We start from the raw sequence: 57,378 nt of genomic DNA, 5'->3' as shown, positions 1-57,378 counted from the left end.
CAGCCAATGCATTGAACAGATCGTACCCTGCGCGGGATCTGCCAGTGCGGCTTGCAAAGGAATCGACCGCGGCCCTGCGCGGCGTGTCAACGGCAACACAGCACAGCGCATACCATCGGGGCAGGTGCCTGGGCGCACCCGAGGCGCGAGGCCGGCCCGGACGGCAAACGACTCCACGCATTGGAGCGGACGATGTGGCTCCACAGGCGTGCGGCTTCGATACAGCGGAGGTCGGTGGAACCGGCACAACGTTGCACTTGTTCGAGGTTGGACCGGCTGCGCCGTGGCGGCAGGCGCTCAGCGACGCTCAGGCACGCAAGCCTGGCCTGCGCCCCTGCAGAGGCGCTGCTATTGCGGCGGAGCCAGAAAGGGCATCACTGCTGCTTGGCGCGTTGATCCTCTCCCGCCAAGCGACGGCGACATCGACCATGGTTTCGACGATGCGACGGAGCTGGCTGACCGCAGCATCCGCAAGTTCCAGTCGCCGCGTAAGGAGGACCTCGCCCGTACGCTCATCCAGCGACAAGGTCGCGCCTTCCGTCTCATGCCCGAAGGCGTTCGCGGATAACAGGGCACGATAAAGGGCAAGACACTGATCGGTTTCCAGCGGCTCGTTGCCGATCACTACATACGCATGCAGGATGTCCTGAGGGTCATCATGCTCTAGCGTCAGGGTAATGTCGTTTTCGAATATCAGGTCTATGGTGCCGGAGTCGCCCAGGACGAGCGGGACGCCGCTTTCCTCGCCAAATAGCGCAATCAGACTACGCGCGTCCATGTTGCGCTCCAGTGCAAGATGTTTGCTGCATGACCGAACCTCGGCGTGATCGTGGGGTTCGGTCTGTGTCATCGCCCCATGGGGAGTTCCGATTCCCGGCCGCCGCGCACGGCACGCGGCCCAGGCCGGTTACACGGAGCGATCAGTCGGCTTCCAGAAACGGCATGGAGAGCTCCGGGTCGGCTCTTGAGATCGCCGTATCGGCCTCGTCTTCGCGCTCGTGCATCGCCCGCGCTGCGAGGAGATCGAGGATTAACGGCGTCGGCTCGTCATCGATGACCGACGGGCTCTGGCGGACCATCTGCTCCGCGTACAGCGGCACGCCGCGCGCGCTTTCGACAATGCGCCGGCGAAGTTTGGGAGACAAGCGGGTGTCCTTGCTGCGACAGCTCACCAATTGCATCATGGCGTCGCGCCTGAGCGGCGGCATGGTGATGGTTTCGTCCGCCGGCAATGCCCGGTCCAGATCGCGCCCGCACAGAAGCATCATCACCGGCTGTTGCCGCACCTGCAAAAGCAAGGCCCGCAGCAAATTCCGCGTGGCGTCGTCCGCCCACTGAGCGTCATCGACCATAAGCAGGAGGGGCTGGCCCGGCGTTTCAACATGCAGCAGCAGGGTCGACAACGGCCCGAACAGAGAGGTTGCCGCAACATTGCCCGTACCGCCGCTCGCCGCCGCGCCACGCAGGGTGACGAAGTGATCCGCCAAACTGGCGCTGGCTGCCTTGTCCAGGCCTATCCTGTACCCCAGCGACTCCATGGCACGGCAGCAACGCGACGTATCCTCGTCGCCGCTGTCAACGTCAGGGCCATCTTGGGCGGCATCCCGTGCCGCGTCATGCGCGGCATTATGCGCCGCGAGGCGCTGCAGCAGGTATTCATGGAAGGGGTGGAGTTCCATGTGGCGGTTTTCCTGGTCGCAGCGCAACGACACGACCGCTCCACCCCCACGGCGGACATACTCGGCGAATACCTGTGCAAGCAGAGATTTGCCTATTCCTTGTTCGCCGCGCAAATACATTACATGCGGCCGCGTCCCGCCTCGCAGGCTGTTCCAACGGCGCACGAGAATATCGAACTCTGTTGTCCGGCCGAACATGCGGTGCACCGTAATGTTCTGGGCCTGACCTTCGAGCAGGCCCACACGCAGGCCATAGCGCTGGTCGCAACGGACGGTGAAGCGATCGCTCAGGCGCGCCTGCGCCGATTCGGTTACCAGCGTTTCGCCGGATTCGGCCAGATAGGCGAGCCGGAGCGCCCGCTGCCCCACCAGCATCATGGGAAGCGCACCATTGTCCGGCGGCACGCAGGCGAGGTCGGCGTGTATACCCATTCCAACCGACACCTGTGACGTCACGCCGAAACGCTGGATCAGGCATGCCAACCGCGCAGCGGACTCCGCCGCGCGTTCGTTGAGACTCGGATAGCCGAACAGGATCGCCAGGTTGCCATCCGCGCCCAGGCATACACGCCTTCCAGCCGCCTGCGCCAAGCGTATGATCCGACGCCGCGCTTTCTGTACCTGGTCCAGCGTCTCTTCGACCGTCATGTTGTCGGCCGCCGGTCCAATCGCGATGGCCAGAACGGCGAGAGGCCGCGCATCGGCGTTTCCGGAGAGTGGCGCGTGCATCGTCCGATCCGAACCGGGCGTCATATCGAGCAGCGACCGCGTTTCGGCGGAAGGACCCGTACCGTAGTATTCGCCCATGACGGCGACGCAGTGCTCGTAGGCTTTCATGGCGGCTTCACGCCGGCCGCTGTCGCGCAACAACCTGATCAGATCACGATGCGCATGTTCGTCGCCTGGATGGATCTGCACCCACTGCCGCGCACTATCCAGGGCCTCCTGCACTGCACCGGCATCGCACAGGCGTGCGATATAGGCCTGCCGGCACTGCGAGACTTCTTGCGACAGCCGGGACTGCCAGCTCATGCGCCATGCCGACAACCCGGCATTGACGGGGGTCACCAAGTGCTCCAGGAGTTCGCCACGGTCGTAGCGCAGCCGATCCTCCAGATTGAGCCTGGCATAGGATCCGATCCCACACAGCGCCAGGACGTCGACCGTTACGAGGTCCTTGTTCAGCGCAAGCGTGCTGGAGGTGGCCAGCACTGCCTTCTCCATCGGACCCAATACCTGCCGCAGCACGCACAGCGCGTGGCGCAGATTGGCGCGGGCGCCCGATGCGCCGTTCGGCCAGAGCAGCTCCGCCAGTACGGCGCGAGACTGCTTTTTCTCGAGCGATAGCGCGAGCAGGGCCAGCAACAGCTTGGGCTTTGCGTACGCAATGAGGGGAGTCTTGTCCACTCCTTCGACAGTGAGTTGGAACTCGCCGAGCAGGTGGATTTGAACGGGCCTATCCAGACTTTGGGACATAGAAACTCAGATCGGCCGAGTGCTCTCGAACGATCGATATTGGTAAAACGGTTCGAGCGTCGGGAGGACGCCAAGGCGCAGGAGTCGGGGTGACCTGAGGGGCTAGCGGCGGCCGATGCCGTCAGCTATCGTCGCCGCGCCGCCTTACGCGTTTCGAAACGCGCATCGTGCGGTTGCTGCAACGCTTTGCGATCGTCTTGCAGGGACACGGTGTGGGACGGCCAGTCCTGGGGCCGGCGTCCGACCATCTGTCATGCAGTCACACTGACACCATAATGGGATGGAGTCTAGGCCGCGCACGGCGCTCGAAAAATAGGAAATTTCTTAGTGGAGGAGTTCGAGTGGATTGCCGGATGGACGTGCGGGAGGCGGCATGACGTAGGCGCCCGGCAAGATCAGGGCGCCGCCGGGGCCGGCTCGCCTGGGAACATGGAGTTCCAGTGGACGGGGTTGCCCACCCGAATCCTGATACGGCCCGCACCTCGCTTCGGTCGACGAGATCGGGCGCATCGCGCAGCGGGCGATGAAACCGCATGCAAATGAAAAGCGAGGCCAGGGGCCTCGCGCAACGGAAAAGCGAGATGGGTCTCGCCCGACGCAGTGTTATTGCAAACTCAACCGCCTTGTGCCGCAACCTCCCGCGCTTCGTCGAGCTTCTGCTGCTCGGGAGCCGGCGAAAGATGACCAGCACGCTGCGTCTCCGATGAAGAATCGGGGGTGGAGGCATTGCTCGATCGATCCGACGCGGTAGTGATATCGGTGAATGCTGCGGTTTTCATGGATTTGGCCTTTGGTAATGTTGAGGACCGCATGTTCAATGCGGTCAGAACGGACACGCATTCTGGGGGAATGCGAAACCGTGGGATGTAGCGCAAAATCGAGGGAAAAACGAATGGGCGGCACGACCGCCGAAGCGCATTACTTAGTGGGTCACGCGCAGCACGCAGAATGGCAGCGTACGCTCGTATGAAGACTCGCACCGTCAGTGGGGCTGTATCTGGCGATTGAATGCCTGAGACTACTGAAGCGCCAGCATCGCGTCAACGGGAGCAAGCAAGTATCGCTCCCCGAAACCGGGCCAATGGTGTCGAATGGAAACGTACATTGACAGAGGTAGATCGCGCGCCCATATTGGACAAGGATTCTTCAAGTGTTGTTGATACCGCTCGGTCCCGCGTTTCCACGCGCTTCGCGCGCTGTCTCTCTTGAATGTCTGTCATCGAACGCAGGCTCTTATATCAAGGGGAAAGCATGGAAACAGGTATCGTCAAATGGTTCAAGGCCGACCGAGGCTTCGGCTTCATCATGCCCGAGAACGGCGGCAAGGATCTCTTCGCGCACGTGTCGGAGATCCTGGGGGACGGCGAACAAGTCCTCGAGGAAAACCAGCGCGTGAGCTACACGCCGGGACAAGGGCCCCGAGGCCCGCAGGCGACCAAGATCCGAATTCTCTAGATCAACGGCCCTTGCGGCCGGTACCGGCCGGCCGCGACCGGGTCTCGTACACGACGCCAAATCGCGTTGCCGGTACAAAAGGCGGAGGTGCGCAATGCACATCAATAACGAAGTCTATAAAGGCTATCGCCTCACGGCGAAACTGCAACGGCACGCCGGAGCCGGTGGTGACGATTCAGGATTTACGGCGCATGTGCTCGTGATGCCGGTCGACGCATCTTATAAGGACGCGACTGTCCACGACGTTCCCAGGTTTGCCAGCGGCGGATCGGTATTCACGCCGAACCAGGCCGTCGAAGCGGCCATATTGCACGGTCACGAGATCGTGGATGGCTTTCGCGAAGCACAATTGGCGGAAAAAATACTTTCCGCCTAGTCGGCCGCGTTGTGGAGCACGAAGACATGCCTGAAGTTGGCCAACTGCAAACGGCGATACGGCGGTGGCACGAAGCGCACTGCGCCGTGATGGACTTTTTCGAACGCAACGACATACTCGACCCTGAACAATATAAGTCGTGGATGAAGCTGCGCGACGCTGAAGACGACGCAAGAATGAACGCCGAGGAACTGATCGACGTCGTGCGTGCGGACGACAGTTAAAGATTGAGCCACCGCGCCGTGCCGCGCGGGGACGTCTGGTGGACAATTCAGTTCACCGCGTATATTCCGTTGGAGCCGCTCGCCCACAACCGGGCACACGGCACGCGCTACAACGTCGGGCCGCTCCGCGCATCCTGGTCACCACTCCGCCGGTCGCCAGCACTGCATGGGCAAGCAACCGGTGGTTGACCATGCTGCTTGATCGCCACCACCCGACTCGGCTGGCGCGGTCCCGCTGCGGCATCCCCCTTGTATGCTCAGAACGTCGTTCTACGGGTCGACGAAGACACGGCGGCGTTCGCTCGGTTGAGCTCCATTCTCGGCCCCTGGTATCTCGATCGGAAAATTGCGCGCATGTCTGCACGCTCGGCGTCGGCTCCATGATCGCTGCCGTCCGAGATCCGCAGCGCTAGAACCCGAAGTCACTCAGGCCCGGATGGTCCACGGGTCTTGGGCCTTTCCGATCCCAGTGGAACTTGCGATCACCCTCCCGGATCGGAGCGTCATTGATGCAGGCGTGGCGGTACTCCATTAGCCCGGCTTCGTTGTAGTGCCAGTTCTCGTTCCCGTACGAGCGGAACCAATTACCACTGCCGTCATGCCATTCGTAGGCGAAGCGCACCGCGATGCGGTTGCCAGTGAACGCCCAGAGCTCCTTGATGAGGCGGTAGTCCAGTTCCCGCTCCCACTTGCGCTTCAGGAATGCGACGATCGCCTGACGCCCGACCAGAAATTCGCTGCGGTTGCGCCAATGGCTGTCGGCCGTGTAGCCAAGCGACACCTTCTCGGGGTTGCAGCTGTTCCAGCCATCTTCAGCGATGCGCACCTTTTGAATCGCCGTTTCGAGCGTGAAAGGTGGGAGCGGAGGGCGGGATTCAGTCACGGCTATCCTTTCGAGTTGAAGCTGGGCGCCAGGATCATCGTTGGCGCGCCGGCGGGGTTGGTTAACGTTGCACATATACCTGCACCGCACCCCTGAACAGGAGGCGGGGCTCCCCCCGGCACCAACTGCTCCCCAGCGGTACTGAATCCGGCTAAGCGCCGGCGATCTTGCGGTCCAAGAAGTCGTGAATAAGGGGGAATACTTCGTCCGCCTTGTCTTCAAGCACGAAGTGGCCCGTGTCGAGCAGATGGAACTCGATATCCCGGAGATCCTTCTTATAGGGATGCGCGCCCGGTTCAGGAAAGATGAAATCGTTCTTCCCCCAAATGATGAGCGCCGGCGGCTGCTTGTCACGGAACCAGGCCTGCACCTTCGGATATAGAGGAAGGTTATTCCGATAGTCGTACATCACGTCCATCTGGATATCGGCGTTCCCCGGACGGTCCAGCAACGGCTGGTCGTGCGTCCAATTGTCGGGGGAAATACGAGTCTTGTCGGACACGCCATCCGTATATTGGAACAACGTGGTTTCGAGCGTGACCAGATTCAGGAGCTTGTCGCGGCTCTCCTTCTTTCCGTCGGCCCAGTAAACCTTGATGGGATCCCAGAATTCCTTCAATCCCTCATCGTAGGCGTTGCCGTTCTGGATAATCAGGCCAGTAATAGCGTCAGGATTCTTCAGTGCAAGCTGCCATCCGACCGGGGCGCCGTAATCCATGACATACATGGCATAGCGCCGGACCTCCAACTGATGGAGCAGGCCGTCGATCAAGGTGCCGAACTTCTGGAAGGTATATGGGAAGGAATTCGAATCGGGGGCGTCGCTCTGGCCGTAGCCTGGATAGTCCGGTGCAATAACACGGTAACGGTCGGCCAGGTACGGAATCAGATTGCGGAACATGTGCGAGGACGTGGGGAAACCGTGCAGCAACAGGACGACTGGAGCGTCCTTTGGACCAGCCTCGCGGTAGAAGATCTTTATCCCATCTACGGTCCTGGTCTGATGACGGGTTACCGGATACGCGCGATTTGGGCTCATGGCCATCTCCTCGGGATCGTTTTTCGGAAGGGCTCCCCGCAGCGCGAACCCTTGCCATGGAGATCGGGCTCGCTGCGCACCGGTTCGGCTTGGATTGCGTGCTGCTCCGAGCGCACAAGTCCGATCTGGATCGTTCAGCGTTCGAAGGAGACTGCAGGCTGGGTGGTATCCTACATTGGCAGATATATCGCGAAAATCCTGAATTTCGGGAAGCTAGTTTGCCGCTTTTGGGAGGGTCATGGACAAACTGGGCGCAATGGCAATCCTGCTCAAGGTCGCAGAGGCCGGTAGCCTTTCGGCGGCCGCGAGGCGACTGAACATGCCTTTGGCTACGGTGAGCAGACGAGTAGCGGAATTGGAGGCGCATCTCGAGACGCGCATGTTGAACCGGTCCAGCCGGCATCTCAGCCTCACCGAAGCGGGACGCGTATATGTAGACGCGTGCAAGCGCATACTTGAACAGATAGATGAAGTCGAACGTGCGGCGACAGGCATGCACAAGGATCCGAAGGGCCGCCTGACCGTGACCGCGCCCATCGTCTTTGGACGTGTTCATATGGTTCCGATTCTTGCGGAGTTCCTGAGCGCGTATCCCGATATCGACGCCAAGCTGCTTCTTGCCGATCGCCTGCTGGATCTACTTGAATCGGACGTCGACGTGGCGTTACGCATCGGCGAGCTTGCCGACAGCAGCTTGATCGCCACAAGGGTTGGGTCAGTCCGCCGGGTGACCTGCGCCAGCCCGACGTATCTTGAAGCCCGAGGCCGCCCCCGGAAGCCGGAAGACCTGCGTGATCACAGCTGCGTCACCTTCGACAACCTGGCATCGACCAAGGCTTGGCGATTTTCGTCCGACGCAGGCGAGATTCTCGTACCGATTCATTCGAGACTGACCGTGACGACTGCCGAGGCAGCGGTCGCGGGGGCAGTTGTCGGCCTGGGGCTGACCCGGCTGCTTTCATACCAGATTGTCGAGGCAAAGCGCGCGGGAACGCTGGAACTGGTTCTTGAAGACTATGAATTGCCGGCCTGGCCAGTCAACCTCGTCTTTGCCGGGCAGCAGCCATTGCCGCAAAAGCTGCGCGCCTTCCTGGATTTCGCCGCGCCTCGGATCAGAGAGAGGCTGAATGTCGAAACAGCCGCGTTCCGGTCATAGCGCCGCCGCGAGCGGCAGCGGACGGTTTGGCACAACCCGACGTATCGGGGCGCCGGGTCATCATCGTCCTTCCAGTTTTGAGAACCTGGCTCTCGATCCTGCAGGATTGTGGGCAGTGTAGGGACCGATTACTGTTCTCCTGATGGAGTCAATGCCGGCCGCAGCGCCAGGAGCGTCACGTGCCGCAGGCACATGGCGTTTCCCCACCCGTGGCGGATAGGACTTCCTTGGCCGCCTATGACGGCCAGGAATCTTTAAATGGGAAGGTGCCTCATGACCCATGGTTTTCTCGATATTGCGGTCACGCCGAGTGTCCGGGCGGTGCAGGCCGCGATGGGAGTCGACCGCATATGGGAGGACTTCAAAGGCCGCCGTGGGTTCGATCGCATCGGAGACAATGAAGCGGGTTTCATCGCCGAACGCAACAGCTTCTACATGGCCACGGTGTCCGAGACCGGTTGGCCTTATGTTCAGCACCGCGGCGGTCCGCGTGGCTTCCTGAAACTGCTCGATGACCGCACACTGGCCTTCGCCGATTATCGGGGCAACCTCCAGTACATCAGCGCCGGCAATCTGGCGGCGAGCCGCCGGGCATGCCTATTCCTGATGGACTATCCCGCTCGCACGCGGCTCAAGATCTACACCCAAGTGGACATCCTTGCATTGGATACGGAGCCGGCCCTGGCGAGCCTTGTGGCAGTGCCGGGCTACAAGGCAAGGATCGAACGGATATTTCGCTTGCAGGTAGAGGCTTTCGACTGGAATTGTCCGCAGCACATCACGCCGCGCTACACGGAGCAGGAGATCGATGATGCCGTCCGGCCGCTTCGCGAACGCCTGGCCCGGCTTGAAGCGGAAAACGCAGAACTGCGCGCGCGCATTGCCGCAGAGGGCAACGCTTAGTCCATGCGGCCTTCAGTTCGCCATGGCCCAAGGACTGACACCAGCCAACAAAGCAAAAACGCCACCTGCAGGGGTGGCGTCGATGACTTTCGCTAATGGCTTGGGTTGATGGCGCGTTGATGGCTGGATCAACTTGCATTGTTGGTGGGTCGTGCGCGACTCGAACGCGCGACCAACGGATTAAAAGTCCGCTGCTCTACCGACTGAGCTAACGACCCGACCGAAGCCCGAGATTATGGCCGAGGCAGGTCTGTTTGTCAAAAAGCATGCCAGTGTCCGACGGTCCATCCTCGCGCGCATCTGCCTTCGTTAGCACAATCCCGAGCCAGCAAGCCCTGCCGATACGCGCGGGCTGGCGCAGCGTCGTTCACCACGCGGCAATCACGGCGCCCTTGTACTTGTTCAGGATGTAGTCCTTCACCGCCGCGGAATGATACGCGGCCACCAGCTTGGCGAACTCGGGACGATCCTTGTCCTGCTGGCGTACCACCAGCACGTTCGCATAGGGCGAGTCGGGCGCTTCCTGGGCGATGGCGTCGCGCTTCGGGTCCAGGCCGGCCTGCATGGCGAAGTTGGTATTGACCGCGGAGGCATCGGTATCGTCCAGGGAGCGCGGCAATTGCGCCGCATCCAGCTCGATAAAGCGGAGTTTCCTGGCGTTCTCGACCACATCCAGCGGAGTTGCCTTCAAGCCTGCGCCGGGATTGAGTTTGATCAGCCCCTGCGCCTGCAGCAGCAGCAAGGCGCGGCCGCCGTTGGTCGGATCGTTGGGAATGCCGATACGCGCGCCCTGCTTCAGCTCGCTGAGGCTCTTGACCTTCTTGCTGTAGATGCCTATGGGGAAAATGACCGTCTTGGCGATGCTCACGAGCTTGTAGCCGCGATCCGCGTTGGCGTTGTCCAGGTAAGGCTGGTGCTGATAGCTGTTGGCGTCGAGGTCTCCCGCGGCCAATGCCGCATTGGGCTGCACGTAGTCGGAGAATTCGATGATCTTCACGGCGAGTCCGTCCTTGGCGGCCTGGGCCTTGACGACCTCCATGATTTCGGCGTGCGGTCCGGCGGTCACGCCTACCGTGATTGCCTTGTTTTGCGCATAAGCGCCGAGCGGCGCGCCGGCTCCTGCCGCCAGCGCCAGCACTGCCACGGCCTTGATGAAATTGAGCTTCATGATTTAGAGGATTCCCGAAAAAAAAGCGATGAAATTCTTTGGATCCGCTGTCGGCACGGCGATGAACCGAGCGGCGCTAGCGATGGGACATGCGCCGCACCAGCCAGTCCCCCAGGCTCTGCATGGCTTGCACCAGCGCGACCAGCACGACCACGACGGCGAGCATCACATCAGGCAGGAAGCGTTGGTAGCCATACCGTATCCCCATGTCGCCCAATCCGCCCCCGCCGATGGCACCGGCCATCGCGGAATAGCCGACCAGGCTTACCAGGGTGACGATGGTGGCGGCCACCAGGCCGGGCAGCGCCTCCGGCAGCAATACCTTGACGATGATCTGCAGCGGTGACGCCCCCATGGCGCGCGCCGCCGTGACCAGCCCGGGATCCACTTCACGCAAGGCGTTTTCCGCAATCCGAGCCATGAAAGGGATGGCGGCCACCGACAGCGGCACGATCGCGGCGGTCGTTCCGATGGACGTCTGGGCGATCCATCGCGTGAACGGAATAATCGCCACCATGAGAATCACAAACGGTACGGATCGCGTGGCGTTGACCACGGCGGCCAGCACCCGATGCAGCGCCAGGTGCTGAAGCAATGCCCCGCGATCGGTCACGATCAGGGCGACGCCGATGGGGATGCCAAGCAGCACCGCAATGCCGCCCGAAACGCCGACCATCAGCAGGGTTTCAAGCAGCGACGTAATGAGAAGGTCGATCAGTTGCGGGCTCATGAGCAAGTTCCTGCACGGCGATATCGCGCGCCGCCAAGTCGGTCAATGCGTGTTGCAGCGCCTGTTCGGCGCCCTGGACAAGAATGAAGGCCGTGCCGACCGCCATGCCCTGGACATCTTCGATACGGGCCTGGACCAGGCTGACGTCCAGGGAGAATCGGCGCGACAAAGCCGAGATGATGTCGGACGCGCCTGCGCTGCCGCTCAGCGACAGGCGCAACAGCCGCACGGCCTCGCCGGGCCGTGCGGCGACGGCGTCCCGCATGCGCGCGCGGATGGCCTGCGTGGTGGCATCGGTCAGGTCCGTGGACGTGGCCGCGGAAACCATGGCCTTCGTCACGTCGTGACGCGGCGAGGCGAAGATTTCCGCCGTGCGGCCCATTTCCACGATCTGCCCGTGCGACAACACGGCGACGCGATCGCATATCTCGCGCACCACTTCCATCTGGTGGGTGATCATGACGACCGTGACACCGGTCTGGCGGTTGATGTCGCGCAGCAAGGCCAGGATGTTGTGCGTGGTTTCCGGATCCAGCGCGGAGGTCGCCTCGTCGCTCAGCAGCACATCGGGCTCGTTGGCCAATGCACGCGCAATCCCGACGCGCTGCTTCTGCCCGCCGCTGATCTGCGCGGGAAAGCGGTCGCGCAGATGTTCCAGGCCGACGAGTTTCAGCAGGCGCTCCACACGAACGGGAATCTCCGCGCTGGGCACGCCCGCGATTTCGAGAGGCAAGGCCACATTGCCATGCACGGTGCGACGCGACAATAGATTGAACCCTTGGAAGACCATGCCGATTCGGCGCCGTTGCTGTCGCAATTGCACTTCCGGCAGGCCGGTCAAGGATTGGTTGCCGATGACGATGGAGCCCTCATCCGGGCGTTCAAGCAAATTGATGCACTGGACAAGCGTGCTCTTGCCGGCCCCGCTGGGGCCGATGACGCCAAAGATCTCGCCGGGCGCGATATGCAGGCTGATGCCCCGCAGCGCCTCGAAACGGCCGTGCGCCGTGGCATAAGTCTTGTGAAGATTCTGGATATGGATCATTGCGCGACATTGTGACCGAGCGCGCTACGCATCAGAACGACCGTTTCGTGCCCGTTTTATTACTTTTAATTATAAAACGCGCCCGCACATCGCCGCCCCGACCGGGGCGGCGTGCCGCCTGGACATATCAGCGGGCGCGCGAAATACGGACTTCCGCCCCGCGACGCTTGACCTCCAGCCCTTCGGACGGAAGGATGCGCAAGCCTTCGAGTCCCTTGATGTAGCTGGACCCTTGCATCTGCATGACGCGGATTTTGTTGCGCATGACGACAGGATTGTGCATCGGCATGCCGAACATCCAGACTTCGTCCAGGATGCGGGCCGAATTGAACTCGCCGGTATGGTGGGCCGCGGGGCCGAGACACAACATATGGCCTTCACGGCCGAACACCGGGTACTGTCCCAACTCGCAGTTCACCGTCCACGTGGTGCCACCTTCGTAGCGGTGGCCCGTATTCAGATCCCACCAAGCCTCGCCTTTGGGCAGATATACCCGCACCTCGTTGCCCGGTTTGACGACCGGGCACACCAGCAAGGCCGGGCCCAACAGGTATTGCAGGTCCCAGGCATGGGCGTCGGCGTCGGCCGGGAAGGCCATGGCCATGGAGCGCTGGACCGGCAAGCCGGTCCGCACGGCATCCTCCACCGCGCCAAGGACGTACGGAATAAGCCGATACCGCCATTGCAGCCAGGTCCGGGCATGGGCAAGGATGTCTTCGCCGAAGGACCACGGCAGCAGTTTTTCGACGCCCTCGAAAGCAAAATTGGCAGAGAACACGCCGAAGGTGAGCCAGCGCAGATAAAGCTCCGGCGTCATGGCTTCCATGGATGCCGAAGCATTGCCAAGGGCGTGCACCTGTACCGGCAAGGCGCTGGCGCCGATCGACAATGCCGTCCTGAGCGAGTGCTCCAGGCCTTGCCAGTCGTTGGTCGTGCGCGGCCCGTTCTGCCAGGGCAGCCGTTGGGCGGCGGGGAAGAGATCGGTGCTGGGCACAACGCCCTCGGGCGGCACCTTGTGGCCGGCCACCGCATCGTACAAGGCGCGGCGAGCCAGCAGCGGATAGATGGTCCGCAACGCGGCGCCGGATTCACCGCCGCGCGCCGTAATGCCGTCCGGGATGGCCAGTTGCACATCGCAGGCCGGTGCATCCAGGCCGTCTTCGATCAGTTGCCGCTGCCGCTCCGCCCACAGCGCATAGACATCGCGGTGCGTCAGATCGAGCAAGCCGTAGGGATGTCCAGCGGAAATCGCGCTGCCATCGAAAACCTGGGCATGGCCGTCGTCCCGCATGAGCAGCCAGCCCCGGTCCTCCAGTTCTTCGAACAACAGGCTGTTGCGCAATACACCCGGGAATCCCGGTGCGCACACATGCACGTTGTACTTGTGGAAAAGCGCGAACAACTGCCGCGCGTCCGGAAAACGGGCCGCATCCCATTCCAGTTGCGGCTTGTCGGCCTGGAAGGCCCAGGCGGCCGGCGGCGCCAAAGATACGGCGTCCAGCGGCAGATCGTGCGCGCGCAGCTTTTCCACCAGCGCGGTGGTTTGCGTGGCCATTTCGCCTTCCGCCTGACGCAGCCAGACGCCCATGGCCCACAGCACGGGCTGACCGGCGCGCCCCGTGAGCGCAGTGTATTGATTGAGTATTTCCGCGGGGTCTCCCACGAACAGGAACAGATCCAGTACGGGATCTTCCACCGTGACGATATAGGCGTCATCGGCGGGCGCGGCCCCCAGGGCGTGCTGCACACGCCGCACGGTATTGACGTAGACGCCCCAGCCGGAGGGGCTCCACGCCAGCGGCAACGCGCGATGTTCCGGATCGTCCGACACGACATTTTCATCGCGCCGGTTCAGATCGCCCGGCGTTTCGCCCAGGCCGTATATGCGCTCGGCTTCCTGCAGGGCAAACCCGGCGGTCCAGACGGCCTCGTCGTGCTCGTCCAGTGCGTTGTGCCCGAAACCCGGCGTATGCGTCGAGACTTCGGACGCCAGCACCTGTTTGTCGCCGCGCATCAGTACGACACGCACTGGGTCGGTCAGGAGCTCCAGCGCGGTATCACCCTGCACGATGCGCCAGCCGCCGCCGTCGCGGGCGCTGACGGTGGCCTCGCCCACGGCCTCCTGTCGCGCCAGCAGCATTTCGGCGATGGCCCTTTCGCGTGGAGTGGGTTTTTCTTCCGACAGCGCTTGCGGGTAACCGCAGCGGATCCGGTAGACGCCAGGCGCGTGCGCCTCGACCACCAAACGCAAACCTTCGCCCGTATCGAAATCGATGCGGCTTGGGCGGGCGGTCGACAACTCGATACTTTCGAGCTGATTAGTATGCGCAAAATCGTACTTGGGCGGCACCGAGCATCCCTCGCTTAAGCCAAAAAGCACCAAAAGGCGCTATTTTGACGGATTTGGCTCCTGAAATAAACTCGGCATTGGAATTGCATGCGGCCAGGCCCCTTTTTATGGATGAACGGGAGAGGCACCCGCAACGCCAGCATGCGCCCGCCTGTCCCCCGGCGCGTCCTTACCCTTGGCACCCGCCGGCGCCATCCCCTGTCCATCAACGGGCAACTTCTGCGAAGTTCGCCGTTCTTGCGGGCGGCTGCCCGCTTGGCGGCGTCACCGCGGCGCGACCGCTGCTTGCAGATCCCGCTCCAGTATCGAGGGCTCGCCGCATAATTGGCCGGCGATCATATCGCCCGCCAGTGCGGCCCAAGTGAGCCCACGCGACGCGAAACCGGTGGCCGCCACTACGCCCGGCGCATGCGGCAATGTCCCGATGGCCGGGAGCCGTCCGGGCAGTACGGCACGCCACCCAGCCCATCCGGGCAGGCTCCCCGGCGCCAGGGCGAGCAGGGCGCGGGCGTCCACTTGCCCCAGCAGCCCTGCCGCCTTGGCCAGGTTCACGCCCTGCCCTGCCTCCGTCACTGCGCTGTCGACGGCTCCATGGGCATAGGTGCTGCCGGCAACGCACCAGCCCTCCACGGCGGGCAGCAAATAGCCTTCGCCGCCTATGATGCAGCGGGGGCCGCCATGCAATGCGTGCGCCGGCAGCGCGGTCACCTCGCCCGCCAGGGCATGCATCTGGTCCATGCGGGACAAGGGGGCGAGCAGGCCACTGGCCCGCAGGACGGCTCGGGCGCCCACGGCATTTGCCAACACGACCACCGGCGCCTCGCCCGCCACCTCGTCCGTATCCGTATACAGCTGCCATCGGCCCGCGTGCGGGGCCAGCCGGGAGATGTTCGCCGTCACCTGGCGGACGCCCGGGGACCTGCGCAGCTCGCCGATCAGCGCGTGCGGACGCACCAGCATGCCGGCGGCAAAATACAGGCCTCCTCGCGAGACCGACAGGCCAGCCAGGTCGCTGGCTTCCCCTGCATCGACTCCGCGCACCCAGGTGGCAGGGAATCGGAGCGCCGCAAGTATGGAAGCCGCGTCCGCGGCGCGGCCGGCATCCCGCGCGAGCTGCAGGGTTCCGCAGCGCCACGGTCGTGCGTGCACCGGCAGTTCGCCCCATCGGGCGGCGGCGCGCAGACTACCCGCGCGCGAAAGACGGGCGCGCACGTTATCGTCGCGCGCAACCAGCGGCGTCACCGCGGCGGCCGCGTGGTCCTGATGGACGGATGCGGAGCCGGATTTTTCGAAAACCGTCACGGCAACGTCGCGCAGGCTCAGGGCATGCGCGATCGCCGCGCCAGCGATTCCGCCCCCGACGACGGCGACATGCGACGGCGGTAGCGGGGCGGCGACCTGGCCGCCCGCCTCGCGCACTGCGACCGTCATATGCGTCTTGCCGGCAAAGCCGGGACGGCGATCGACGCGGAACCCGACATCCTGCAGACCGCGGCGTACGGCGCCCGCGCTACACCACGTAGCGGCCGTCGCGCCGGCCACGGCGTGATTCGCCAGCGCGGCCAGAAGTTCCGGCGTCCACATCGCAGGATTGCGCGACGGCGCAAAACCATCCAGGAAAAACGCATCCGCGGCGAAGGGCAGCGCCGGCACCATGACGCCCGCGTCCCCGAAGGCGAGCGTAAGCGTGACACGCCCGGCTTCGAACTCGAGCCGATGGATGCCCGGCAAGAGCGGCGGCCAGCGTGCGGCGAGCTGCCCGGCAAGATCCCGTGCGGCGGCGTCGGGTGCGATCCGGTCCAGCATGGCGGACAGATGGTCCACCGGCAACGGATGCGCTTCGAATGAAACGACATGCAGGCGCGCCGGCCGCCGCGCGTCCTCCCGCCATGCGCGCCACAGCGTCAGGAAATTCACACCCAGGCCGAAACCGGTCTCGCATACCGTGTATTGATGACGGCCGCGCCAACGCCCAGGCAGGCCATTGCCGTCCAGGAATACGTAATGGGCCTGGGCGAAAGCGCCGGCCACCGGATGGTAGACATCGTCATATTCAAGGCTGTACGGAACGCCGCGCGCGTCCGTTGCCGGCGCGGCCGGCTTCAGGGGCTGATAAGCAACACTGCGTGGTTCAAACATTGGTATTACATCGTGGAGATGAGGCAGCCAGCGTAGAATCGACCGCAGGGGCGGCACTCCGCCCTGCCGCGGCGAACCGGCAAAACCCCATTATCGGCGCGATGAGAACTACCCGCGCGGAACCGGTACGCGACGGCAGCAAAACACGATACAAAGGTCAGACGAGCATGCAACCCTCAGCGCAGCCCTCCGCCCGCAATGCCCCCCTGGATCTATGCGCCGCCCTGGACGCCGCCGTGACGGCCGCGCACGCGGGCGCCGCCATTCTGCAGTCGTACGCGCATCATCGGGCCGACCTGGTCATCGATCGCAAGGCCCGCAACGACCTGGTGTCCCAGGCGGACCGCGAAGCCGAAGCGGCCGTGATTGCCGAACTCCGCGAACGCACGCCCCATTACGGCATCGTGGCGGAAGAGACCGGCGGCGAGGTGAATGGGGCGGCGACGTGGTACATCGATCCCCTGGACGGCACCACGAATTTCCTGCATGGCATTCCGCACTATGCGGTTTCGATCGCACTGATCGCCCACGCGGGTACGAGCGTCACGGCCGGCACGGCGCTCGCCGTGGATACTCCCGTGGTTGCGGCCGTGTACGACCCGTGCCGCGAAGAACTGTTCAATGCGGTACACGGCCTGGGCGCGTGGCTGAACGGCCATCGCATCAATTGCTCGCGCACCCAGACGCTGGACGACGCCGTACTGGCCACCGGGTTCCCGTTCCGCGACTTTTCCTTCGCGGAGCAGTACATGCCCATGCTGCACGATGCCATCAACCTCACGCGCGGCGTGCGCCGCCTGGGCGCGGCCGCGCTGGACCTGGCCTGGACGGCGGCGGGCCGCTACGATGGGTACTGGGAAATGGGCCTGGCTCCCTGGGATGTCGCCGCAGGCACCCTGATCGTGCGGGAAGCCGGCGGTGTCGCCGAAGACATGTACGGCGTGGACCCATGGCCCATCGGGGGCTATGTGGTCTCCGGCAACAAAGCCGTGGCAGGCGCCCTCAAGGCCATGATCGCGCCGCACCTGAGAAGCCGGACCGCGTAGCGGCACACCGGGACGCGCCTCAGGGCGTGGCCGATTCGCGGTCTGCCGGGTGCGGGGCCGCATCGCGCAACTCGCGGCGCAGGATCTTCCCGACATTGCTCTTGGGCAGTTCGGTCCGGAATTCGACCGTCCGCGGGCACTTATACCCGGTCAGCTTCTCGCGGCACCAGGCCACCACGTCCGCCTCCGCCAGCCCGGGATCCCGCGGCACGACGAAAGCCTTGACGACTTCCCCCGACCGCTCGTCGCCGATACCGATGGCGGCGACCTCGAGGACGCCCGGGTGGGCGGCAATGACGTCCTCCACCTCGTTCGGATAAACCTTGAAGCCCGAAACTGTAATCATGTCCTTTTTGCGGTCAACGATGCGGATATAGCCGCGGGCGTCCATGGTGCCGATATCGCCAGTGCGGAAGTAGCCGTCAGCGGTCATGACCTGGCGGGTTTCGTCCGGGCGTTGCCAATACCCGCGCATGACCTGCGGGCCCTTGATACATACCTCCCCGCGCTCGCCTTCGGGCACGGGGTTGCCTGCGTCGTCCAGGATGGCCACATCGGTCGATGGCACCGGCAGGCCGATGGTGCCGGAAAAAGCCAGCGTGTTGGTCGGGTTCACCGTCGCGACCGGCGCGGTTTCGGACAGGCCATAGCCTTCGATAATCGGCCGACCCGTGAGCGTGCGCCACCGGTCCGCGACGGCCCCTTGCACCGCCATGCCGCCACCGAAGGTAAGGCGCAGGGCGGAAAAGTCGAGCGCGGCGAAACCGGGATGGTTGGCCAGGGCATTGAACAGGGTATTGACGCCCGGGAAGATATGCACGGGCACGCCGCGCCACGCCTTGACGAGCGATGGCTGATCACGCGGATTGAGGATCAGCAGGTTGCGCATCCCGGCGTGCATGCCATAAAGGCCGCAGACCGTCATGGCGAAGACGTGATAAAGCGGCAAGGCGCTGATGATGGTCAATTGGCCCACCACATCATGCAGTGCCGGCCACGCCACCGCTTCGGTCTGCAGTACGTTGACAGCCAGGTTGCGGTGCGTGAGCATGGCGCCCTTGGGCGTACCGGTCGTGCCGCCCGTGTACTGCAGCGCGGCCAGGTCGTCCATCGACAGGATCGGGGCATCGAAACGGCGGCGTGCCCCCATGGCGAGCACCCGCGCAAGCCTGAGCGCACCGTCGATGTGCCAGGCCGGCACCACCTTCTTGACATGGCGCGCCACCATATTCACGACCGGCTGCTTCATGCCGCCCAGCAGGTCGCCGACCGCCGTCACCACGACATGGGCGGGACGCGCGCGACCAGGCACCGCCTGCAGGGTATGCGCGAAGTTCTCCAGCACCACGACGACGCGCGCGCCGCTGTCCGACAACTGCCGCTCCAGTTCCGCGGCCTTGTACAGCGGGTTCACGTTGACCAGGACATGGCCCGCCCGCAGTGTTCCCAGCATGCAGGCCAGGTAAGCCGGAACGTTGGGCAGCATCAAGGCGACACGGCTGCCGCGTTCCAGGCCCAGGGACTGCAGCCAGGCCGCGAAGTGCCGCGCATGACGGTCCAGCGTCTCGTAGGTGATGTCGGTACCCATGGCCGTGCAGGCGATGCGACTGGCATATCGCTCGCAGGCCCGGTCCAGCAGATCCACCAGTGATACATAGCCATCGACCGATACCTCCGCGGGTACACCCGCCGGATACTCGGCCAGCCAGGGGCGGTGCATGGTGTTTGTCTCCATTAATAATTGCTTTATTTGATGATACGCTCACCCGCATGCGCAACCTCGACGGTGCCCCATGAAACTGCTTGAACCCATCATCGCCTGGCAACAGGATCTCACCGCCATCCGGCGCGACATCCACGCCAATCCCGAACTATGCTTCGAAGAATTCCGCACGGCCGACGTGGTGGCGAACAAGCTGCAGGAATGGGGCATCGACATACATCGCGGGCTGGGCGGAACGGGCGTGGTGGGAATCATCCGCGGCAAGGGTACCGGCACGCGCGGTGTAGGTTTGCGGGCCGACATGGACGCCCTGCCTATGCAGGAAGCCAATACCTTCGCCCATGCGAGCCGCAACGCCGGCAAGATGCACGCCTGCGGGCACGACGGCCATACCACGATGCTGCTGGGCGCGGCCCGCTACCTGGCCCAGCACCGGGATTTCGATGGCATCGTCTATGTAATCTTCCAGCCCGCCGAGGAACATGGCGGCGGCGCCAAGCGGATGATGGACGATGGCCTGTTCGATAGATTCCCCATGGAGGCGGTTTTCGGCATGCACAACTGGCCGGGCATGGCGCAGGGCACCTTCGGACTGACGTATGGGCCCATCATGGCGTCCAGCAACGATTTCTGTATCACCATCACGGGCAAGGGTGCGCACGCCGGCATGCCCCACCTGGGTATCGATCCAGTGATGACGGCGGTCCAGCTGGCGCAATCGCTGCAGACGATCATCACGCGCAACCGAAATCCGCTGGACGCGGCCGTATTGAGCATCACCCAGATCCATGCCGGCAGCGCCGACAACGTCGTGCCCACGCAAGCCGTCATGCGGGGCACCGTGCGCACCTTCACCACGGAGACGCTGGACCTGATCGAACGGCGCATGCACGATGTCTCTCTTCACACCTGCGCCGCGCTGGGATGCGAGGTGGATTTCGATTTCCAGCGCCACTATCCGCCTACCGTCAACCACGCCCGGGAAGCCGCATTCTGCGCCGAGGTCATCCGCGGACTGGTCGGCCCCGCCCAATTGGACGACCATGTGCAGCCCTCGATGGGCGCCGAGGACTTCGCCTTCATGCTGGAGCAAAAAGCGGGCTGCTATGTATGGATAGGCAATGGCCGAGGCGATCACCGCGATGCCGGCCATGGCATGGGCCCGTGCATGCTGCATAACGGCAGCTACGACTTCAACGACGAGCTCCTGCCGCTGGGGGCGACGTATTGGGTACAGTTGGCCCTGGGCTGGCTGAGTGCCGAACGGGACGCGGATCAGGGCAACGCGGGCACGCCTTCGGCCTTGTCGCTGCCGTAACGCTGGCAGATTTCCATGAACAGCGCCGCGGCGCGCGCCGGCGCGCTCGCATGGGGCAGCAGGATGCTGAGCGTACGGGTCAAGCCGTCCCGTCCCACCCGCAGCGCCGCCAGCGTGCCGTCTTCATGGCGCATTGACATCGCGGACACAAAACCCACCCCCAGCCCCGCGCGTACCGCCTGCTTGACGCCTTCGACGCCGGCCAGCTCCAGGGCGACATCGGAAGCCAAGCCTTCGGCATGGAAGGCGCGCTCGACCAGCCACCGAACCCCGGAACCTTGCTCGCGCATCACCAGCGAATAAGCGGAAATATCGCTCAGGGTGACGCTGGAGCGCTTGCACAAGGGATGGTCCGCGGGGACCACCGCCACGACTTCGTCGCTCAGCCAGGCGTGGACCGCGGTGTCGGCCGGCAGGCCCGCGGGAATATCGCCTTCGATGAAGGCCATATCGAGCTGCGGCAGGCGCAACACGATTTCGCTGGTGTTGCCGTCGGACAGGCGCAGGGCCACCGCCGGATACCGGCGCCGGAATGCCGCCACCAGGGCCGGAAGCACATAGCTGGCCGGCGTGGTGCTGGCCCCCAGCCTTAGCGAACCCGATTCGATGCCGCGCCATGCGTCGCGAACGGCGCGCGCCTGCGCATAGGCCTGGCGCAAGTGGCGCGCGTGCTCCACCAGGCGTTCGCCGGCGGAAGTCAGCACGATGCCGTGTCCACTGCGGCGATACAGCGGTTCGCCGAACCATTCCTGCAGCGCGCGCAATTGGCCGGACACCGCCGGCTGCGACAAATGCAGCAGTTCCGCGGCGCGGCTGATATTGCCGGCTTCGGCGACATGCGCAAAGGTAAGCAGTTGCTCTGGCGTCATGCGATATACGCGGCACGGCGGGCCAGGGATTTCGAGTACGGCATTGAAGCCTCGCCTGATATCGGAATACCTGATATTAAACATCCAATATCGCCATTTTTCAAATAGAGCGGGGGTTTCTATCATTACTGCACGTAATGAAGGCCGACAACGCAGTGATAAGGGGCGGTCCTGCTCCGCGCGCGTCGGCCATTGGAAATTCCATGTCTTCGACCACTACCCTCCCCCTCGCCGCGACGCCGTGGCGCGACAAGCTGAACGGTGTGCTTTTCGTCGGCCTGCTTGCGGCTGCCGTCATCCAGTTGGCCAATCTGCCCTTCCTGCGCGGACTGGGATTTTCGCCCCTGGTCATCGGTATCGTATGCGGCATGCTGTACGGCAATTTCCTGCGCGGCACCATGCCGCAGGACTGGAGCAGCGGAGTCAACTTCACCGCGCGCCGGCTGCTGCGCATCGCCGTGGCTTTTTATGGGCTGAACATCAGCATCCAGCAAATCGCCGCCGTCGGCTTGCCGGGGCTGGCCGTGTCGGTATCCGTAGTGCTAAGCACGCTGGCCATCGGTACCGTGGTGGGCCAGCGCCTGCTGGGACTGGACCGCGACACCGCCATGCTGACCGCCGCCGGCAGCGCCATCTGCGGCGCCGCCGCCGTGCTGGCATTCGAGCCGACCTTGCGGGCCCAGCCCCACAAGAGCGCGGTCGCCGTCGCGACGGTGGTGCTGTTCGGCACCCTGTCGATGTTCCTGTATCCGGTCCTCTACCATGCGGGCTGGCTGCATTTCGGCACCGAAGACCTGGGCCTTTATATTGGCGGCACCATCCACGAAGTCGCCCAGGTGGTGGGCGCGGCCAGCAACGTGGACCCGGCCACGACGGAGGTGGCGACCATCGTCAAGATGACGCGCGTTGCGTTGCTCGTCCCGGTGCTGCTGGTCCTGGGAATATGGTTGCGGGGCGCCGCGCGGGCCAAGGACCCGGCGGCCGCGGGAGCGGGACACAAAGCCCCGGCGAAGCTGCCCATTCCCTGGTTCGCGGTGGGATTCCTTGCGCTGGCCGTCGTGAATTCACTCCAGGTGCTGCCGGCCGACGTGGTCACACAGCTACGTCAGCTGGACGTGTTTGCCCTGACGATGGCCATGACCGCACTGGGCATCGAGACCCGCTTCGCGCAGATACGCAAGGCCGGCCCGCGCGTCATGGCGCTCGGTTTCGTGCTGTACCTGTGGCTGATTTTCGGCGGCTATGGCCTGGTGAAGCTGTTCGGCTGAACGCCGCACCGGCTGTCACGCGACGGGGGCAATTTTCCTGCATAATCGGCCGGTTGTCCGCCAGGAGCCGGCCCATGAATGCCAGCAAGAATCCGCATTTCGTCTCATTGCCCGCGAATCGCGAAGCGGTCCTGCGCGTCATGCCTTTGCCCGCCGATGCCAACGTCCATGGCGACGTCTTCGGTGGATGGATCATGTCCCAGGTGGACATTGCCGGTTCCGTCGCGGCCGCGCGCCGCGCGGCGGGCCGTGTCGCCACCGTGGCGGTCAATTCCTTCGTCTTCAAGCAGCCGGTTTTCGTCGGCGATCTGCTGAGCTTCTACGCCGATATCGTCAAGACGGGCACCACTTCCGTCACCGTGGAAGTGGAGGTCTATGCCCAGCGCCAGCGGCTGGACGCCGAAATCGTGAAGGTCACGGAAGCCACCCTGGTCTACGTGGCCACCGACGACGCCCGCCGCAGCCGGCCCTTGCCCGCGCTATGACGGACCGCCTATGACCGAGTCCGCCACCGCGCAAAAACCGGCCACGACACCGCGCCGCCTCGACCCCGAAGACGCCCAGCACGCACTCGCCGAGGTGCAGGAGTTGTTGCGCCGCCAGGAACTGGTCGCCAGCCTGGTTCACCGCCAGGAAGAAGGCGACAACCGCGCCGACCTGGTGGAGCAACTGGTACAGCGCCAGCACGAAGCCGAACTCAAGGCGCTGGTGGATGGCCTGCATCCCTCGGACATCGCCTTCATCCTGGAGTCGCTGCCCAAGGACGAACGTCAGGCCGTGTGGCGACTGGTCAGCGCCGAACATGACGCGGACGTATTGCTGGAGGTCGAGGACTGGGTTCGCGAGTCGCTGATCGAGGCGATGGACCGCCAGGACCTGGTCGCCGCCACGGAAGGCATGGACGCCGACGAACTGGCGGACCTGGCGCCCGACCTGCCGGCCGACGTGGTGGCGGAAGTCCAGAAGGGGCTGACCGACGAGGAACGCGCCCAGTTGCTCGAAGCCATGGGCTACCCCGAGGACAGCGTCGGGGCGATCATGGATTTCGAGATGGTCCGCGTGCGCGAGGACGTCTCCCTTGAGGTGGTGCTGCGCTACCTGCGCCGCCTGCACGAACTGCCCGACCATACCGACCAGATCTTCGTGGTGGACCGGCAGGACCGCCTGCAGGGCACCCTGCCCTTGTCGACATTGCTGGTCAGCGAACCGGAAACCGTGGTGCGCGACGTCATGACCACGGACTACCTGACCTTGGCGGCACTCGACTCCGACGCCGATGCGGCGGGCGCGTTCGAGCGTTACGACCTGGTATCCGCGCCGGTGGTGGACGATCAGGGCCGCCTTATCGGCCGCGTGACGATCGCCGACGTGGTGGACGTCATCCGCGAGGACTCGCAGGAACAGGCGCTGTCGCGCGCCGGCCTGCAGGAAGAAGACATCTTTGGCCCCGTGGGCATGGCCTTGCGCAACCGCGCGCCCTGGCTGTTGTTCAACCTGTGCACGGCGGCGACGGCATCCTTTGTCGCTTCACGTTTCGAAGGAACAGTCAGCCACATCGTCATCCTTGCGTTCCTGATGTCCATCGTGGCCGGGATCGGCGGCAATTCGGGCAACCAGACCATGACGATGATCATCCGCGCGCTGGCCGTCGGCCGCATCACGGGACGCAATCTCTGGCAACTGGTCAAGCGCGAATTGCTGGTCACGCTGCTCGTGGGGCTGTGCGGGAGCCTGGTGGCCGCGCTATTCGCCTGGGGAATTTCCAGTTCCATTTCGATTGCGCTGGTCATGATGGCGTCGATGATCTGCAACATGCTGGTCGGCGCCTCGGTGGGCGTACTGGTCCCTATGCTGCGAGACCGGTTCGGCAAGGATCCCGCCATCGGCTCGTCGGTCCTTCTGACCTTCGCGACCGATTCGCTGGGTTTTTTTATCTTCCTCGGGCTGGCCACCATCTTCCTGCTATAAAACCGTGCGGCCGATTCGCCGCCGCCGGCGGGTCCCGCCCCTCCCTGGCGAGGACCCCGTATGGTGCCGGGCACCGGCCTCAGAATGCCGGCATGAGTCGCCGCACCAGCTCGCCCAGACGGCAATCGCTGATGCCGTGGTCGCGCAGCGCCTTTTCGGTTTCCAGCACATACTCCAGGCAGGCGCCTGAACGGCCCACGGCGGTGCGGATAACATCCAGCCGGCGCTCCTCGGTGACGCTGCCGGCGTAGTCCGCGCAGGCCCGATTGAGCAGGAAGGCCAAGCCGTGTACCGGCCCCTGCTCGCTATGGCAGGTCAACCAGCGGGGAGTGTAGGCGCCGCCGATCATTTCGCGCTCCCACAGGGCGGCGAAGATCCCGGGCACTTCGTTGGCGCGAACGCGGAAGACCACGCCGCGGCAGCAGCCGCCCCGGTCGAGGCCGAAAACCAGGCCGGGCGCCTGGTCCGATCCGCGATGATGCCGGGACCACAGGCAGAGGGACCGGTGATAACCGCGCACCGTGGCCAGGCGACGCTCTTGCCAGGCGAAACCGGGCCGCCATATCAGGGAACCATAGGCGAAGACCCAAAGGTCATCGGTGCCATTCCAATGCTGCAGGATGTCGTCCGCAGACGGTTCATGGCCGGTCGTGGGCACCGGGCCATGAGCAAGGTCGGAAAGGACCGCGGACATCTTGTAATTCTCCGTTGCAGCGGGGGTGGGACGCTGAGAATCGTACGCCAGCGGCGGAGAAAAAACGTTGCTAGATAGAGGCCGCGGAATCCCTTGAAATAAAAATCGCGTTCTCGTTGTGCCGGGACAACAGAACGTTTTTCCACTCGGCATGCATTGGTTGCGCGGGCGCCACGCCATCCGGCCCTACACGCCGTCGAGGGGCAGCTCGGTTGTGCTCTTGATCACTTCCATGGAGAAACTGGCGCTGACGTCCAGCAGGTCCACGGCTTCGATCAGGCGGCGATAGAAGCGGTCATAGGCGGCCATGTCTTTCACGACCACCTTGAGCAGGTAATCGAGGTCGCCGGCCATGCGGTGGAACTCGACGACATTGGGCAGCGCCGTTACCGCATCGATGAGCGTCCGCGTCCACCTGGCGCTGTGCTGGCTGGTTTTTATCGCGACGAAGACCGTCAGGTTCAGCCCCAGCGCCGCGGGGTCCAGCAACACGGAAGTACGGGCGATCACCCCGTCTTCCTTGAGCTTCTGGATGCGGCGCCAGCATGGCGTAACGGAAAGGTTGACCTGCTCCGCGATTTCGGCGACCGACGCGCTGGCGTCTTTCTGCAACAGGTCCAGGATCTTGATATCGGTCTGATCCATCGGTTTTCCTCCGCGAAGGGCGCCATCTTGCCCGTTCCGGCCGGTGCCGTCCACCGGTCGGCCGCCGGGCCGGGGCTTTATGTTAAACAACGAGAATCATGTCACCGACCCTCCTGCGCTACCCGACGCTATCGCACTGGGGCGCCTACACCGCCCTGGTACGCGACGGCAAGCTGATCGGCTGCGAGCCCTTTGCGCACGATCCCGCGCCCTCGCCCATGATCCATGCCATGCCGGCCATGGTGCATTCGCCGCTGCGCGTGGCCAAGCCGGCCGTGCGCGCGGGCTGGCTGCGCAACCGTGGGGCACCGGAGCGCCGCGGCAGCGATACCTACGTCGAAGTCGAATGGGACCACGCGCTCAAGCTCGTGCACGAGGAACTGGCGCGAGTGCGCGCCGAGCACGGCGCCGCGGCGATCTTCGGGGGATCCTATGGCTGGGCATCCGCGGGCCGCCTGCACAACGCCATGACACAGACGCACCGCTTCCTCTACGCCGGCGGCGGCTGCACGGATCAGGTCGGGAACTACAGCTGGGGCGCGGCGCAGTTCCTTCTGCCGCATGTCATCGGCACCTACACGCCGTTGACGGGGAAGGTCACCGATTGGAATAGCGTGGCCAGCCACACCGACCTGGTACTGGCTTTCGGCGGCATGCCGCTGCGCAACGCCCAGGTCATCGCCGGGGGAGCCGGAGAACACACGACGCAATATTGGCTAGGCCGGTTGGCCGAGCGGGGCGCGCGCATCGCCATCGTTTCCCCCACCCGGGGGGATATGCCCACGGGCGTGAAGGCGGATTGGATTCCGATACGGCCCAACACCGACGCAGCGCTCATGATCGCCATGGCGTATGAGTTGCTGGAATCCAACCGCCACGACGCGCACTTCCTGGACACGTATTGCACCGGTTTCGACCGCTACGCCGCCTACCTACGGGGCGATACCGACGGACAACCGAAGTCCGCGGAATGGGCGCAGGCCATTTGCGGCATACCGGCCGCGGTCATACGCGAACTCGCGTTCGCGGCAAGCGCATGCCGTACGCTGGTGAACTGCACCTGGTCACTGCAACGGGCGCATCGCGGCGAACAGCCCTACTGGGCCAGCATCGCCCTGGCCGCCATGCTCGGCCAGATCGGCCAGCCCGGTGGCGGCTTCGCCTTCGGGCTCGGCTCCATCAATAGCGCGGGCAACCCGCGCGTGGACGCCGCGGTGCCGGAACTACCCAGCGGCCGCAACCCGGCACGACGCTCCATCCCGGTGGCCCGCATCGCCGACATGCTGTTGCATCCCGGTGAAAGCTACCGCTTCAACGGCACGGAACGGGTCTACCCCCACATCCGGCTGATCTACTGGGCCGGCGGCAATCCGTTCCATCATCACCAGGACCTGAACCGGCTGCAGCAGGCATGGACCCGCCCCGAGACCATCATCGTGCACGAGACATGGTGGACGCCTACGGCCCGCCGCGCCGACATCGTGCTGCCCAGCACCACAACCCTGGAACGCAACGACATTGGCGCCTCCTCGCGCGATCGCTACGTCTTCGCCATGCACCGGGCATTGCCCGCGCAGGGCGCAAGCCGCAGCGATTTCGATATTTACCGGGACCTGGCCGCACTGGGCGGCTATGAACAAGCCTATACGGAAGGACGCAGCGAGCGGCAGTGGCTCGAGCACCTGTACGAAGGCATGCGCGCCCGTTGGCGCGCGTCCGGGACCCTGCCCGAAGCGCCGGACTTCGATGACTTCTGGGCCCAGGGGTATCTTGCCTTGCCCCATCCGCACCGCGATTTCGTGCTGTTCGAGGATTTCCGCCGCGACCCGGCCGGCCATCCGCTGGCTACGCCATCCGGCCGCATCGAACTGTACTCGGAGCGCATCGAGGGCTTCGGCTATGCCGACTGCCCGCCGCATGCCGCGTGGCTCGCGCCGTCCGAATGGCTGGGCGCCGATACTGCCGGACGTTGGCCCCTGCACCTGATCACCAGCCAGCCTGCATCCCGGCTCCATTCGCAACTGGACCCGGCCCCATTGTCCGCAGCGGGCAAAATACGCGGCCGCGAGCCGGTGCTCATCCACCCCGCGGACGCGCACCCGCGCGGCATCGCCGAAGGCGACATCGTCCGCGTCCACAACGCGCGCGGCGCCTGCCTCGCCGGCGCCATTGTCGAAGAAAGCGTCATGCCGGGCGTCGTGGTCATGTCCACAGGGGCCTGGTTCGACCCCGCCGACGCCGCGCTTGAACGGCATGGGAATCCCAATGTGCTGACAGCCGACGTGGGCACGTCGCAACTGACGCAGGGAAGCAGCGCGCTATCCGCGCTGGTCGAGGTGGAGCGCTGGGCCGGCGCGTTGCCCGATGTGCGGGCATTTGACGTTCCGGTCGCCGCGGCCACCGAAGAATAGGCAAGTATTTTCCAATAGCGCGCCATCTGCCGACGAAATGGGCAATTTTTTTGCCGGCCGGCCTCGCTAGCATGACGGATGAACTCCCGGACATCGGCCATGCACCCTGACCCTTCCCCACCCGCCGCCCTGGCCCGCCTGTGCGATTCGCTGCGGGCGGCCCGCCACCTGCCGCAAGGCGGCCTGCTCGGGGCGATCGCCCGGGAAGTCGCCCAGGCCAACCCCGATCCCGGCAAGGCGCTGCACGCGGCGCGCGAAACCCGCTCCGGCACCGAGCGGGTCGGCTATTCCAGGCACGTCGCGTATGCGGACCCGTATGGGCATTTCACGATCGTCTACCTGGTATGGCCGCCACAGCAGTTCAGCCCCGTGCATGGACACCGCACCTGGTGCGCCTACCGGGTGCTGCAAGGGGAACTGACGGAAACCCTGTATCGCTGGGACGAAGCCGCCCAATGCGCATTGCCGGTGCGCGAGGCGGCGCGCCGTCCAGGTGACATCGTCACCGCCGAGGCGGGACTGGAGCAGATCCATCGCCTGGGCAATGCCGGCGCCGACCTCGCCGTATCGCTACACGTCTACGGGGTCGATGCGCAGGCCATCGCCACGGGCGTCAATCATCTGGTGCGCGCCGCAACGGCCGAGCTGCGGCCGGCCGCAGAAGCCGATCAGCCCATCCACTGACTGACAGGCGCCGCCGCATCCTGCAGCGGCTGGGCCACTACATCCACCAATGCCGGCCCGTCATGCTCCATGGCCGCGCGCAAGGCGGACTCCAGTCCGGCAGGGTCCTCGACCCGCCAGGCCTTCACGCCATAGGCCTCGGCCACCCGCGCATGGTCGGTGCGGTTGAAATCCACGCTGTAGTAGCGCTGGTCGTAGCCGGCTTTCTGGCTGGCCTTGATCCAGCCGTACACGGAGTTCGACAACACCACCATAAGCAGCGGTGCCTTATGCCGCACGATGGTTTCGAGTTCGCCTACGGTGAACCCGAAACTGCCGTCGCCCATGACCGATACGCACTTGGATCCAGGCCGCCCGAACCAGGCCCCCAGCGCCGCGGACATCGAATAGCCCAAGGCTCCATGCGCCCGGTTCGTGATGAAGTGCCGCCCAGGACGCGCGGCGTCGTAGTACGCCGAGAAATACGGGCATGGCGTTCCGGGATCGGCACACACGATGGCATCGTCGGGCAGGAGCCGGTTCAGGGTCTTGACCACGCGTTCAGGCCGGATCGGGCGCTCGGACGAGGCGGCCAGGCCGTCCAGCTGGGCGGCACGCGCCGCGCGCGCCTTCGCGGCCAGCGTCGCGCCGTCGACGGCGTCCGCGCGGCGCCGGGCGAGCCGGGGCGCCACCTCGGTCGCCAGCGCCTGCAACGCCAGCCGTGCGTCGCTGACCATGCCCACCTCGGTGCGATAGTTGGCGCCCACGACCATGGGATCGATGTCGACGTGCAGGATGAGCGTATCCCGGCTGGGGAAACGCCAATGTTCGGTGGAGGTGGAGCCCGCACGGCAGCCGATGAAGAGCACCACGTCGGCAGCGGCGACCACGTCGCGTGTGGCCGGGATGCCGCCGTTGGAGCCGACCACGCCAGCATTGAGCGGGTGCGTATCAGCCAGGCTGCCCTGGCCGCTGACGGTGACGCAGACGGCGGCGCGCAGCGACTCGGCCAGGGTTCGCAGGGCCTCGCAGGCATCGGCGATCACCACGCCGCCCCCGCATATGATCACCGGGCAGCGGGCCTCGGCGAGGATCGCGGCGGCGCGCGACACGTCGGCGGGATCGGGGGCATAGCGCATGGCCGGAAAGCGGCCGTGCTCGGGTTGAGCCCAGATATCCGACCCGTCGACCGCCTGCTTCATGACGTCGTAGGGAAAGCACAGGTGCGCGGCGCCGGGCTTGCCGCTGGTCATGGCGCGGAACGCCGCCCGCACCATGCCCGGAATCTGGTCGGCACGGTCGATAGTCCGGTTCCACTTGGTCAGCGGACGATAAAGGGCTTCCTGGTCCAGCTCCGTCAGCGGATAGCGGCCGCGCGACCCGACCGCCACGTCCGAGGTGATGCCCAGCACGGGTATGGAGGACTCGTTGGCCTCCACCAGTCCCGGCAGCAGATACGTCGCCCCCCCGCCGCTGGGACCTTCGCAGACGCCGACCTTGCCGGTGACGCGGGCGTACGCATCCGCCATGTAGCCGGCGCTGCGCTCGTCGCGCGTCAACACGTGCTGCATGCCGTGGTCCAGGCGGTACAGCGCGTCGTAGAACGGCAGGCTGGTGTCGCCGCACAGCCCGAAGATATGTTTCACGCCATAGGCTTGCAGCATGCGTACCATCGCCTCGGCGCCGTTCGGTTGTTCCATGTCAGTTTTCCAGGTTGATGTGATTGGTCTTGATGAAGGTGTCCCAGCGCTGGTATTCGCGCCGCACGTAGGCATCCAGCGCGGGGCCGTCGGAGGCGACGATCTCGAAACCGGCGTCGGTCAGTTTGCGGCGCACCTCCGGGTCGGCCAGTACGGCCTGGAAATCGGCCGTCAGCGCCTTGACCGTCGCGGCCGGCGTACCGGCCGGCGCGAACATCCCGCTCCATGAATACGCTTCGAATCCCGGATAGCCCGACTCGGCCACGGTAGGCACATTGGGCAGATCGGGCAGGCGCTTGTCGCCCGCGACGGCCAGGGCCTTGATCTTGCCGGCCTGGATCTGGCCGCGCAGCGCGGCGTAACTCAGCCACGTCATGTCGGCCTGCCCGCCCACCACCGCCTGCACCGCGGGCCCGCCGCCGCCGTAGGGCACATGCAGCAGGTCCACGCCGGACAAGCGCTTCAGCTGTTCCGGCGCCAGATGGTTCAGGGAGCCGACGCCGGTCGACGCGAAGTTGTATTGCTTGCGGGGGTTCTTGCGGGCGGCGTCGAAGAAGGCGGCCAGCGTATCGCCGGGCACCGAAGGATTCGCGCCTATCACGAGCGGAAAGCGCACGGTCTGGCCGATCGCCACGAAATCCTTGAACGTGTCGTAAGGCAGGTTGGTCTTGGCCGCCGGGTTCAGCGCATGGTTGTCGAAACTGACCAGCAACGTGTTGCCGTCCGGCGCGCTACGCGCGACGAAGCTGGTGGCGATCTGGCTGGCCGCGCCGGCGCGGTTTTCCACCACGACGGGCCGGCCATGCATGCGTTCGGACAGCTTGGGTTGCAGGATGCGGGCCAGGATATCGGTGCTGCCTCCCGGCGGATAAGGTACGACCAGCACCAGTGGCCGTGTCTCGGTGTCCGGATTGGCAGCGGCGGCGGGCGCATTGCCCGCCATCAAGGCCAGCGCCGATAACGCGGCACCGGTAAGCAGCCGGCGCCGCGGGTTGAATGCACGAGTTTTCGATTCAGCCATTTTTTGTTCCCCTTGCAGTGGTCAGGCGAGTTGATCGAGTTGGTCCCGCATGTAGATGGTGGAAAAGCCGGTCCGGATGACGTCGGTGATCTGGTCCAGGCGGCGACCGATGTGACTGGACATCAGTTCCTGCAGGCGTGCGTCGTCGCGGGCCTGCAAGGCATGGACGATGCACAGGTGCTCCGCCTGCGTATGGCTGCGGCGCCCTTGCCGCATATCGATCCAGCGCACGAAATGGATGCGCGCATTGATGCTTTCCAGGCTGCGCACGAACTCGTCATTGCCGGTCAGCCTGGCCAGGGAAAGGTGGAACTGTTCGTCCAGCGCCAGCAAGCGCGTGGCGTCGCTGTCTTCCGGGACATCGCGCGATGCCTCCACCGCCGCTAGCAGCGTATCGAGCTGCGCGTCCGTGGCGCGTTCGCAGGCCACGCGCACGATGCCGCATTCGAGCACGGCGCGGAACTCGTACAGGCTGTGGATCTGCTTGGCGTCCAGCGGACGTCCGATAAACCCGCGGTTCACCGATCTCGTGACGAAGCCTTCGACCATCAACTGGTTCAGGACCTCCCGCAAGGGCGTGCGGCTGACGTTCAGCCGGCGCGCCAGTTCCACTTCGTTGATGCGTTGCCCCGGCTTGAAATCGAACTGCACGGCCATGGCCTTGACGGCGTCATATAGCTCGGCCATGCCGGTGGAGGTCCGGGCAGCATATCGAGGTAAGGCCATGAAGTCCCCAATCCGTTCTGGCGAAAACTGCATACTAAAGTGTATGCAGTTTTCGCCGCCAGCGGGTTTACCCCGATCGGCGCGTCGCAATCAGTGAATGGGGAAAGATGGCGCCGCGCGGCGCCGTGTCGTCAGAGGCCGCTGCGAAAAGGAAGGCGGCGACCGTCGTGGTGTACGACAGTAAGCCCACGCAGCGCCGTAACGTCGGCGACCGTGGTCGGGGAAATATGCAGCCGGGCAGGTCCCAGCGGCACGTCCCAGGAACCGTCGTCGCACGCCGACGGCAGGGTATCGGCGACGCGCGCGAAAGCCCGCGCCAGTTGGGCCGGGTCCTGCGCCTCGGCCGCGATTTCCGTGATGGCGCGGGCCCCATTGGCATGCCGCATCAACGCCGGCTGCCACACGCATTCCGGTGTCAGGTGCTGGCAGAAATAGACTCGTATTCCGGGAACGGGCTGTACGGCGAAGCGCACGGTATCGAACCGGGCCTCGACTTGCTGCCCATCCAATATGGCCGGACGGGTCAGCTTCTGCACGGGATTGACCGCGTAGCCGGCGTCGCGCAGCCTGTCATACGTGGCTTGGGCGTCCTGCGTGCGCAAAACCAGCGCCTCCAGCCCCAGGGGGGAATCGGCGATCTCCTTGCGCGCCGGCACGGTTCCGGCGGGCCAGCCCAGCAGCTCGATATAGGCATGCTCCAGGACAATGAGGCGGTTCCACGATCCCAGGTTGTGGGTGGCGGTCTCGCTCAGTGTGTACCCCTGGGCTTCCACGCCGGGCGCCAGTTCTTCCATGCGATCGCGCACCATGATGACGGCGTGATCCAGTTCGGCGGGTCCGGCCTTGCCTGTCATGGCCGGTCCCTACGCGAGCTTGCCATGGCACTGCTTGTACTTCTTGCCGCTGCCGCAGGGGCACGGATCGTTGCGCCCGACCTTCGGCATCGCGTTGCGGGTGGGCTGCTGCACCGGCGGCCGATCGTCCTGGCCGCTGGCCAGCGCTTCGTCGTAGTCCGCGTGCTGGTACTGCACGTTGTGCACATGCGGCTGGGCCGCTTCCGCCTCGGCCTCCGCCACCTGCTCCTGCGACTGGATGCGCACCGTCATCAGCACCTTCACCACGTCGTCGCGGATGCGGTCCAGCATGCCGGAGAAAAGCTCGAAAGCCTCGCGCTTGTATTCCTGCTTGGGGTTCTTCTGCGCATAGCCGCGCAGGTGGATACCCTGGCGCAGATAGTCCAGCGAAGAGAGATGCTCGCGCCAATGCTGGTCGATGGCCTGCAGCATGATGGAGCGCTCGAACTGCGCCCAGCCGTCCGCCCCCACCTGGGCCGCCTTGGCACGGTAGGACTCCGCCGCGGCTTCCAGCACGCGCGCCAGCAGGTCGTCATCGGTCAGGTTGGGCTCTTTCTCGAGCATCTCCGTCAACGGCAGGGCCAGTTGGAAGTCGGACTCGAGGGCGCGCTGCAGCGCCGGCACGTCCCACTGGTCCTCCACGGATTCTTCCGGCACGTGGGCGCGGAACAGTTCCGTCAACGCGCCATCGCGCAGGTTTTCGACAGTGGCCCCGACCGTGGCGGATTCCAGCACCTCGTTGCGCTGCGCGTACAGCACCTTGCGCTGGTCATTGGCGACATCGTCGTATTCCAGCAATTGTTTGCGGATATCGAAGTTGCGGCCTTCCACCTTGCGCTGTGCGGTTTCAATCGAGCGGGTGACCATGCCCGCCTCGATGGGCTCGCCTTCGGGCAACTTCAGGCGCTCCATGATCGCCCGCACGCGGTCCCCGGCGAAGATGCGCATGAGCGGATCTTCCAGCGACAGGTAGAAACGCGAGGAGCCCGGGTCGCCTTGCCGACCCGCACGGCCGCGCAACTGGTTGTCGATACGGCGCGACTCGTGCCGCTCGGTACCGATGATGCGCAGGCCGCCCGCCTGCTTGACCTTCTCGTTGGCCGGCTTCCATTCCGCGCGGATGGTTTCGATACGCGCGTTCCGCTCCGCTTCGGGCAGGTTGACATCCCTGTGCAGCAGGTCGATCTGCTTGTCGACGCTGCCGCCCAGCACGATATCGGTACCGCGGCCGGCCATGTTGGTTGCGATGGTGATGTGGCCGGGCTTGCCCGCTTCGGCGACGATTTCCGCCTCGCGTGCGTGCTGCTTGGCGTTGAGCACCTGATGCGGCAGCTTCGCCTTTTGCAGCAGGCCCGACAGCAGCTCGGAGTTTTCGATGCTGGTGGTGCCGACCAGCACGGGCTGGCCGCGCTCGTGGCAGTCGCGGATGTCGGCCAGGATCGCGTCGTACTTTTCGCGCGCGGTCTTGAAGACCTGGTCGTTCTGGTCCTTGCGGACCATCGGCTTGTTGGTCGGGATGATGACCGTCTCAAGCCCGTAGATTTCCTGGAACTCGTACGCTTCCGTGTCGGCCGTGCCGGTCATCCCGGCCAGCTTCTCGTACATACGGAAGTAGTTCTGGAAGGTGATGGAAGCGAGCGTCTGGTTCTCGTGCTGGATCTTGACGCCTTCCTTGGCCTCCACGGCCTGGTGCAAACCGTCGGACCAGCGCCGGCCCGCCATCAGGCGACCGGTGAATTCGTCGACGATCACGACCTCGCCATCCTGGACCACATACTGCTGATCGCGGAAAAACAGCGTATGCGCCCGCAGGGCCACCATCAGGTGGTGCATCAAGGCGATATGCCGCGGGTCGTACAGGGACTCCCCTTCAGGAAGGATACCCAGGCGGCTGAGAATCGCTTCCGCGTGCTCGTGCCCCGCTTCGGACAGGTACACCTGCTGGCTCTTCTCATCCACCCAATAGTCGCCCTCGGGTTCCGGCTCCTGGGGCTTGGGTTCGGTCTCCATGCGCTTGAGCAGCGGCGGAACCGCATTCATGCGGATGTAGAGTTCGGTGTGGTCTTCCGCCTGGCCCGAAATGATGAGCGGCGTGCGCGCCTCATCGATCAGGATGGAGTCCACTTCGTCGACGATCGCGTACGACAGCGTGCGCTGGCGACGGTCCTCGACCCGGTACTCCATGTTGTCGCGCAGGTAGTCGAAACCGAACTCGTTGTTGGTCCCGTAGGTGATATCCGCCGCGTAGGCGGCCTTCTTCTCTTCGTTGGGCTGCTGAGGCACGACCACGCCCACGGACATTCCCAGGAAGCCGTACAGGCGGCCCATCCATTCGGCGTCGCGGCGCGCCAGGTAGTCGTTGACCGTGACCACGTGCACGCCCTTGCCGGACAGCGCGTTCAGGTAGACCGGCAGCGTCGCCATCAGCGTCTTGCCTTCGCCGGTACGCATTTCGGCGATCTTGCCGTTGTGCAGGGCGATGCCGCCCAGCATCTGGACATCGAAATGCCGCATGCCGAAGACCCGCTTGCCGGCCTCGCGCACGACGGCGAAGGCTTCGGGCAGGAGATCGTCCAGCGTGGCGCCTTGCTCGAAGCGGGAGCGGAATTCCTGGGTTTTGGCCGCCAGTTGCTCGTCCGAGAGCGCGGCGATGGTGGATTCCAGGCCGTTGATCTGGCTCACCACCTTGCGGTACTGCTTAAGCAACCGGTCGTTGCGGCTGCCTATGAGTTTTTTGAGCAGAGAAACCATGCGTATGTCCGCGCGCGCCGGACGTCCAGCAAGAGGACATCCGCGCACCACAAGTCTTGTTGTTGGATAGAGCGGAAGAGTCCGCCGGGAAACGATCGAGTGTAACGCACCACGGCAACCGCAGTCCGGGCCGGATGCCGGCAACCAGACGGGCCCGAGCCAGCTCAGCGCATGAGCGGCGCCGCGGTGGACGCAACGGTCGGCGGGGCGGTGGCTTGACGGCCCAGGAACAGGCGGGGGTCCAGGGCCTGACCGCCGAGCCGCACCTCGAAATGCAGGTGCGGTCCCGTGGACACGCCGGAAGACCCGACACGGGCCACCGGCTGCCCTCGCTCGACCAGGTCCCCGGGCATGACCAGGACCTCCGACGCATGGGCATAACGCGACATCAAGCCGTCACCATGGTCGATCTCGACGCGATTGCCATAGCCGGTATCCCACCCGGCCGCCACGACGACGCCGCCCGCCGCCGCCAGGATGGGCGTGCCGCGCGGCGCGGCGAAGTCGAGCCCGTCGTGCCGGCTGTGGCGGCCGCTGACCGGGTGGCGGCGCCAGCCGTAGGAAGAACTCAGATAGGGGTAGTCGCTGACCGGCATGGACGTCGGCAGGCGGGCAAGATCGGCGCGCTGGCGTGTCAGCGCCATATCCAGCACCTGCATGGTGGCCAGCCGTTCGGCCAGTTCCTCGGCCAGCACGTCGATGTCGCGGCCCAGGGCCTGAGCCGGCCCGGGTGCGGCGATGTCGGTGGCCGAGTCGGCGTCGGGCAGGATCGCCGGCCCGGCGGCCACCGCCGCGCCCGCGGCGGCAGGCGGCAGGATGGCGGAACCGGCGCGGGCCGCGCCGCCATCGGTCGAGCCGGAGACGCCGGCGGCCAGGGCGAGCCGCTGGCCGAGGGCGTCGACCCCGGCTAGCCTGGCCTGCAGCGTCCCCACCTTCTCGGCCAGCAAGGCCAGGTGGCGCCGCAAATCATCTTCGGTATAGGCTGCCCGCGGGTCGCTGGGCGCCAGGCCGGCATGCGCCGCGGGCAGCATTCCGGCCCCCATGCCGCGATACAGCAGCGCCCCGGCCAGTGCGGCGAGCAGCATGGCGCCGCTCATCAGCAAGGCCAACCGGCCGCCCTCGAAGACAAATTGCCTCGTCGAACCGCGTCCGGCATGCATAATGACAAACTTCAATCGAATTCCTTATTCTGGACCGGCATGACCAAGCCCGCTTCATACCGCCCGAGTTCCGGCCGGGCCCGACGGGAAAACACCGCCATGGGATGGCTCGGCCACGACGCACGCGGCGCGGGTGTATTGGCCACGGCCCGCCTGCATTTGCAGATCCAGCATGCGATCGCCGCGGCCTTGCCGCCCGGCTTGGGCGCCGTTTGCCGCGTGGCCCGCCTGGAGGACCAGCGGCTGCAAGTGGCCGTTCCGGGCCCCGCCCACGCTGCGAAATTGCGGCAAATGGCGCCGCGCATCGCCCAGGCGCTGCAAGCGGCCGGGTGGAACCTTAACGAAATCACGGTGAAGGTTCAAGCGGGACTGTTCGACGCCGGGATGAAACCGGCACGGCCCGTCAAGGAAGCCGTCCCGCTGGGCGATGTGGCGCTGGGCGCCTTCGAGGCACTACAGGACAATTTGCATCCGGGCCCGCTGGCCGATGCCGTGGCCCGGCTGCTGAGGCATCACCGGCAAGGATAAGCGCCCACTTGGCGGGACACGGGCGCGTCCCGGCGGCCAGGGCGTAGAGTCAGGCCAACTTCCACTCGTAGCTGAAGGCGCGCGGCGCGGCGGCCTGCGATTCGTAGGAAACCAGTTCCCAGGATTCCTGCTGGGCCAACAGCGCTCGGGCCAGCTGGTTGTTCAGATAGTGCCCGGACTTGCACGCCACGTAGCGTGCCACCAGCGGCTTGCCCAGCAGATACAGGTCGCCGATGGCGTCGAGAATCTTGTGTTTGACGAATTCGTCGTCATACCGCAGCCCGTCGCTGTTCAGGACCCGGTACTCATCCATCACGATGGCGTTATCGAGGCTGCCGCCCCGCGCCAGGCCCATCGAGCGCAGCGCTTCGACTTCGTTGACGAAACCGAAGGTGCGTGCCCGCGCGATCTCACGCGCGTACGAATGCGTGGCGAAGTCGATCTCGGCGAAATTGGCCGTCGAGTCGATGGCCGGGTGGCGGAAATCGATGGAAAACGCCAGGGCGAAACCGTCGTGCGGCTCCAGCCGCGCCCACTTTTCGTTGCGGCCCTCGCCTTCGCGGACCTCGATCGGCTTGCGGACACGGATGAACTGCTTGGCGGCGTTCTGTTCCACGATGCCGGCGGAGCGCAACAGATACACGAAGGTCGCCGCGCTGCCGTCCATGATCGGCACTTCCTCGCCGGTCAGGTCGACGTGCAGATTGTCGATACCCAGGCCGGCCAGTGCCGACATCAAATGCTCGACAGTGGATACCCGGACATTGCCCTGCTGCAACACCGACGCCATGCGCGTATCGCCGACCGCGGTCGCCGAGGCGGGCAGGTCCACCACTTCGGGCAGATCGATGCGATGAAACACGATCCCGGTGTTCGGCGCAGCGGGGCGAAGGGTGAGTTCGACCCGGCGTCCCGAATGGACCCCGACGCCGGTCGTTCTTACCAGATTCTGGATGCTGCGTTGACGAAACATGGATTCTTTTGATTTTTGGTTAGACATGCGGAACGCCATGTCCTGCCGTTACAAGACTGGCATTGTAACCCTGCAAGGGGGACGGGCCAACGTAAAGCAACCTACTGTAACCATAGACTGCGTCTATCGACAGGCAGTTCCCATTTCCCAAAGCCCAGCCCGCCGGGGAAAGCGGGCCGGACTCGAGGGAGTGGAAATGCGGCACGAGGCGGCAGAGCCGGACCGCCTCGCCTGGACCGCTCATCAATCCGCCTGCTTGCGCAGGAATGCCGGAATGTCGAAGTGGTCCATGCCCGAGCTTTCCAGCGCCCGGACCTGCGCCGACGCCTGCGTGCGGGGATTGCGCATCACGGACGGCATGTCCAGGTTGCGGTAGTCGCCCTGTCCGGCGCCGTTGGACGTCATGCCGCCCAGCGGGAAATTGTCCGTGCCGGTACGCAGCACTTCCGCGGTGCCCTGGACCAGTTGCGGACGGGTCGACGTGCGTCCCAGGCCGGTCGCCACCACGGTAACCCGCAGGTTTTCACCCATGGATTCGTCGTACGCCGTACCGAAGATCACGGTCGCATCCTCGGAGGCATAACCGCGGATGGTTTCCATGATTTCGCGCGTTTCGCGCATCTTGAGGGTACGGCTGGCGGTGATATTGACGAGCACGCCGCGCGCGCCATGCAGGTCGATGCCTTCCAGCAGCGGGCACGCAATGGCATGTTCGGCCGCGACACGGGCGCGGTCCGCGCCCGATGCGGTGGCCGTGCCCATCATGGCCTGGCCCTGCTCGCCCATGATGGTCTTGACGTCCTCGAAGTCGACGTTGACGTTGCCCTCGACATTGATGATTTCCGCGATACCGGCGCAGGCATTGTGCAGGATGTCGTCGGCGGCCTTGAAGCAGTCTTCCTGCGTGGCGTCCTCGTCCATCAGGTCATACAGGTTCTCGTTCAGCACCACGATGAGCGAATGAACATGCTTGGCCAGTTCGTTGATACCTTCCTCGGCCATCTTCAGGCGCTTGTTGCCTTCGAAGACGAACGGCTTGGTGACCACGCCCACCGTCAGGATGCCGAGTTCCTTGGCCACTTCCGCCACGACCGGACCGGCGCCCGTGCCGGTGCCGCCGCCCATGCCCGCCGTGATGAAAACCATGTGCGCGCCGTTCAGCGCGGCACGGATTTCCTCGCGCGCGGTTTCCGCCGATGCACGGCCCTGCTCGGGCTTGGCGCCCGCGCCCAGTCCGGTACGGCCCAGACGGATCTGCACCGGTGCGTTGGTGGCCGCCAAGGCCTGCGCATCGGTATTCGCGCAAATGAAATCCACACCGCTTACGCCGTTGCGGATCATGTGCGCGACGGCGTTGCCGCCTGCTCCGCCCACGCCCACCACTTTGATGACGGTCCCTTTCGTGCTGTTTTCGAGCATTTCGAAATTCATGATGAAGACTCCCTCAAGTCTGATATGCAAGTCACAAGAAATTCCCCAACTACCTTCTTTGTGAATCGCTTCAAAGCCGACGCCGACCGCCATGGTCCGCCACGGGTTTGAAGCGTCTCCGCCAGCGCACCGCCCACCTCTGCGGCACGCCCCGGGATCGCCGGCAGCACGATCCCTATCAATTCATGAACCATTCCTTCATGCGCGCCAACAGGCTCTTGAAATTTCCCGTTTGCGCGGCGACCTTGCGCCCGCGCATGCGTTGCATGCGCGCTTCCTGCAACAGCCCCATGACCGTGGCGAAGCGCGGATTGCGCATCACGTCGGCCAGGCTGCCTTCATATTCCGGCACCGCGACCCGCACCGGCTTCAGGAATACGTCCTCGGCCAGCTCCACCATGCCCGGCAGTTGCGCGGATCCGCCGGTCAGCACCACGCCGGAGGCGAGCAGATCCTCGTATCCGGAATCCCGCACCACTTGCTGCACCAGGGTGAAGAGTTCCTCGATGCGCGGCTCGATGACGGCGCCCAGCGCCTGGCGCTTGACCAGCCGTGGTCCGCGATCGCCCAGCCCGGGCACCTCGACGGTCTCGTCCGGGCTGGCGAGCACCTGCTTGGCGACGCCATAGCGCAGCTTGATTTCCTCGGCATCCGGCGTCGGCGTACGCAGCATCGCCGCGATGTCATTGGTGATCTGGTCGCCGGCGATCGGAATGACCGCCGTATGGCGGATCGCGCCGCCCGTGAAGATGGCCACGTCCGTCGTGCCGCCCCCGATGTCGACCAGCACCACGCCCAGTTCCTTTTCGTCGGTGGTCAGGCAGGCGAGGCTGGACGCCAGCGGCTGCAGGATCAGGTCCTGGACTTCCAGGCCGCAGCGGCGCACGCACTTGACGATGTTCTGCGCGGCGCTGACCGCCCCCGTGACGATGTGCACGCGCACTTCGAGCCGCAACCCGCTCATGCCGATCGGTTCGCGGATATCCTCCTGCCCGTCGACGATGAACTCCTGCGTCAGCACATGCAGCACCTGCTGGTCGGTGGGAATGTTGACAGCCTTCGCCGTCTCGATGACCCGCGCGACATCGGTGGCCGTCACTTCCTTGTCCTTGACCGCCACCATGCCGCTGGAATTGAAGCTGCGGATATGGCTGCCCGCGATCCCCGTGTAGACATCGCGGATCTTGCAATCCGCCATGAGCTCGGCTTCCTCCAGCGCGCGCTGGATGGAGTTGACCGTCGTCTCGATATTGACGACCACGCCCTTGCGCATGCCGCGAGATTCATGCTGGCCCAGGCCCAGCACCTCGAATCGGCCTTCCGGCAGGATTTCGGCGACGACCGCCACCACCTTGCTGGTTCCGATATCGAGGGCGACGATTAAGTCCTTGATGTCACGGGTCATGGCGTTAGCGCTTTTTGAGATTGGATTTCGGTTTGGTTTTCGATTCGGATTCCGGCAACGGCGCCAGAGCCAAGGCGAACCCGTTCGGGTAGCGCAAATCGGCCTGCAAAATGGTGCGGCCCTCCAGTTTCTGCGTCAAAGCGGGCCAGGCCTGCACGAAGCGCTGGATGCGCGCCGCGAAGGGCAAGGCTCCCGGGGGACCGTTCGGATCCGGCGCATCGGCCCCGGGGTCCCGGCCCAGGTCGAGCTTGAGCCCGTTCGACAAGGTCACGCGCCATGCGTACCGCGGACTGAGCTCCAGGTCCTGGACGCGCATATCGAGCGGCGCGAACCAGCGCGCCAGCTCCGCATAGCGCTGCACGACCAGGCTTTCGCTGCCGTCCGGTCCGTAGAAATGCGGCAGCGCCGATTCGTCGTCCAGCTCGCCCGTGTTCGCGGTGAACGATTCGCCCCAGGTGTTGATCATCTGGTTCTCGTTCCACAGCGCCAGCGGCTGCTGCTCCTCGATCCGGACGCGCAAGACGTTCGGCCATATCCGGCGCACGGTGGCATGGCGCACCCATGGAGCCGACTCGAACAGCGCCCGCGCCTGGTCCAGGTCCATGGTAAAGAAATTGCCTTTCAATCCGCCCGCAATCGCCGTGCGCATGCTGACGGGCGACACGTAGTGCAGCTGCGAATCCGGCGCGGCTTCCAGCTCGATCGCCGTCAGATTGAAATACGGTCGCTTGGCGAGCCACACCACGCCACCCGCCAGCATGGCGAGCACCGCCAGCACGGCTAGCGTGTTGGCGATCAGATTGGTGGTGCGAGCGTCGTTCCACACGGAATATCCAGGTCAGGAATTGCGAGCCGGGCTGCGTACCTTGCACGAAGCGTCGGACAGAATAGCCACACAGAGTTCGGGATAGGACATGCCGACCGCCTGGGCCGCCTTCGGCACCAGCGAATGCCCGGTCATGCCCGGCGAAGTGTTCATTTCCAGCAGCCATACGCGCTGTTCGGCGTCCAGCATGAGGTCGGCGCGGCCCCAGCCCTCGCATCCCAGCGCACGATAGGCTTCGACGCTGATGCGGCGCACCTCTTGTTCGACCGCTTCAGGCAGGTCGGCCGGGCAGAAGTACTGCGTATCGTCGGAGAAATATTTATGCTCGTAGTCGTAGTTGCCATCGGGCGCCACGATCTCGATGACGGGCAGCGCGCGGGCGTTGGCGCCGGCGCCTAGCAGCGCCACCGTCAGCTCGCGCCCGGTAATGAACTGTTCGGCCAGCACCTCGCTGTCGAAGCGCGCCGCCTCTTCGTAGGCCTGCTTCATATCGGAGTAGCCGCGCACCTTCGTGATGCCGACCGTCGAGCCCTCGTGCGGCGGCTTGATGATCAGCGGCAGCCCGAGACTGTCGGGCACACGGCGCAGCTCCGTCTGCGCGTCCAGGATGGCGAAGTCCGGCGTCGGCAGGCCATGCTGCAGCCAGATCCGCTTGGTCATGATCTTGTCCATGGCGATCGCCGACGCCGCCGGCCCGCTGCCCGTGTAGGGAATGCCCAGGACTTCCAGGGCGCCCTGGATCGTGCCGTCCTCGCCATAGCGGCCATGCAGCGCGATGAAGACACGGTCGAAACCGGCGGCTTCCAGGGCGGCGAAGCTCTGCGTGCCCGTGTCGAACAGGTGCGCATCCACGCCCACGCTGCGCAGCGCCTCGTGCACGCCCGCGCCGGACATCAGCGAAACCTCGCGCTCGGCCGAACGGCCACCATAGAGCACGCCGACGCGCCCCAGGCCGCGGCCGTCCGAGCCGGCCTGTGCAGCCGCGCGGGCACGCTGCAGGCTTTGCTCCTGCGTCGCCGAGCCGCCGTGGGTATCGTGTGCGCTCATGCCAGTTCTCCTATCTGTGCCGGGACCTTGCTGATCGAACCGGCCCCCATCACGATCACCACATCGCCGGCACGGACGAAGTCCAGGACGGCCTGCGGCAGTTCCGCGACATCGTCGACGAACACAGGTTCGACCTTTCCCGCAACGCGCAAGGCGCGCGACAGCGCCCGCCCGTCGGCAGCCACCAAGGGGGCTTCGCCGGCGGCATAGACTTCGGTCAGCAACACGGCGTCCGCCGAGCCCAGCACACGCACGAAATCCTCGAAGCAGTCGCGGGTGCGCGTGTAGCGGTGCGGCTGGAAAGCCAGCACGATGCGGCGCTCGGGCCAGGCACCGCGCGCCGCGGCTAGCGTGGCGGCCATTTCGACCGGATGGTGACCGTAGTCGTCGATCACCGTGAAGCGCCCGCCGCCATGCGCGTCCGGCACCGCGAAGTCGCCGGCATGCGTGAAGCGGCGGTTCACGCCGTGGAAGGACGCCAGGGCGCTGCAGATCTGCTCGTCCGGTACACCCAGCTCCGAAGCCACCGCGATGGCGGCGAGCGCATTGCGCACGTTGTGCAAGCCGGGCAGGTTCAAGGTGACGGACAAGGCAGGCAGTTCGATGTCCCGGTCACGGCGCACCACATCGAAGCACATGCGCGTGCCGTCCGCACGCACGTTGCGACCCGCCACCTGCGCCTCGGCGCTCAGGCCGTAGGTCGTGATGGGCCGCGACACGAACGGCATGATTTCGCGGACATTGGCGTCGTCCGCGCAAAGGACGGCGCTGCCATAGAAAGGCAGCTTCTGGGTGAACTCGATGAAGGCGCTCTTCAGGCGGGTGACGTCGTGGCCATAGGTATCCATATGGTCCGCGTCGATATTCGTGACGATCGCCATCACCGGAAGCAGGTTCAGGAACGAGGCGTCCGACTCGTCGGCCTCGACCACGATGTACTCACCCTGCCCCAGCCTGGCGTTGGCGCCGACCGAGTTCAGGCGCCCGCCGATGACGAAGGTCGGATCCAGTCCGCCGGCGGCCAGCACACTGGCGACCAGGCTGGTGGTGGTGGTCTTGCCATGCGTGCCTGCGATGGCGATGCCGCGCTTGAGCCGCATCAGTTCAGCCAGCATGATGGCGCGCGGCACGACGGGAATACGCGTCGCCCGCGCGGCGATGACCTCGGGATTGTCCCCCGCCACGGCCGTGGAGGTGACGATGGCATCCGCGCCGGCGATATTGCCCGCCGCATGGCCGATCACGACGGACACGCCCAGGCCCGACAGGCGGCGTGTCACCGCCGAATCGCTCAAGTCGGACCCGCTGACGCGATACCCCAGGTTCAGCAGTACTTCGGCGATGCCGCTCATGCCCGAGCCGCCGATGCCGACGAAGTGGATGTGTTGGATGCGATGTTTCATGATGCGTGTTTCGTCCCGCGTCCGGCCCGCCGGACCGCAGCGGCCTCGCAGGCGTCGGCGATATGTTCAGCGGCGTCGGGCATGGCGTGGGATCGCGCACGTTCGGCCACGGCCAGCAATTCGTCGCGACCGCGTTGCGCCAGCCAGTCGGCCAGCCACTGCGGCGTAAGGTCGGCCTGCTGGCGCAGCCAGCCGGCATCGCCTGCGGTCAGATAACGGGCGTTCGCGGTCTGGTGGTCGTCGATGGCATGCGGAAATGGCACGAACAAGGCAGCCGCGCCGACGGCGGCGACCTCGGCGACGGTCATGGCGCCGGCGCGGCAGATCACCAGGTCGGCCGCCGCCAGCGCGCCGGCCATGTCGGCGATGAATGCCCGGCAGTCGGCACGCACGCCCGCGGCGGCATAGCCGTCCCGCAGCGCTTCGATGTGCTGTTCGCCAGCCTGGTGCAGCACCTGCGGGCGGGATGATTCCGGCAGGCGCGCCAGCGCCTGCGGCATGAGGGTATTCAAGGCCTGGGCGCCGAGGCTGCCGCCCACGACCAATACATGCAGCGGGCCGGTACGGCCGGAGAAGCGCTGGGCGGGTGCGGCAACCGCGGCGAATTCGCTCCGCACCGGATTGCCGATCATCTCGCCGCGCGGCAGTACCCCGGGGAAACCGGTCAACACCCGGCGCGCGATCCGGGCCAGGGTGCGATTGGCGGTTCCCGCCACGGCGTTCTGCTCGTGCAATACCAGGGGGATACCCCGCAAGGCCGCCGCCACACCGCCCGGGAATGCGACATAGCCGCCCATGCCCAGCACCACGTCGGGGCGGAAGGCGGACAGATGGCCCCAGGCCTGCCGCAAGGCCGACCCCAGGCGCGCCGGCAATTGCAGCAGCGCGACCGCGCCGCGTCCGCGCACGCCCTGGAAGCGCAAGGCCGCCATCTCGATGCCGCGCGGCGGCACCAGGCGTCCTTCCATCTTGTCCGGATTGCCCAGCCACAGCACCCGCCATCCGCGCTCGCGCAGCACGTCGGCCACGGCCAGGCCGGGCATGATATGCCCGCCCGTGCCACCGGCCATGATCAAGGCGGTACGCTCGCTCATGCGCGGCCTCCGCGCATCATGGTGCGGTTTTCCAGATCCACGCGTATCAGCATGGCCAGGGCGATCAGGTTCATCAGCACGCCGGATCCGCCATAGCTCATCAGCGGCAGCGTAAGCCCCTTGGTGGGCAGCAGGCCCAGGCAGACACCCATGTTGATGAAGGCCTGCACGCCGAACCAGATGGCCACGCCCTGCGCCAGCATGCCGGCGAAGGTGCGCTCCATGGCGATGGCCTGGCGCCCGATTTCGAAGCCCCGCAGCACGATGATCGAGAACAAACCGATGACCAGCATCACGCCGACGAACCCCAGTTCCTCGCCGACGACGGCCATCAGGAAATCGGTGTGCGCCTCGGGCAGGTAGTGCAGCTTCTCGATACTGGCGCCCAGGCCGACGCCGAACCATTCGCCCCGCCCCAGTGCGATCAACGAATGCGACAGCTGGTACGCGCTGCCATACGCGTTGTCCTGGTTCCACGGGTCCAGGTAGGCGAACAGCCGCGCGCGGCGCCACGGCGAAGCCCAGATCAGAAGCAGGAAGGTGCCGACCAGCACGCCCAGCAGGCTGCTGAAATACTTGCCGTTGATGCCGCCCAGGAACAGGATGCCGATGGCGATCGCGACGATCACCATGAAGGCGCCGAGGTCGGGCTCCAGGAGCAGGAACAGCCCGACTCCGCCCAGGGCGCAGGCCATGGGCAGGAAGCCCCGGCCGAAGTTCTGCATATGCTCCTGCTTGCGCACCGTGTAGTCGGCGGCATAGAGCAAGGCGGCCACCTTCATCAGCTCGGAAGGCTGGAAATTGATCGGACCAAGGGGTATCCACCGGTGCGCCCCGTTGACCTCGCGGCCGATGCCGGGCACCAGGACCGCGGCCAGCAGCACCAGCGACACCATGAACAGCGGCACCGCCAGGCGTTGCCAGACGCGGATGGGAATGGTCACCGTGCAGGCGGCCGCCACCAGCCCGATGAAAACGAAGGCAGCGTGCCGGATGACAAAATAGTATTGGCCGTACGCTGCATAGCGCGGACCGTCGGCCAGTGCGATGGACGCCGAGTACACCATGAGCAGCCCGAGCGCCAGCAAGGTGCCCGCGGCGATCACCAGCGGCATGTCGAAATTGCGCATGCGGGTGCGGCCGGGCCGCACGGCGTTCACGCTACCCGTGAGATCGGCGAACAGGCTCATGCGACCTCTCCTCGGTCCAGCGCCAATTCCTGCGCTTCCTGCGCAAAGACCTGGCCGCGGTGCACATAGTTGCGGAACATATCCATGCTGGCGCAGGCGGGCGACAACAACACGGCGTCGCCGGGCTGGGCCAGCCCCATCGCCTCGCGCACGGCGGCGCGCATGTCGGCGGCCGCCACGCAGGGCACACCGGTGGATTCCAGGACCCGGCCGATCTCGTCGCCGTCCCGCCCGATCAGGACCACCGCGCGGGCATGCTGGCCGACCGGCGCGATCAGCGGCGAGAAATCCTGGCCCTTGCCCAGCCCGCCGGCAATCAGTACCACCGGTTGCCCCAGGCCTTCGAGGGCGGCGACCGTCGCGCCGACATTGGTGCCCTTGCTATCGTTGATGAAGTCCACATCGCCGATGCGGCGCACGAACTCCACGCGATTGGGTTCGCCGGCGTACTCGCGCGCGGCGCGCAGCATGGGGGCCCAGCCGAGGTCCAGGCAGCGGCACAGGGCAAAGGCGGCCAGCGTGTTCGTCGCATTGTGCATACCGCGGATGCGCAGGGCGTCGGCGGGCATCAGCCGTGACAGGCGTCCGCCCGGCCGCTGCGGCGGCGGCGCGTCTTTCTTGCGCCGCGACGGAACGGGCGCGGGAATATCGAAATCAGTGGCCTCGCAGGCGGACAGCCACGCGACGCCTTGGCCAAGCTCCAGTCCCATATCGCCAACCAGAGTGGGAAGATCGCGGCCGAAGCTGCGTACCCGCATATCGTCGAGCCGTTCGACCATGGCAGCCGTCAGCGGATCATCGCGGTTGACGATGGCGACTCGGGCCATGCGCAGCAGACGGGCTTTCGCGTCCGCGTAGGCTTGCATGTCGCCATGCCAGTCCAGGTGATCCTGGGTGACATTCAGCACCACCGCGGCGTCGGGCGCGAGCGTATGCGTCGCCTGCAACTGGAAGCTCGACAGTTCCAGCACCCACGCCTGCGGCAAGGCGTTGGCGTCCAGCGCGTCCATCAGCGCGGTCAAGGCGGCCGGGCCGATGTTGCCGGCCGCACGCACGGTCAACCCGCTGGCGGCGATAAGCTGCCGGGTCAGCGCAGTCACCGTCGTCTTGCCATTGGTGCCGGTCACGGCCACCAGGCGGGGCCGGTAATCGCGGCTTTCCGCCAGGGTGGCGAGCGCGCGCGCGAACAGTTCGATTTCGCCGATTACCTCGATACCGCGCGCCCCGGCCTCGGCCAGCAATTCGCGCGCGGGACTTTCGTTCGGCGCAAGTCCGGGGCTGATGACGACCTGAGCCACATCGTCGAGCAAGGCGCTGTCGAATGTTGAGCAGCCGAGGCGGTATTCCGGCAGTTCCTGCGCCGCCATGCCTTCGAACGCGGCACGCAGGCCGTCCAGGCCGGCGGGCTGCTCGCGCGTATCGGCGATCCGCAGGCGCGCACCGCTGCGGGCGCACCACCGCGCGGCGGCGATACCCGTTTCACCCAGTCCGAGAATGAGGACTGGGCGGGCGTCGGAAGCGGAATATTGCGTTGCATTCATCGCAATTTCAACGTCGAAAGGCCAATCAAAACCAGCATCATGCTGATGATCCAGAACCGCACAACCACTTGCGTTTCCTTCCAGCCGCCCACCTCGAAGTGATGATGCAACGGCGCCATGCGGAAGATGCGCCGGCCCTCGCCATACTTGCGCTTGGTGTACTTGAACCAGGTGACCTGCACCATCACGGAAAGCGTTTCGACCACGAACACGCCGCCCATGATGAACAACACGATTTCCTGGCGTGCGATCACCGCGATCGTGCCCAGCGCGCCACCCAGGGCCAGCGCACCGACATCGCCCATGAACACCTGGGCGGGATACGCGTTGAACCAGAGGAAGGCCAGCCCCGCGCCGGCCAGCGCGGCGCACAGCACCATCAACTCCGAGGCGCCGGGAACATAAGGAAAAAGCAGGTACTTGGAATAGTCCGCGCGGCCGATCACATAGGCGAAGATGCCCAGCGCGCCCCCGACCATCACCGTCGGCATGATGGCCAGGCCATCGAGTCCGTCGGTCAGGTTGACTGCATTGCTGGTACCGACGATGACAAACCACGTCAGCGCCACGAAGCCCACGACGCCCAGCGGATAGCTGACGGTCTTGAAGAACGGCACGATCAGGTCGGCGCGCGTGGGCAAAGGCATGGAAAAGCCGCTCATTACCCAGCCGCGGAACAGCGGCCACAACTCCGTATTCGCCGGCGCCGATACGGCGAAAGCCAGGTACACCGCCGCCACCAGGCCGATGAGCGCCTGCCAGAAGAATTTCTGCCGCGCCGGCATCCCTTCCGGATTGCGATGCACCACCTTGCGGTAGTCGTCCATCCAGCCGATCAGGCCGAAGCCGAAAGTGACGAGCAGCACCACCCAGACGAAGCGGTTGCTCCAGTCCGCCCACAGCAAGGTGCTGATGCCGATACCGATAAGGATGAGCGCACCGCCCATGGTCGGGGTGCCGGTCTTGACCAGGTGCGTCTGCGGACCGTATGCGCGCACGGCCTGGCCGATTTTCATTTCCGTGAGTTTGCGGATCACGCGAGGGCCCGCGAACAGGCCGATGAGCAGCGCCGTCGCGCACGCCAGCACCGCCCGCAAGGTGATGTACTCGAAGACCCCGAAGGTCCGGATATCGTCGGAAAGCCAGCGGGCGATCTCAAGCAGCATGCTGTTCTCCCTGGCCCAGGGATGCATGTCCATCACCACTCAACAACAACTTCACTACCCGCTCCATGCGCATAAAGCGCGATCCCTTCACCAATACGGCGCGCGCACTCGCATCGCGCAGCGCCGTCACGATTTCTTCCACGTCCTCGCAGGCCCGTGCCGTCACGCCGAAGGCCGCCGCGGCATCGCGGGCGGCCGTCCCCAGGGTCAGGAGAAGATCGATGTTGCGCTGGCGGGCGAACTCGCCGACCTCGCGGTGCATCGCCGGGCCGTTGGCGCCCACTTCCCCCATATCCCCCAATACCAGCGCGCGCGGCGCGGGCAGCTGGGCGAGCACATCGATGGCCGCCCTGACGGAGTCCGGATTCGCATTGTAGGTGTCATCGAGCAGCAATGTTCCGTTACTGAGAACGTGTCTAACCATGCGGCCTGTTACCGCGCTAAACGCCGTCAGCGCGCGGCAAATCGACGCCAGCGGCGCGCCGGCCGCCAGGGCGCAAGCGGACGCCGCCAGCGCATTGCGTACATTGTGCAAGCCCGGCACCGGCAGCGCGAGCGCGACGCTGCCCGCCGGCGTCACCATCTGGCAGCGCGTACCCATGGCATCGGCCTGCACCGGGTCGGCATACACGTCCAGGCCCGCCTGCAATCCGAAGCGCAGGATATGCGGCGTGGCGCTCAACCGGTCCCACGTTTCCGTATGGACGTCGTCGCCCGGATAGACCGCATACCCGTCGGCAGGCAGCGCGGCGAGCACCGCGCCGTTTTCTTCCGCGACGGCCTGGACGGTATGCATGAACTCCTGGTGTTCGCGCTGAGCGTTGTTGACCAGGCCGATGGTCGGCGCCGCCATGGCGGCCAACGCCGCAATCTCGCCGGGATGGTTCATGCCCAGTTCGATCACCGCGGCCTGGTGATGCGCACGCAGGCGCAGCAGCGTCAGCGGTACGCCGATATCGTTATTGAAATTGCCCGCGGTCGCGAGGCGTTGGTCCGCTCCCAGCCAATCGGCCAGGATGGCGGAGATCATTTCCTTCGTGGTCGTCTTGCCGTTGCTGCCGGTCACCGCGATAACCGGAATCGCGAAACGCGCCCGCCATGCCGCGCCAATGCGACCCAGTGCCAGGCGGGTATCGCCCAGCACCAATTGCGGCAGCGCCGCGCCGTCCACGCGATGCGCCACGATCGCTGCGACCGCCCCTTGCGCCCGCGCCTGGTCGAGATAATCGTGGCCATCGTAACGTTCGCCCGCGAGCGCGACGAAAAGCTGGCCCGCGCCGATGGTGCGCGTGTCCGTGGACACGGCCGAAACGCCGGGCAGCAGCAGGGCCAGGCGCGCCCACTCGCGGTCGTCGAAGGGATACTTGACGCCCGCGATCTCCTGATAGGTTTCATGGCCCTTGCCCGCCACGAGAATGACATCTTCCAGCGCCGCGGCCCACACCGTTCCCATGATGGCGCGCGCACGATCCGGCTGGACGATGAGCGAGGTCCCGTCGGGAATGCCGGCGCGGATTTGCGCCAGGATGGCGGAGGGCTCCTCGCTGCGCGGATTGTCGCTGCTGAGCACCACCTGATCGGCCGCCTGCGCCGCGATGGCGCCCATGAGCGGACGTTTGCCGGCATCGCGGTCACCGCCGCAGCCGAACAGGCAAACCAGCTTGCCCCCGCGCGCCTGGGCCACAGGCCGCAGGGCCGCCAGCGCACGGGCGAGCGCATCCGGCGTGTGCGAGTAGTCGACCACCACCATCGGTCCATGGTCCGCGCCCGGCAGCTCCAGCAACGGCGTCACGACTTCCATGCGCCCGGCGACCGGCACCGCGGAGGAGAGTTCGCGGGCAATATCCGCCAGGGGCCATCCGAGCGCTTGCAGCACGCCCGCGACCAGGAGAAGATTGGCGACATTGTGCTGACCGAGCAGGCCCGTGAGGATCTGAGCCTCACCGTGGCGCGTCGCCAGCGTGAAGATCTGCCCCTGCCCCGTGACGGCAAGGTCGCGCGCCCGCACGTCCGCCGACGCGCCGAAACCGTAGGCCAGCACCAGCTCGGCCGGCAGCCCGGCGAGCAAGCGCTGCCCTGCGTCGTCGTCGGCATTGATGACCGCGCGGCTCAGCCCCGGCCAGGCGAACAAGCGCGCCTTGGCGGCCTCGTAGGCCGGCATGGTGCCGTGGTAGTCCAGGTGGTCCCGGCTCAGGTTGGTGAATCCAGCGATATCGATGCGGACGCCGTCCATGCGGCCCTGTTCGATACCGATCGACGATGCTTCCATTGCGACGACCTGGGCGCCCGCGTCTCGCATGGCGGCCAGCAGGCGGTGTACGGCCAGCACATCGGGAGTAGTCAAGCTGCCGGGCAGCACGCCGCCGTCGGGCAGCGTGGCACCCAGGGTCCCGATGGCGCCGCAGGGTTTGCCGCCGCGCGTCAAGGCCCGCGCCAGCCAATGCACGGTGGATGTTTTGCCGTTGGTCCCGGTGATCGCCACGACGGCCAGCGACGCCGAAGGCCGGCCATACCAGTTGTCCGCCAGCGTGCCCAGCATCCCTCGCAAGCCGTCGATGACGCGCACCGGCGCACCGGCCGGCAACTGCCCGGCTTCCATGCCGAGCGGCCCCTCGGCCAATACCGCCGCGGCGCCTTGACGCAAGGCTTGCTCAATATAGAGGCGACCATCGCTGCTGCGGCCGCGGCAGGCGACGAAGACATCGCCAGGCTGGACCTCGCGCGAGTCCAGGCGCAGATGCGCGCCGGGCGCTACCCGCTGGCGCAGCCATTGCACGGCGTCCTCGACGCCGGCCGGCACGGTTGCACGCGGATCGCTGCCCACGTTCATCGCGACGACCCCTGCAGGCCAGCCACGACCGTGGACTCGAAGGGCGCATCCGGCTGCACGTTCAGCAGCCTCAGGCTGCCGCCAACGATGGTGGAAAACACCGGCGCGGCAACGGCGCCGCCGTAATAGCCCCCGGCCTGGGGTTCGTCGATGGTGACCGCCACGACAATGCGCGGATCCGAAACCGGCGCAAAGCCGACGAAGGAGCTGCGGTAGCGGCTGGTACTGTACTTGCCATCCACGATCTTGCGCGCGGTCCCGCTCTTGCCGGCCACGCGATAACCCTGCACTTGCGCCAGCTTGGCGCCATCCGGGCCGGCCGCGGCTTCGAGCATGCTGCGTATGAGCGCGGCCGTCTTGGGGGTGTAGACCTTGACGCTGGTGGGCTCGCTGTCCCGCTTGGCGAGGGTCAACGACACCATGTCGCCATTGCGCGCGAACACCGTGTAGGCACGCGCCATTTGCAGCAGCGATACGGAAAGGCCATAGCCATAGGCCATGGTCGCCTTCTCGATCAGGCGCCAGCGGTCCCAGGGCCGCAGGCGGCCCGGGGCGGCGCCCGGAAAGCCCAGTTGCGGCGCCTGGCCAAGGCCCAGTTCAGTAAACCGATCCCACATTTCGCGCGGCTCGAGCCGCTCCGAAATCATCGTCATGCCAATGTTGCTGGAGCGGCGCAGTACATCCGCCACATTGATGGTGCCGTTGCGGCTGACATCGCTGATGGTCGCTCCCTGGTAGTGGAAGCGTCCATTGCCGGTCTCGAACATCGTCGAAGTGGTGATGCGGCCCAGATCCAGGGCCAGCGCGGCCGTGAATGGCTTCATGATCGAGCCGGGCTCGAAGGTATCGGTGATTGCCTGGTTGCGCAGCGCGTCCGAATCCAGCTTGCTGCGATCGCCCGGATCATAGGTGGGCAAACTGGCCATGCTCAGGACCTCGCCGGTATGGGCGTCCAGGATCACCGCCGCGGCGCCGCGCGCGTGATGCAGCGCGATTGCGTCGCTGAGGGCCTTGAACACCAGGTACTGCAGGCGCGTATCGACGGACAGGCGCAGGTCCTTGCCGTTGACGGGCTCCGTGACGGCTTGCACATCCTCGATCACGCGGCCGAGACGGTCCTTGATGACCCGGCGCGAGCCCGGCCGGCCTGACAACTGCTTGTTGAACGCCAGCTCGACGCCTTCCTGGCCCTGGTCTTCCACGTTGGTGAAGCCCACCACGTGGGCCATGACCTCGCCCTCGGGATAATAGCGCCGCGTTTCCGGTTGCTGGTGGATACCCGGAACCGCGAGTTGCTTGACCTTGTCGGCGACTTCCATCGGCACCTGGCGCTTCAGGTAGACGAAATTCTTGTCCTCATCCGAGAGCCGCTTGTTCAAGTCCGTGACCGGCATGTCCAGCAGCTTGGCCAATACCGCCAATTGCTGCGCCGACGCGGCGCGCGCATCGTCGGGAATGGCCCAGATCGCCCGGGCCGGTACGCTGGACGCCAGCACGACATTGTTGCGATCCAGGATCTTGCCGCGCGTGGCGGCGAGCGTCAGGGTGCGTTCGTAGCGGCGCTCGCCCTGCTGCTGCAGGAAGTCCGTGCTGATGCCCTGCAGGAACAGCGCGCGCGCCGCCAGCGTGCCGAAACCGCAGAACAGCAGGATCAGCACCAGGCGCGAGCGCCACGCGGGCAGTTGGCCGCGCAGTACCGGGTTATTGAAGAAGGGCAGGCGCTTCATTGCGCGCCTCCGCCGGCCGGCACGGCGGCCTGGTTCAGGTACAGGGTACGGTCGGGAACGATGGGAATCATTTTGAGGTCTTCCCGAGCAGCGCGGTCGACACGAGCGTTACGCGCCAGCTCGGCGCGATCGAGCTGCAGGCGGCGCCAGTCGTTGTCGAGGTCGCGGGCCTGGGCCTGCGCCCGGTCGTAATCGATAAAGAGTTGGCGAGCCTGATAACGGCTGGTGACCAGGGAGATGGCGCAGGACATCAGCACCACGGCCAGAAGCAGGCTGAGCCGGCCCATCAGCGCTTCCCCTTGGCGGCGCGGCGGCTGCGTGCCGCCGACAGCGGATCCGCGCCGACGAAAGCCGCCGCGCCTGCGGCCGGCAGCGGCACGTCGGTACGTTCGGCCACGCGCAGCAGCGCGGAACGGGCGCGGGCGTTGCCGGCGACCTCGCCGGGCTCCGCGACGATACGGCCCAGACTGCGGAGCACCGGCTGCGGCATCTCGCTTTCACGCAGCGGCAGGCGCGCATGCGCGGCCGCCGGTCGGGCGGCCGCGGCGATGAACTGCTTGACCATACGGTCTTCAAGCGAATGAAAGCTGATCACCGCCAACCTCCCCATCGGCGCGAGCAGTTCTAAAGCTGACGCGAGGGCGCGTGCGAGTTCTTCGAGTTCCCGATTGAGGTAAATCCGTAGAGCCTGAAAGGTGCGCGTGGCCGGATGCTGCCCCTTTTCGCGCGTGCGGACGGCGCCTGCGACGAGCTCGGCGAGTTCGAGCGTGGTGCGCAGCGGCCCTGTTGCGCGGCGAGCTGCAATCGTTTTTGCAATCTGAAAAGCAAACCGTTCTTCGCCATATTCCGCAATGACCTCCCGCATCTCTTCCACACTGGCCTCGGCCAGCCATTCCGCAGCCGTGAGGCCGCGGGTCGTATCCATGCGCATGTCCAGCGGGCCCTCGCGCATGAAAGAGAACCCACGCCCGGCATCGTCGATCTGCGGCGACGACACCCCAAGGTCGAGCATGACGCCATCCACCTTGCCCACGCCCAGCCTGCCCAGCGCATCCGCCATGGAAGCGAAGCCATCGTGAACCACCGAAACCCGGCCATCCGAATCCGCCAGTTGCCGCGCCACCGCGATCGCGCTCGGATCCTTGTCGAACACCACCAGCCGCGCGTCAGGGCCCAACCGGGACAAGAGCAGCCGCGAATGCCCGCCCCGGCCGAAGGTACCGTCGACGAACACGCCGTGACGGCGCCGTTCCGCGTCCGCCGCATCGTCCCCGCCGCGGCCGGCGGCCCTGCGGCTGCCGAAATGCGGCAGCAACAACGCATCCACCGTCGGCGCCAGCAGCACGGGCCGATGTTCTAGGTCCATGTCGGCTTCAGAACGAAAACTGATTCAGCACTTCCGGCATCCCCTGGGCCAGATCTTCCGCCTCGCGGCGGGCCAGGGAAGCCGCATCCCATAGCTCGAAGTGGGCGCCCATGCCAAGCAGCATCACTTCGCGCGTCATTCCAGCGGCATTGCGCAGTTCGGGGGCGATAAGGATGCGTCCCGAGCCGTCCAGCTCCACATCCTGGGCATTACCCAGCAGCAAACGCTGCAAGGCGCGGGCGGACATGGGAAGCGCGGCGATGACTTCGCGCTTCTTTTCCCACTCCTGGCGCGGATAGAGCAGCAGACAGCCATCGGGATGGCGGGTCAGCGTGAGCCGACCTTCCGCCTGGGCGACCAGGGCGTCACGATGCCGGGTCGGAATGGAGATCCGACCCTTAGCATCCAGCGTGAGCGCGCTACTTCCCTGGAACACCCATCCCTCCCACTTAATTGCACAAAAACCTACTTTTTCCCACTCTACGGGATGGGAAAGGCGCGGTCAAGCAACCGGACACATTTTTTTCAATCACAACAAGGACTTAGACGTCACTCGCAAAATCCATAAAGAAAAACCCCCTGAGAAATCAGGGGGTTGCAAAATGATCTAAAGGTCCTACCTGAGAGTGGCCGAATATGGAGATTCAGGCGTAACGGAATCTCGCGGCATTGAGAGGGCAAGACGGATCTATAGGCCGGATTCTGTACGCCGGGTCGCCCCGGCGGGCAATCATTCCTCTGGCCCGGCCATTACTGGCCGGATCTAGCCATCTACCCGCATGCTCGGGCGAGCCGCCCTTCCGGGTCCGAAGACCCTGCGCATGCCTATTTGATGTTGCTCCCGGTAGAGGTTGCCGCGTTTCACCCTGCGACGCCGCGTCCCGTGTGGGACGCGCGGCACGGAAGTCGCCGTGCCTGTGCGCGGTTGCCCGCGCCCGCTCCGCAGACTCGTCTCTGTGGCCCTGTTCCTCGGCCGCACGACAGGAAACCCTGCCGTACGCCCGGACGGCCGTTAGCCGCTACCGCGCCCTGTGGAGTCCGGACCTTCCTCGATGCGCAAGCGCACCGCGATTGCCCGATCCGTCTTGCGGCCGCCATTTTAGCCTACCCGCCTCCGGCCCTCCTGCGGGATTGCCTCGCGCGGACCGGCGGGCCGCCTCAGGATGCCGCGGCCGGATCCAGCGCCTCACTCAAGTCGCCCTGCTCCACGCCGGCATTGGCCTTGAGCGCCTGGCGCCGCGTCGCCAGGCCGGGCAGCTCGGGCAGGTCCCAGCGGCGCGTGATGAAGCGCAGTATCGACGTGGTGTCCATCACGGTATGGTCCACGTAGTGCCGGCGGACCGTCGGCCCGGCGAGTATGGCCGGCACGCGCGACCCCGGACCGAAGCGATCGCCTTTGGGAGGCGCCACG

The 57,378-nt window shown here is 65.5% G+C and carries 49 protein-coding genes, 1 tRNA gene and 1 other RNA gene (1 of these 51 cut by a window edge); 13 read left to right on the top strand and 38 right to left on the bottom strand.

Annotated elements, in window-relative coordinates; translation table 11 throughout:
• Positions 1-307: 307 nt before the first annotated feature.
• The 3 genes from BAU07_RS06175 to BAU07_RS27070 form a co-directional block, all read right to left on the bottom strand.
• The gene (locus tag BAU07_RS06175; protein ID WP_066655020.1) at positions 308-778 is read right to left on the bottom strand and encodes a type III secretion system chaperone; all 471 of its coding nucleotides are present in this window, start codon (positions 776-778) and stop codon (positions 308-310) included.
• Between the two features lie 142 nt (positions 779-920).
• Positions 921-3,155, bottom strand: coding sequence for an AAA family ATPase (locus BAU07_RS06170; RefSeq protein WP_084025406.1), 2,235 nt, complete (start codon positions 3,153-3,155; stop codon positions 921-923).
• A gap of 614 nt (positions 3,156-3,769) precedes the next feature.
• A complete protein-coding gene (locus BAU07_RS27070) occupies positions 3,770-3,934 on the bottom strand; it encodes a hypothetical protein (protein ID WP_157122016.1) in 165 nt (54 codons plus the stop codon).
• 472 nt (positions 3,935-4,406) lie between these two features.
• Between BAU07_RS27070 and BAU07_RS06165 the strand changes: the two genes are divergently transcribed.
• The 3 genes from BAU07_RS06165 (at position 4,407) to BAU07_RS06155 (ending at position 5,210) form a co-directional block, all read left to right on the top strand.
• Positions 4,407-4,610, top strand: coding sequence for a cold-shock protein (locus BAU07_RS06165; RefSeq protein ID WP_066655016.1), 204 nt, complete (start codon positions 4,407-4,409; stop codon positions 4,608-4,610).
• Between the two features lie 94 nt (positions 4,611-4,704).
• The gene (locus tag BAU07_RS06160) at positions 4,705-4,986 is read left to right on the top strand and encodes a hypothetical protein (protein WP_066655014.1); all 282 of its coding nucleotides are present in this window, start codon (positions 4,705-4,707) and stop codon (positions 4,984-4,986) included.
• 26 nt (positions 4,987-5,012) lie between these two features.
• On the top strand, positions 5,013-5,210 hold the full coding sequence (locus tag BAU07_RS06155) for a hypothetical protein (RefSeq protein WP_066655012.1): 198 nt from the start codon (positions 5,013-5,015) through the stop codon (positions 5,208-5,210).
• 409 nt (positions 5,211-5,619) lie between these two features.
• Here BAU07_RS06155 and BAU07_RS06150 read toward each other — a convergent pair whose 3' ends face one another.
• Positions 5,620-6,093, bottom strand: coding sequence for a nuclear transport factor 2 family protein (locus tag BAU07_RS06150; protein WP_066655010.1), 474 nt, complete (start codon positions 6,091-6,093; stop codon positions 5,620-5,622).
• A gap of 151 nt (positions 6,094-6,244) precedes the next feature.
• Positions 6,245-7,132, bottom strand: coding sequence for an alpha/beta fold hydrolase (locus tag BAU07_RS06145; protein ID WP_232338258.1), 888 nt, complete (start codon positions 7,130-7,132; stop codon positions 6,245-6,247).
• Between the two features lie 238 nt (positions 7,133-7,370).
• Here BAU07_RS06145 and BAU07_RS06140 point away from each other — a divergent pair, with 238 nt between their 5' ends.
• Both BAU07_RS06140 and BAU07_RS06135 read left to right on the top strand, forming a co-directional pair.
• A complete protein-coding gene (locus BAU07_RS06140) occupies positions 7,371-8,288 on the top strand; it encodes a LysR family transcriptional regulator (RefSeq protein ID WP_066655005.1) in 918 nt (305 codons plus the stop codon).
• 273 nt (positions 8,289-8,561) lie between these two features.
• Positions 8,562-9,191, top strand: coding sequence for a pyridoxamine 5'-phosphate oxidase family protein (locus tag BAU07_RS06135; RefSeq protein ID WP_066655003.1), 630 nt, complete (start codon positions 8,562-8,564; stop codon positions 9,189-9,191).
• A gap of 142 nt (positions 9,192-9,333) precedes the next feature.
• Here BAU07_RS06135 and BAU07_RS06130 read toward each other — a convergent pair.
• From BAU07_RS06130 to mnmC, 6 genes are all read right to left on the bottom strand, one after another.
• Positions 9,334-9,409, bottom strand: a tRNA-Lys gene (locus BAU07_RS06130).
• A 149-nt stretch (positions 9,410-9,558) separates the two neighbouring features.
• A complete protein-coding gene (locus tag BAU07_RS06125; RefSeq protein WP_066655001.1) occupies positions 9,559-10,359 on the bottom strand; it encodes a MetQ/NlpA family ABC transporter substrate-binding protein in 801 nt (266 codons plus the stop codon).
• Positions 10,360-10,435: 76 nt separating this feature from the next.
• Positions 10,436-11,089: a methionine ABC transporter permease gene (locus BAU07_RS06120; RefSeq protein ID WP_066654998.1), complete on the bottom strand. Its 654-nt coding sequence runs from the start codon at positions 11,087-11,089 to the stop codon at positions 10,436-10,438.
• The gene (locus BAU07_RS06115; RefSeq protein WP_066654997.1) at positions 11,046-12,134 is read right to left on the bottom strand and encodes a methionine ABC transporter ATP-binding protein; all 1,089 of its coding nucleotides are present in this window, start codon (positions 12,132-12,134) and stop codon (positions 11,046-11,048) included. Before BAU07_RS06115 ends, BAU07_RS06120 begins: the two co-directional genes overlap by 44 nt.
• Before the next feature lie 127 nt (positions 12,135-12,261).
• Positions 12,262-14,484, bottom strand: coding sequence for a glycoside hydrolase family 31 protein (locus tag BAU07_RS06110; protein WP_066664945.1), 2,223 nt, complete (start codon positions 14,482-14,484; stop codon positions 12,262-12,264).
• Positions 14,485-14,748: 264 nt separating this feature from the next.
• Positions 14,749-16,623: a bifunctional tRNA (5-methylaminomethyl-2-thiouridine)(34)-methyltransferase MnmC2/FAD-dependent 5-carboxymethylaminomethyl-2-thiouridine(34) oxidoreductase MnmC1 gene (mnmC, locus tag BAU07_RS06105; RefSeq protein ID WP_066654994.1), complete on the bottom strand. Its 1,875-nt coding sequence runs from the start codon at positions 16,621-16,623 to the stop codon at positions 14,749-14,751.
• Between the two features lie 167 nt (positions 16,624-16,790).
• On the opposite strand from mnmC, the gene BAU07_RS06100 reads away from it, so the two are divergent.
• Entirely contained in the window at positions 16,791-17,669 is an 879-nt protein-coding gene (locus BAU07_RS06100) for an inositol monophosphatase family protein (RefSeq protein WP_066654993.1), read from the top strand.
• Between the two features lie 19 nt (positions 17,670-17,688).
• Here the strand turns inward: BAU07_RS06100 and BAU07_RS06095 are convergent, their stop codons facing one another.
• On the bottom strand, positions 17,689-19,389 hold the full coding sequence (locus BAU07_RS06095; RefSeq protein ID WP_066654990.1) for an AMP-binding protein: 1,701 nt from the start codon (positions 19,387-19,389) through the stop codon (positions 17,689-17,691).
• A gap of 73 nt (positions 19,390-19,462) precedes the next feature.
• On the opposite strand from BAU07_RS06095, the gene BAU07_RS06090 reads away from it, so the two are divergent.
• The gene (locus tag BAU07_RS06090; protein WP_066654989.1) at positions 19,463-20,710 is read left to right on the top strand and encodes a M20 aminoacylase family protein; all 1,248 of its coding nucleotides are present in this window, start codon (positions 19,463-19,465) and stop codon (positions 20,708-20,710) included.
• Here the strand turns inward: BAU07_RS06090 and BAU07_RS06085 are convergent.
• Positions 20,668-21,579 (bottom strand): LysR family transcriptional regulator, encoded by a 912-nt coding sequence (locus BAU07_RS06085; RefSeq protein WP_066664942.1) that lies wholly within the window; start codon positions 21,577-21,579, stop codon positions 20,668-20,670. The genes BAU07_RS06090 and BAU07_RS06085 overlap by 43 nt on opposite strands.
• Positions 21,580-21,782: 203 nt before the next feature.
• Between BAU07_RS06085 and BAU07_RS06080 the strand changes: the two genes are divergently transcribed.
• From BAU07_RS06080 to mgtE, 3 genes are all read left to right on the top strand, one after another.
• Positions 21,783-22,847 (top strand): YeiH family protein, encoded by a 1,065-nt coding sequence (locus BAU07_RS06080; protein WP_066654988.1) that lies wholly within the window; start codon positions 21,783-21,785, stop codon positions 22,845-22,847.
• A gap of 74 nt (positions 22,848-22,921) precedes the next feature.
• Complete coding sequence (locus BAU07_RS06075) at positions 22,922-23,332, top strand: acyl-CoA thioesterase (RefSeq protein ID WP_066654987.1); 411 nt, start codon at positions 22,922-22,924, stop codon at positions 23,330-23,332.
• A 10-nt stretch (positions 23,333-23,342) separates the two neighbouring features.
• Positions 23,343-24,815, top strand: a complete 1,473-nt coding sequence (gene mgtE, locus BAU07_RS06070) for a magnesium transporter (RefSeq protein ID WP_066654986.1) — start codon at positions 23,343-23,345, stop codon at positions 24,813-24,815.
• A gap of 79 nt (positions 24,816-24,894) precedes the next feature.
• Here mgtE and BAU07_RS06065 read toward each other — a convergent pair whose 3' ends face one another.
• Positions 24,895-25,509, bottom strand: a complete 615-nt coding sequence (locus tag BAU07_RS06065; protein ID WP_066654984.1) for a gamma-glutamylcyclotransferase — start codon at positions 25,507-25,509, stop codon at positions 24,895-24,897.
• A 186-nt stretch (positions 25,510-25,695) separates the two neighbouring features.
• Entirely contained in the window at positions 25,696-26,154 is a 459-nt protein-coding gene (locus BAU07_RS06060) for an Lrp/AsnC family transcriptional regulator (protein WP_066654983.1), read from the bottom strand.
• Positions 26,155-26,252: 98 nt separating this feature from the next.
• Here BAU07_RS06060 and BAU07_RS06055 point away from each other — a divergent pair, with 98 nt between their 5' ends.
• The gene (locus BAU07_RS06055) at positions 26,253-28,565 is read left to right on the top strand and encodes a molybdopterin-dependent oxidoreductase (RefSeq protein WP_066654982.1); all 2,313 of its coding nucleotides are present in this window, start codon (positions 26,253-26,255) and stop codon (positions 28,563-28,565) included.
• Positions 28,566-28,664: 99 nt separating this feature from the next.
• Complete coding sequence (locus BAU07_RS06050) at positions 28,665-29,249, top strand: cysteine dioxygenase family protein (protein ID WP_084025402.1); 585 nt, start codon at positions 28,665-28,667, stop codon at positions 29,247-29,249.
• Here the strand turns inward: BAU07_RS06050 and BAU07_RS06045 are convergent.
• The 6 genes from BAU07_RS06045 to BAU07_RS06020 all read right to left on the bottom strand — a co-directional run bounded on the left by BAU07_RS06045 (position 29,234) and on the right by BAU07_RS06020 (position 37,440).
• Positions 29,234-30,928 carry a thiamine pyrophosphate-binding protein gene (locus BAU07_RS06045; RefSeq protein ID WP_066654980.1) on the bottom strand — a complete coding sequence of 565 codons (1,695 nt, stop codon included), beginning with the start codon at positions 30,926-30,928 and terminating at the stop codon, positions 29,234-29,236. The two genes, BAU07_RS06050 and BAU07_RS06045, sit on opposite strands and share 16 nt — an antisense overlap.
• Position 30,929: 1 nt before the next feature.
• Positions 30,930-31,871, bottom strand: coding sequence for a tripartite tricarboxylate transporter substrate binding protein (locus BAU07_RS06040; RefSeq protein WP_066664940.1), 942 nt, complete (start codon positions 31,869-31,871; stop codon positions 30,930-30,932).
• 99 nt (positions 31,872-31,970) lie between these two features.
• Positions 31,971-32,675: a GntR family transcriptional regulator gene (locus BAU07_RS06035; RefSeq protein WP_066654978.1), complete on the bottom strand. Its 705-nt coding sequence runs from the start codon at positions 32,673-32,675 to the stop codon at positions 31,971-31,973.
• Positions 32,676-32,806: 131 nt separating this feature from the next.
• Positions 32,807-33,529: a VOC family protein gene (locus BAU07_RS06030; RefSeq protein ID WP_066654977.1), complete on the bottom strand. Its 723-nt coding sequence runs from the start codon at positions 33,527-33,529 to the stop codon at positions 32,807-32,809.
• Positions 33,530-33,538: 9 nt separating this feature from the next.
• Positions 33,539-36,280, bottom strand: coding sequence for a preprotein translocase subunit SecA (gene secA / locus BAU07_RS06025; RefSeq protein ID WP_066654976.1), 2,742 nt, complete (start codon positions 36,278-36,280; stop codon positions 33,539-33,541).
• 164 nt (positions 36,281-36,444) lie between these two features.
• Positions 36,445-37,440 (bottom strand): M23 family metallopeptidase, encoded by a 996-nt coding sequence (locus tag BAU07_RS06020; protein ID WP_066664938.1) that lies wholly within the window; start codon positions 37,438-37,440, stop codon positions 36,445-36,447.
• Positions 37,441-37,539: 99 nt separating this feature from the next.
• On the opposite strand from BAU07_RS06020, the gene BAU07_RS06015 reads away from it, so the two are divergent.
• The gene (locus BAU07_RS06015) at positions 37,540-37,968 is read left to right on the top strand and encodes a DciA family protein (RefSeq protein WP_232338257.1); all 429 of its coding nucleotides are present in this window, start codon (positions 37,540-37,542) and stop codon (positions 37,966-37,968) included.
• A 49-nt stretch (positions 37,969-38,017) separates the two neighbouring features.
• Here the strand turns inward: BAU07_RS06015 and lpxC are convergent, their stop codons facing one another.
• The 17 genes from lpxC to acpA form a co-directional block, all read right to left on the bottom strand.
• Positions 38,018-38,941, bottom strand: a complete 924-nt coding sequence (gene lpxC, locus BAU07_RS06010) for a UDP-3-O-acyl-N-acetylglucosamine deacetylase (RefSeq protein ID WP_066654972.1) — start codon at positions 38,939-38,941, stop codon at positions 38,018-38,020.
• 243 nt (positions 38,942-39,184) lie between these two features.
• Positions 39,185-40,375 carry a cell division protein FtsZ gene (gene ftsZ / locus BAU07_RS06005; protein ID WP_066664936.1) on the bottom strand — a complete coding sequence of 397 codons (1,191 nt, stop codon included), beginning with the start codon at positions 40,373-40,375 and terminating at the stop codon, positions 39,185-39,187.
• Between the two features lie 175 nt (positions 40,376-40,550).
• The gene (gene ftsA, locus BAU07_RS06000; RefSeq protein WP_066654970.1) at positions 40,551-41,777 is read right to left on the bottom strand and encodes a cell division protein FtsA; all 1,227 of its coding nucleotides are present in this window, start codon (positions 41,775-41,777) and stop codon (positions 40,551-40,553) included.
• A gap of 4 nt (positions 41,778-41,781) precedes the next feature.
• On the bottom strand, positions 41,782-42,603 hold the full coding sequence (locus BAU07_RS05995; RefSeq protein WP_066654968.1) for a cell division protein FtsQ/DivIB: 822 nt from the start codon (positions 42,601-42,603) through the stop codon (positions 41,782-41,784).
• A 12-nt stretch (positions 42,604-42,615) separates the two neighbouring features.
• Positions 42,616-43,650, bottom strand: a complete 1,035-nt coding sequence (locus tag BAU07_RS05990) for a D-alanine--D-alanine ligase (protein WP_084025399.1) — start codon at positions 43,648-43,650, stop codon at positions 42,616-42,618.
• Positions 43,647-45,053: a UDP-N-acetylmuramate--L-alanine ligase gene (gene murC, locus BAU07_RS05985; protein WP_066654966.1), complete on the bottom strand. Its 1,407-nt coding sequence runs from the start codon at positions 45,051-45,053 to the stop codon at positions 43,647-43,649. Before murC ends, BAU07_RS05990 begins: the two co-directional genes overlap by 4 nt.
• Positions 45,050-46,147 (bottom strand): undecaprenyldiphospho-muramoylpentapeptide beta-N-acetylglucosaminyltransferase, encoded by a 1,098-nt coding sequence (gene murG, locus BAU07_RS05980; RefSeq protein WP_066654964.1) that lies wholly within the window; start codon positions 46,145-46,147, stop codon positions 45,050-45,052. Before murG ends, murC begins: the two co-directional genes overlap by 4 nt.
• Positions 46,144-47,337, bottom strand: coding sequence for a putative lipid II flippase FtsW (gene ftsW, locus BAU07_RS05975; RefSeq protein WP_066654962.1), 1,194 nt, complete (start codon positions 47,335-47,337; stop codon positions 46,144-46,146). Before ftsW ends, murG begins: the two co-directional genes overlap by 4 nt.
• Positions 47,334-48,878, bottom strand: a complete 1,545-nt coding sequence (murD, locus tag BAU07_RS05970; protein WP_066654960.1) for a UDP-N-acetylmuramoyl-L-alanine--D-glutamate ligase — start codon at positions 48,876-48,878, stop codon at positions 47,334-47,336. The genes ftsW and murD overlap by 4 nt, the downstream gene beginning before the upstream one ends.
• Positions 48,875-50,044 carry a phospho-N-acetylmuramoyl-pentapeptide-transferase gene (gene mraY, locus BAU07_RS05965; protein WP_066654957.1) on the bottom strand — a complete coding sequence of 390 codons (1,170 nt, stop codon included), beginning with the start codon at positions 50,042-50,044 and terminating at the stop codon, positions 48,875-48,877. The genes murD and mraY overlap by 4 nt, the downstream gene beginning before the upstream one ends.
• Entirely contained in the window at positions 50,034-52,874 is a 2,841-nt protein-coding gene (murF, locus tag BAU07_RS05960; protein ID WP_066654955.1) for a bifunctional UDP-N-acetylmuramoyl-L-alanyl-D-glutamate--2,6-diaminopimelate ligase MurE/UDP-N-acetylmuramoyl-tripeptide--D-alanyl-D-alanine ligase MurF, read from the bottom strand. Before murF ends, mraY begins: the two co-directional genes overlap by 11 nt.
• A complete protein-coding gene (locus BAU07_RS05955; protein WP_066654953.1) occupies positions 52,871-54,601 on the bottom strand; it encodes a peptidoglycan D,D-transpeptidase FtsI family protein in 1,731 nt (576 codons plus the stop codon). The genes murF and BAU07_RS05955 overlap by 4 nt, the downstream gene beginning before the upstream one ends.
• The gene (ftsL, locus tag BAU07_RS05950; RefSeq protein WP_066654951.1) at positions 54,598-54,888 is read right to left on the bottom strand and encodes a cell division protein FtsL; all 291 of its coding nucleotides are present in this window, start codon (positions 54,886-54,888) and stop codon (positions 54,598-54,600) included. The genes BAU07_RS05955 and ftsL overlap by 4 nt, the downstream gene beginning before the upstream one ends.
• A complete protein-coding gene (gene rsmH, locus BAU07_RS05945) occupies positions 54,888-55,967 on the bottom strand; it encodes a 16S rRNA (cytosine(1402)-N(4))-methyltransferase RsmH (RefSeq protein WP_066654949.1) in 1,080 nt (359 codons plus the stop codon). The genes ftsL and rsmH overlap by 1 nt, the downstream gene beginning before the upstream one ends.
• Positions 55,968-55,974: 7 nt before the next feature.
• On the bottom strand, positions 55,975-56,403 hold the full coding sequence (gene mraZ / locus BAU07_RS05940; protein WP_066639927.1) for a division/cell wall cluster transcriptional repressor MraZ: 429 nt from the start codon (positions 56,401-56,403) through the stop codon (positions 55,975-55,977).
• A gap of 239 nt (positions 56,404-56,642) precedes the next feature.
• An RNA gene (gene rnpB, locus BAU07_RS05935) (RNase P RNA component class A) lies at positions 56,643-57,054 on the bottom strand.
• A gap of 71 nt (positions 57,055-57,125) precedes the next feature.
• A protein-coding gene (gene acpA / locus BAU07_RS05930) for an acid phosphatase (RefSeq protein ID WP_066654948.1) crosses the window boundary here: on the bottom strand, positions 57,126-57,378 show its final stretch. 1,451 nt of this gene lie beyond the right edge of the window; the window shows 253 of its 1,704 coding nt (coding positions 1,452-1,704); its start codon lies off the right edge, out of view; its stop codon occupies positions 57,126-57,128.

The sequence above is a fragment of the Bordetella flabilis genome (assembly GCF_001676725.1).
Taxonomy (GTDB): Bacteria; Pseudomonadota; Gammaproteobacteria; order Burkholderiales; family Burkholderiaceae_B; genus Bordetella_C; species Bordetella_C flabilis.
Note: the sequence above shows the minus strand (reverse complement) of the source record. Positions and strands in the feature narration are given on the sequence as shown.

Excerpts from the sequence above, each read along its gene's own strand:
- BAU07_RS06175 (WP_066655020.1), bottom strand. The coding sequence starts at position 778 with ATGGACGCGCGTAGTCTGATTGCGCTATTTGGCGAGGAAAGCGGCGTC.
- BAU07_RS06170 (WP_084025406.1), bottom strand. The coding sequence starts at position 3,155 with ATGTCCCAAAGTCTGGATAGGCCCGTTCAAATCCACCTGCTCGGCGAG.
- BAU07_RS27070 (WP_157122016.1), bottom strand. The coding sequence starts at position 3,934 with ATGAAAACCGCAGCATTCACCGATATCACTACCGCGTCGGATCGATCG.
- BAU07_RS06165 (WP_066655016.1), top strand. The coding sequence starts at position 4,407 with ATGGAAACAGGTATCGTCAAATGGTTCAAGGCCGACCGAGGCTTCGGC.
- BAU07_RS06160 (WP_066655014.1), top strand. The coding sequence starts at position 4,705 with ATGCACATCAATAACGAAGTCTATAAAGGCTATCGCCTCACGGCGAAA.
- BAU07_RS06155 (WP_066655012.1), top strand. The coding sequence starts at position 5,013 with ATGCCTGAAGTTGGCCAACTGCAAACGGCGATACGGCGGTGGCACGAA.
- BAU07_RS06145 (WP_232338258.1), bottom strand. The coding sequence starts at position 7,132 with ATGAGCCCAAATCGCGCGTATCCGGTAACCCGTCATCAGACCAGGACC.
- BAU07_RS06140 (WP_066655005.1), top strand. The coding sequence starts at position 7,371 with ATGGACAAACTGGGCGCAATGGCAATCCTGCTCAAGGTCGCAGAGGCC.
- BAU07_RS06135 (WP_066655003.1), top strand. The coding sequence starts at position 8,562 with ATGACCCATGGTTTTCTCGATATTGCGGTCACGCCGAGTGTCCGGGCG.
- BAU07_RS06125 (WP_066655001.1), bottom strand. The coding sequence starts at position 10,359 with ATGAAGCTCAATTTCATCAAGGCCGTGGCAGTGCTGGCGCTGGCGGCA.
- BAU07_RS06120 (WP_066654998.1), bottom strand. The coding sequence starts at position 11,089 with ATGAGCCCGCAACTGATCGACCTTCTCATTACGTCGCTGCTTGAAACC.
- BAU07_RS06115 (WP_066654997.1), bottom strand. The coding sequence starts at position 12,134 with ATGATCCATATCCAGAATCTTCACAAGACTTATGCCACGGCGCACGGC.
- mnmC (WP_066654994.1), bottom strand. The coding sequence starts at position 16,623 with ATGTTTGAACCACGCAGTGTTGCTTATCAGCCCCTGAAGCCGGCCGCG.
- BAU07_RS06100 (WP_066654993.1), top strand. The coding sequence starts at position 16,791 with ATGCAACCCTCAGCGCAGCCCTCCGCCCGCAATGCCCCCCTGGATCTA.
- BAU07_RS06095 (WP_066654990.1), bottom strand. The coding sequence starts at position 19,389 with ATGCACCGCCCCTGGCTGGCCGAGTATCCGGCGGGTGTACCCGCGGAG.
- BAU07_RS06090 (WP_066654989.1), top strand. The coding sequence starts at position 19,463 with ATGAAACTGCTTGAACCCATCATCGCCTGGCAACAGGATCTCACCGCC.
- BAU07_RS06085 (WP_066664942.1), bottom strand. The coding sequence starts at position 21,579 with ATGACGCCAGAGCAACTGCTTACCTTTGCGCATGTCGCCGAAGCCGGC.
- BAU07_RS06080 (WP_066654988.1), top strand. The coding sequence starts at position 21,783 with ATGTCTTCGACCACTACCCTCCCCCTCGCCGCGACGCCGTGGCGCGAC.
- BAU07_RS06075 (WP_066654987.1), top strand. The coding sequence starts at position 22,922 with ATGAATGCCAGCAAGAATCCGCATTTCGTCTCATTGCCCGCGAATCGC.
- mgtE (WP_066654986.1), top strand. The coding sequence starts at position 23,343 with ATGACCGAGTCCGCCACCGCGCAAAAACCGGCCACGACACCGCGCCGC.
- BAU07_RS06065 (WP_066654984.1), bottom strand. The coding sequence starts at position 25,509 with ATGTCCGCGGTCCTTTCCGACCTTGCTCATGGCCCGGTGCCCACGACC.
- BAU07_RS06060 (WP_066654983.1), bottom strand. The coding sequence starts at position 26,154 with ATGGATCAGACCGATATCAAGATCCTGGACCTGTTGCAGAAAGACGCC.
- BAU07_RS06055 (WP_066654982.1), top strand. The coding sequence starts at position 26,253 with ATGTCACCGACCCTCCTGCGCTACCCGACGCTATCGCACTGGGGCGCC.
- BAU07_RS06050 (WP_084025402.1), top strand. The coding sequence starts at position 28,665 with ATGCACCCTGACCCTTCCCCACCCGCCGCCCTGGCCCGCCTGTGCGAT.
- BAU07_RS06045 (WP_066654980.1), bottom strand. The coding sequence starts at position 30,928 with ATGGAACAACCGAACGGCGCCGAGGCGATGGTACGCATGCTGCAAGCC.
- BAU07_RS06040 (WP_066664940.1), bottom strand. The coding sequence starts at position 31,871 with ATGGCGGGCAATGCGCCCGCCGCCGCTGCCAATCCGGACACCGAGACA.
- BAU07_RS06035 (WP_066654978.1), bottom strand. The coding sequence starts at position 32,675 with ATGGCCTTACCTCGATATGCTGCCCGGACCTCCACCGGCATGGCCGAG.
- BAU07_RS06030 (WP_066654977.1), bottom strand. The coding sequence starts at position 33,529 with ATGACAGGCAAGGCCGGACCCGCCGAACTGGATCACGCCGTCATCATG.
- secA (WP_066654976.1), bottom strand. The coding sequence starts at position 36,280 with ATGGTTTCTCTGCTCAAAAAACTCATAGGCAGCCGCAACGACCGGTTG.
- BAU07_RS06020 (WP_066664938.1), bottom strand. The coding sequence starts at position 37,440 with ATGCATGCCGGACGCGGTTCGACGAGGCAATTTGTCTTCGAGGGCGGC.
- BAU07_RS06015 (WP_232338257.1), top strand. The coding sequence starts at position 37,540 with ATGGGATGGCTCGGCCACGACGCACGCGGCGCGGGTGTATTGGCCACG.
- lpxC (WP_066654972.1), bottom strand. The coding sequence starts at position 38,941 with ATGTTTCGTCAACGCAGCATCCAGAATCTGGTAAGAACGACCGGCGTC.
- ftsA (WP_066654970.1), bottom strand. The coding sequence starts at position 41,777 with ATGACCCGTGACATCAAGGACTTAATCGTCGCCCTCGATATCGGAACC.
- BAU07_RS05990 (WP_084025399.1), bottom strand. The coding sequence starts at position 43,650 with ATGAGCGCACACGATACCCACGGCGGCTCGGCGACGCAGGAGCAAAGC.
- murC (WP_066654966.1), bottom strand. The coding sequence starts at position 45,053 with ATGAAACATCGCATCCAACACATCCACTTCGTCGGCATCGGCGGCTCG.
- murG (WP_066654964.1), bottom strand. The coding sequence starts at position 46,147 with ATGAGCGAGCGTACCGCCTTGATCATGGCCGGTGGCACGGGCGGGCAT.
- ftsW (WP_066654962.1), bottom strand. The coding sequence starts at position 47,337 with ATGAGCCTGTTCGCCGATCTCACGGGTAGCGTGAACGCCGTGCGGCCC.
- murD (WP_066654960.1), bottom strand. The coding sequence starts at position 48,878 with ATGAATGCAACGCAATATTCCGCTTCCGACGCCCGCCCAGTCCTCATT.
- mraY (WP_066654957.1), bottom strand. The coding sequence starts at position 50,044 with ATGCTGCTTGAGATCGCCCGCTGGCTTTCCGACGATATCCGGACCTTC.
- murF (WP_066654955.1), bottom strand. The coding sequence starts at position 52,874 with ATGAACGTGGGCAGCGATCCGCGTGCAACCGTGCCGGCCGGCGTCGAG.
- BAU07_RS05955 (WP_066654953.1), bottom strand. The coding sequence starts at position 54,601 with ATGAAGCGCCTGCCCTTCTTCAATAACCCGGTACTGCGCGGCCAACTG.
- ftsL (WP_066654951.1), bottom strand. The coding sequence starts at position 54,888 with ATGGGCCGGCTCAGCCTGCTTCTGGCCGTGGTGCTGATGTCCTGCGCC.
- rsmH (WP_066654949.1), bottom strand. The coding sequence starts at position 55,967 with ATGGACCTAGAACATCGGCCCGTGCTGCTGGCGCCGACGGTGGATGCG.